This window comes from Furfurilactobacillus sp. W61-4, assembly GCF_057545565.1.
The window spans coordinates 57,672-115,342 of record NZ_BAAJNZ010000002.1; the positions used below are offsets into that span (position 1 = coordinate 57,672).

The 57,671-nt window shown below is 43.7% G+C and carries 58 protein-coding genes and 1 other RNA gene (2 of these 59 cut by a window edge); 17 read left to right on the forward strand and 42 right to left on the reverse strand.

Going from position 1 to position 57,671, the window contains the following annotated elements:
• Window positions 1–1,197: the 3' portion of an RNA polymerase recycling motor HelD gene (gene helD / locus AC27FN_RS03565; protein WP_487166775.1), read on the forward strand. The gene continues 1,125 nt to the left of window position 1, outside the view; 1,197 of the gene's 2,322 nt are visible here — the last part of the coding sequence; its start codon lies off the left edge, out of view; its stop codon occupies window positions 1,195–1,197.
• A 19-nt stretch (window positions 1,198–1,216) separates the two neighbouring features.
• Window positions 1,217–1,690: an RrF2 family transcriptional regulator gene (locus tag AC27FN_RS03570; protein WP_487166639.1), complete on the forward strand. Its 474-nt coding sequence runs from the start codon at window positions 1,217–1,219 to the stop codon at window positions 1,688–1,690.
• A 132-nt stretch (window positions 1,691–1,822) separates the two neighbouring features.
• On the opposite strand, the gene AC27FN_RS03575 is transcribed toward AC27FN_RS03570, so the two are convergent.
• The 6 genes from AC27FN_RS03575 to AC27FN_RS03600 all read right to left on the reverse strand — a co-directional run bounded on the left by AC27FN_RS03575 (window position 1,823) and on the right by AC27FN_RS03600 (window position 9,813).
• The gene (locus AC27FN_RS03575) at window positions 1,823–2,995 is read right to left on the reverse strand and encodes a cation:proton antiporter (RefSeq protein ID WP_487166640.1); all 1,173 of its coding nucleotides are present in this window, start codon (window positions 2,993–2,995) and stop codon (window positions 1,823–1,825) included.
• 487 nt (window positions 2,996–3,482) lie between these two features.
• Window positions 3,483–4,817: a dihydrolipoyl dehydrogenase family protein gene (locus AC27FN_RS03580; protein ID WP_487166641.1), complete on the reverse strand. Its 1,335-nt coding sequence runs from the start codon at window positions 4,815–4,817 to the stop codon at window positions 3,483–3,485.
• Between the two features lie 56 nt (window positions 4,818–4,873).
• Window positions 4,874–5,878 carry an ABC transporter ATP-binding protein gene (locus AC27FN_RS03585; protein WP_487166642.1) on the reverse strand — a complete coding sequence of 335 codons (1,005 nt, stop codon included), beginning with the start codon at window positions 5,876–5,878 and terminating at the stop codon, window positions 4,874–4,876.
• Window positions 5,878–7,410, reverse strand: a complete 1,533-nt coding sequence (locus tag AC27FN_RS03590) for an ABC transporter permease/substrate-binding protein (protein WP_487166643.1) — start codon at window positions 7,408–7,410, stop codon at window positions 5,878–5,880. The genes AC27FN_RS03585 and AC27FN_RS03590 overlap by 1 nt, the downstream gene beginning before the upstream one ends.
• Window positions 7,411–7,626: 216 nt before the next feature.
• On the reverse strand, window positions 7,627–8,877 hold the full coding sequence (tyrS, locus tag AC27FN_RS03595; protein ID WP_487166644.1) for a tyrosine--tRNA ligase: 1,251 nt from the start codon (window positions 8,875–8,877) through the stop codon (window positions 7,627–7,629).
• A gap of 441 nt (window positions 8,878–9,318) precedes the next feature.
• On the reverse strand, window positions 9,319–9,813 hold the full coding sequence (locus AC27FN_RS03600; RefSeq protein ID WP_487166645.1) for a hypothetical protein: 495 nt from the start codon (window positions 9,811–9,813) through the stop codon (window positions 9,319–9,321).
• A 369-nt stretch (window positions 9,814–10,182) separates the two neighbouring features.
• Here AC27FN_RS03600 and AC27FN_RS03605 point away from each other — a divergent pair, with 369 nt between their 5' ends.
• Complete coding sequence (locus AC27FN_RS03605; RefSeq protein WP_487166646.1) at window positions 10,183–10,401, forward strand: hypothetical protein; 219 nt, start codon at window positions 10,183–10,185, stop codon at window positions 10,399–10,401.
• Window positions 10,402–10,455: 54 nt separating this feature from the next.
• Here AC27FN_RS03605 and AC27FN_RS03610 read toward each other — a convergent pair whose 3' ends face one another.
• The 3 genes from AC27FN_RS03610 to AC27FN_RS03620 form a co-directional block, all read right to left on the reverse strand.
• Entirely contained in the window at window positions 10,456–10,677 is a 222-nt protein-coding gene (locus tag AC27FN_RS03610) for a hypothetical protein (RefSeq protein WP_487166647.1), read from the reverse strand.
• A gap of 198 nt (window positions 10,678–10,875) precedes the next feature.
• The gene (locus tag AC27FN_RS03615) at window positions 10,876–12,465 is read right to left on the reverse strand and encodes a BCCT family transporter (protein WP_487166776.1); all 1,590 of its coding nucleotides are present in this window, start codon (window positions 12,463–12,465) and stop codon (window positions 10,876–10,878) included.
• Between the two features lie 141 nt (window positions 12,466–12,606).
• Window positions 12,607–13,185, reverse strand: a complete 579-nt coding sequence (locus tag AC27FN_RS03620) for a sugar O-acetyltransferase (RefSeq protein ID WP_487166777.1) — start codon at window positions 13,183–13,185, stop codon at window positions 12,607–12,609.
• 163 nt (window positions 13,186–13,348) lie between these two features.
• Here AC27FN_RS03620 and AC27FN_RS03625 point away from each other — a divergent pair, with 163 nt between their 5' ends.
• Entirely contained in the window at window positions 13,349–13,900 is a 552-nt protein-coding gene (locus tag AC27FN_RS03625) for a M15 family metallopeptidase (protein ID WP_487166648.1), read from the forward strand.
• A 540-nt stretch (window positions 13,901–14,440) separates the two neighbouring features.
• Here the strand turns inward: AC27FN_RS03625 and AC27FN_RS03630 are convergent.
• Entirely contained in the window at window positions 14,441–15,256 is an 816-nt protein-coding gene (locus AC27FN_RS03630) for an SPFH domain-containing protein (protein ID WP_487166649.1), read from the reverse strand.
• A gap of 21 nt (window positions 15,257–15,277) precedes the next feature.
• A complete protein-coding gene (locus tag AC27FN_RS03635; RefSeq protein WP_487166650.1) occupies window positions 15,278–15,598 on the reverse strand; it encodes a type II toxin-antitoxin system antitoxin in 321 nt (106 codons plus the stop codon).
• 159 nt (window positions 15,599–15,757) lie between these two features.
• Here AC27FN_RS03635 and AC27FN_RS03640 point away from each other — a divergent pair, with 159 nt between their 5' ends.
• The gene (locus AC27FN_RS03640; protein ID WP_487166651.1) at window positions 15,758–17,539 is read left to right on the forward strand and encodes an ABC transporter ATP-binding protein; all 1,782 of its coding nucleotides are present in this window, start codon (window positions 15,758–15,760) and stop codon (window positions 17,537–17,539) included.
• A 107-nt stretch (window positions 17,540–17,646) separates the two neighbouring features.
• Window positions 17,647–19,074: an MFS transporter gene (locus tag AC27FN_RS03645; RefSeq protein WP_487166652.1), complete on the forward strand. Its 1,428-nt coding sequence runs from the start codon at window positions 17,647–17,649 to the stop codon at window positions 19,072–19,074.
• Between the two features lie 141 nt (window positions 19,075–19,215).
• On the opposite strand, the gene AC27FN_RS03650 is transcribed toward AC27FN_RS03645, so the two are convergent.
• The 7 genes from AC27FN_RS03650 to AC27FN_RS03680 form a co-directional block, all read right to left on the reverse strand.
• The gene (locus tag AC27FN_RS03650) at window positions 19,216–19,575 is read right to left on the reverse strand and encodes a hypothetical protein (protein ID WP_487166653.1); all 360 of its coding nucleotides are present in this window, start codon (window positions 19,573–19,575) and stop codon (window positions 19,216–19,218) included.
• A 22-nt stretch (window positions 19,576–19,597) separates the two neighbouring features.
• Window positions 19,598–20,218 carry a hydrolase gene (locus AC27FN_RS03655; RefSeq protein WP_487166654.1) on the reverse strand — a complete coding sequence of 207 codons (621 nt, stop codon included), beginning with the start codon at window positions 20,216–20,218 and terminating at the stop codon, window positions 19,598–19,600.
• Between the two features lie 270 nt (window positions 20,219–20,488).
• Window positions 20,489–21,247 carry a DUF1003 domain-containing protein gene (locus AC27FN_RS03660; protein WP_487166655.1) on the reverse strand — a complete coding sequence of 253 codons (759 nt, stop codon included), beginning with the start codon at window positions 21,245–21,247 and terminating at the stop codon, window positions 20,489–20,491.
• 395 nt (window positions 21,248–21,642) lie between these two features.
• On the reverse strand, window positions 21,643–21,768 hold the full coding sequence (locus AC27FN_RS03665) for a hypothetical protein (RefSeq protein ID WP_487166656.1): 126 nt from the start codon (window positions 21,766–21,768) through the stop codon (window positions 21,643–21,645).
• A 105-nt stretch (window positions 21,769–21,873) separates the two neighbouring features.
• Complete coding sequence (locus AC27FN_RS03670; RefSeq protein WP_487166657.1) at window positions 21,874–22,407, reverse strand: GNAT family N-acetyltransferase; 534 nt, start codon at window positions 22,405–22,407, stop codon at window positions 21,874–21,876.
• Entirely contained in the window at window positions 22,404–22,949 is a 546-nt protein-coding gene (locus tag AC27FN_RS03675) for a GNAT family N-acetyltransferase (protein WP_487166658.1), read from the reverse strand. The genes AC27FN_RS03670 and AC27FN_RS03675 overlap by 4 nt, the downstream gene beginning before the upstream one ends.
• Complete coding sequence (locus AC27FN_RS03680) at window positions 22,939–23,457, reverse strand: ASCH domain-containing protein (protein ID WP_487166659.1); 519 nt, start codon at window positions 23,455–23,457, stop codon at window positions 22,939–22,941. The genes AC27FN_RS03675 and AC27FN_RS03680 overlap by 11 nt, the downstream gene beginning before the upstream one ends.
• A 219-nt stretch (window positions 23,458–23,676) precedes the next feature.
• Here AC27FN_RS03680 and AC27FN_RS03685 point away from each other — a divergent pair, with 219 nt between their 5' ends.
• The gene (locus AC27FN_RS03685) at window positions 23,677–24,855 is read left to right on the forward strand and encodes an AbrB/MazE/SpoVT family DNA-binding domain-containing protein (RefSeq protein ID WP_487166660.1); all 1,179 of its coding nucleotides are present in this window, start codon (window positions 23,677–23,679) and stop codon (window positions 24,853–24,855) included.
• 59 nt (window positions 24,856–24,914) lie between these two features.
• On the opposite strand, the gene AC27FN_RS03690 is transcribed toward AC27FN_RS03685, so the two are convergent.
• The 11 genes from AC27FN_RS03690 to AC27FN_RS03740 form a co-directional block, all read right to left on the reverse strand.
• Window positions 24,915–25,700, reverse strand: coding sequence for a tyrosine-protein phosphatase (locus AC27FN_RS03690; protein WP_487166661.1), 786 nt, complete (start codon window positions 25,698–25,700; stop codon window positions 24,915–24,917).
• A gap of 2 nt (window positions 25,701–25,702) precedes the next feature.
• A complete protein-coding gene (locus AC27FN_RS03695) occupies window positions 25,703–26,473 on the reverse strand; it encodes a CpsD/CapB family tyrosine-protein kinase (protein ID WP_487166662.1) in 771 nt (256 codons plus the stop codon).
• A 27-nt stretch (window positions 26,474–26,500) separates the two neighbouring features.
• Window positions 26,501–27,400 carry a YveK family protein gene (locus AC27FN_RS03700; protein WP_487166663.1) on the reverse strand — a complete coding sequence of 300 codons (900 nt, stop codon included), beginning with the start codon at window positions 27,398–27,400 and terminating at the stop codon, window positions 26,501–26,503.
• Between the two features lie 160 nt (window positions 27,401–27,560).
• A complete protein-coding gene (locus AC27FN_RS03705; RefSeq protein WP_487166664.1) occupies window positions 27,561–27,812 on the reverse strand; it encodes a YaaL family protein in 252 nt (83 codons plus the stop codon).
• Between the two features lie 24 nt (window positions 27,813–27,836).
• On the reverse strand, window positions 27,837–28,436 hold the full coding sequence (gene recR / locus AC27FN_RS03710; protein ID WP_487166665.1) for a recombination mediator RecR: 600 nt from the start codon (window positions 28,434–28,436) through the stop codon (window positions 27,837–27,839).
• A 22-nt stretch (window positions 28,437–28,458) separates the two neighbouring features.
• A complete protein-coding gene (locus AC27FN_RS03715; RefSeq protein WP_407883273.1) occupies window positions 28,459–28,764 on the reverse strand; it encodes a YbaB/EbfC family nucleoid-associated protein in 306 nt (101 codons plus the stop codon).
• A 39-nt stretch (window positions 28,765–28,803) separates the two neighbouring features.
• Window positions 28,804–30,762: a DNA polymerase III subunit gamma/tau gene (dnaX, locus tag AC27FN_RS03720; RefSeq protein WP_487166666.1), complete on the reverse strand. Its 1,959-nt coding sequence runs from the start codon at window positions 30,760–30,762 to the stop codon at window positions 28,804–28,806.
• A 109-nt stretch (window positions 30,763–30,871) separates the two neighbouring features.
• Window positions 30,872–30,958: signal recognition particle sRNA small type (ffs, locus tag AC27FN_RS03725), an RNA gene on the reverse strand.
• 59 nt (window positions 30,959–31,017) lie between these two features.
• Complete coding sequence (locus AC27FN_RS03730) at window positions 31,018–32,124, reverse strand: acyltransferase family protein (protein ID WP_487166667.1); 1,107 nt, start codon at window positions 32,122–32,124, stop codon at window positions 31,018–31,020.
• A gap of 34 nt (window positions 32,125–32,158) precedes the next feature.
• Window positions 32,159–32,671 (reverse strand): nucleoside deaminase, encoded by a 513-nt coding sequence (locus tag AC27FN_RS03735; RefSeq protein WP_487166668.1) that lies wholly within the window; start codon window positions 32,669–32,671, stop codon window positions 32,159–32,161.
• Window positions 32,668–33,282 (reverse strand): class I SAM-dependent methyltransferase, encoded by a 615-nt coding sequence (locus tag AC27FN_RS03740; protein WP_487166669.1) that lies wholly within the window; start codon window positions 33,280–33,282, stop codon window positions 32,668–32,670. The genes AC27FN_RS03735 and AC27FN_RS03740 overlap by 4 nt, the downstream gene beginning before the upstream one ends.
• A gap of 224 nt (window positions 33,283–33,506) precedes the next feature.
• Between AC27FN_RS03740 and nrdH the strand changes: the two genes are divergently transcribed.
• The 10 genes from nrdH (at window position 33,507) to AC27FN_RS03790 (ending at window position 42,162) form a co-directional block, all read left to right on the forward strand.
• Window positions 33,507–33,740 carry a glutaredoxin-like protein NrdH gene (nrdH, locus tag AC27FN_RS03745; protein ID WP_407883264.1) on the forward strand — a complete coding sequence of 78 codons (234 nt, stop codon included), beginning with the start codon at window positions 33,507–33,509 and terminating at the stop codon, window positions 33,738–33,740.
• A gap of 83 nt (window positions 33,741–33,823) precedes the next feature.
• Entirely contained in the window at window positions 33,824–35,989 is a 2,166-nt protein-coding gene (gene nrdE / locus AC27FN_RS03750; protein WP_487166670.1) for a class 1b ribonucleoside-diphosphate reductase subunit alpha, read from the forward strand.
• A gap of 46 nt (window positions 35,990–36,035) precedes the next feature.
• A complete protein-coding gene (gene nrdF / locus AC27FN_RS03755) occupies window positions 36,036–36,995 on the forward strand; it encodes a class 1b ribonucleoside-diphosphate reductase subunit beta (RefSeq protein ID WP_487166671.1) in 960 nt (319 codons plus the stop codon).
• Window positions 36,996–37,186: 191 nt separating this feature from the next.
• Window positions 37,187–37,762, forward strand: a complete 576-nt coding sequence (locus AC27FN_RS03760) for an LOG family protein (protein ID WP_487166672.1) — start codon at window positions 37,187–37,189, stop codon at window positions 37,760–37,762.
• 6 nt (window positions 37,763–37,768) lie between these two features.
• Entirely contained in the window at window positions 37,769–38,344 is a 576-nt protein-coding gene (locus AC27FN_RS03765; protein ID WP_487166673.1) for a VanZ family protein, read from the forward strand.
• The gene (locus tag AC27FN_RS03770; RefSeq protein ID WP_487166674.1) at window positions 38,325–38,735 is read left to right on the forward strand and encodes a peptide deformylase; all 411 of its coding nucleotides are present in this window, start codon (window positions 38,325–38,327) and stop codon (window positions 38,733–38,735) included. Before AC27FN_RS03765 ends, AC27FN_RS03770 begins: the two co-directional genes overlap by 20 nt.
• Before the next feature lie 35 nt (window positions 38,736–38,770).
• Window positions 38,771–39,754 (forward strand): LacI family DNA-binding transcriptional regulator, encoded by a 984-nt coding sequence (locus tag AC27FN_RS03775; protein WP_487166675.1) that lies wholly within the window; start codon window positions 38,771–38,773, stop codon window positions 39,752–39,754.
• A gap of 335 nt (window positions 39,755–40,089) precedes the next feature.
• Window positions 40,090–40,962 (forward strand): fructokinase ScrK, encoded by an 873-nt coding sequence (gene scrK / locus AC27FN_RS03780; RefSeq protein ID WP_487166676.1) that lies wholly within the window; start codon window positions 40,090–40,092, stop codon window positions 40,960–40,962.
• Window positions 40,963–40,985: 23 nt separating this feature from the next.
• The gene (locus tag AC27FN_RS03785; protein WP_487166677.1) at window positions 40,986–41,738 is read left to right on the forward strand and encodes a DUF6198 family protein; all 753 of its coding nucleotides are present in this window, start codon (window positions 40,986–40,988) and stop codon (window positions 41,736–41,738) included.
• Window positions 41,739–41,769: 31 nt separating this feature from the next.
• The gene (locus AC27FN_RS03790; protein ID WP_487166678.1) at window positions 41,770–42,162 is read left to right on the forward strand and encodes a VOC family protein; all 393 of its coding nucleotides are present in this window, start codon (window positions 41,770–41,772) and stop codon (window positions 42,160–42,162) included.
• A gap of 59 nt (window positions 42,163–42,221) precedes the next feature.
• Here AC27FN_RS03790 and rfbD read toward each other — a convergent pair whose 3' ends face one another.
• The 13 genes from rfbD to AC27FN_RS03855 form a co-directional block, all read right to left on the reverse strand.
• On the reverse strand, window positions 42,222–43,058 hold the full coding sequence (rfbD, locus tag AC27FN_RS03795) for a dTDP-4-dehydrorhamnose reductase (protein WP_487166679.1): 837 nt from the start codon (window positions 43,056–43,058) through the stop codon (window positions 42,222–42,224).
• Between the two features lie 17 nt (window positions 43,059–43,075).
• Window positions 43,076–44,104, reverse strand: a complete 1,029-nt coding sequence (gene rfbB, locus AC27FN_RS03800; RefSeq protein ID WP_487166680.1) for a dTDP-glucose 4,6-dehydratase — start codon at window positions 44,102–44,104, stop codon at window positions 43,076–43,078.
• A 511-nt stretch (window positions 44,105–44,615) separates the two neighbouring features.
• Window positions 44,616–46,139 carry a lipopolysaccharide biosynthesis protein gene (locus tag AC27FN_RS03805; protein ID WP_487166681.1) on the reverse strand — a complete coding sequence of 508 codons (1,524 nt, stop codon included), beginning with the start codon at window positions 46,137–46,139 and terminating at the stop codon, window positions 44,616–44,618.
• A gap of 29 nt (window positions 46,140–46,168) precedes the next feature.
• Window positions 46,169–47,398, reverse strand: coding sequence for a hypothetical protein (locus AC27FN_RS03810; RefSeq protein WP_487166682.1), 1,230 nt, complete (start codon window positions 47,396–47,398; stop codon window positions 46,169–46,171).
• A gap of 34 nt (window positions 47,399–47,432) precedes the next feature.
• The gene (locus tag AC27FN_RS03815; RefSeq protein WP_487166683.1) at window positions 47,433–48,413 is read right to left on the reverse strand and encodes a glycosyltransferase family 2 protein; all 981 of its coding nucleotides are present in this window, start codon (window positions 48,411–48,413) and stop codon (window positions 47,433–47,435) included.
• Window positions 48,403–49,380, reverse strand: coding sequence for a hypothetical protein (locus AC27FN_RS03820; protein ID WP_487166684.1), 978 nt, complete (start codon window positions 49,378–49,380; stop codon window positions 48,403–48,405). The genes AC27FN_RS03815 and AC27FN_RS03820 overlap by 11 nt, the downstream gene beginning before the upstream one ends.
• The gene (locus AC27FN_RS03825; protein WP_487166685.1) at window positions 49,373–50,515 is read right to left on the reverse strand and encodes a glycosyltransferase; all 1,143 of its coding nucleotides are present in this window, start codon (window positions 50,513–50,515) and stop codon (window positions 49,373–49,375) included. Before AC27FN_RS03825 ends, AC27FN_RS03820 begins: the two co-directional genes overlap by 8 nt.
• A gap of 69 nt (window positions 50,516–50,584) precedes the next feature.
• Window positions 50,585–51,688: a glycosyltransferase family 1 protein gene (locus AC27FN_RS03830; RefSeq protein ID WP_487166686.1), complete on the reverse strand. Its 1,104-nt coding sequence runs from the start codon at window positions 51,686–51,688 to the stop codon at window positions 50,585–50,587.
• The gene (locus AC27FN_RS03835) at window positions 51,688–52,437 is read right to left on the reverse strand and encodes a glycosyltransferase family 2 protein (RefSeq protein WP_487166687.1); all 750 of its coding nucleotides are present in this window, start codon (window positions 52,435–52,437) and stop codon (window positions 51,688–51,690) included. The genes AC27FN_RS03830 and AC27FN_RS03835 overlap by 1 nt, the downstream gene beginning before the upstream one ends.
• Before the next feature lie 29 nt (window positions 52,438–52,466).
• Window positions 52,467–53,129, reverse strand: a complete 663-nt coding sequence (locus AC27FN_RS03840) for a sugar transferase (protein WP_487166688.1) — start codon at window positions 53,127–53,129, stop codon at window positions 52,467–52,469.
• 15 nt (window positions 53,130–53,144) lie between these two features.
• Window positions 53,145–54,083 (reverse strand): NAD-dependent epimerase/dehydratase family protein, encoded by a 939-nt coding sequence (locus tag AC27FN_RS03845; protein ID WP_487166689.1) that lies wholly within the window; start codon window positions 54,081–54,083, stop codon window positions 53,145–53,147.
• 347 nt (window positions 54,084–54,430) lie between these two features.
• Window positions 54,431–57,004, reverse strand: coding sequence for a bifunctional lysylphosphatidylglycerol flippase/synthetase MprF (gene mprF / locus AC27FN_RS03850; protein ID WP_487166690.1), 2,574 nt, complete (start codon window positions 57,002–57,004; stop codon window positions 54,431–54,433).
• Between the two features lie 170 nt (window positions 57,005–57,174).
• Window positions 57,175–57,671 carry the 3' portion of a beta-galactosidase small subunit gene (locus AC27FN_RS03855; RefSeq protein WP_487166691.1) on the reverse strand. It continues 460 nt past the right edge of the window, so only the last 497 of its 957 coding nucleotides appear in the window; the start codon falls outside the window, past its right edge; it ends in the stop codon at window positions 57,175–57,177.

A 57,671-nucleotide genomic window follows, 5' to 3' on the forward strand; every position in this document is an offset into this window, starting at 1 on the left:
ATTTACGCTAGTCAGCCGGACACCATGCGGACACCCGCTAAATTTTTGGCTACAAAGAATGCACTGATCAAACAATTAAAAGCTCGTATTCGTCATGAGGCCAAGGCCGATTGGGTTAACGAAGCATTAGATGATTTGGACACCGAACACTATCACAATCTACTTGGCAACCGGCTAGGCACCTTTAAAAATGTCGATGCAGAATTAAAGTATGCGGCTCGCCTGATTGTTCGACGTCGATTTGAACCGATCTATGATGCGTTATTTAACAACTACTTCTTAGATATCTATCGTCAATATGATCACTTCCTTCAACAAATTCATCCCCAAGCTGTCAATGCCGAACATTGGGCAATGCATGAACAGGATTTTGACACCGGCATTGAATATCACCGGCTCGGATTAGTAGATGCTGTCCCATTACTATTCATCCGGGATCTCATTACCGGCGGCGGCCAAAATCGTAGCATTGCCTATCTATTCATTGACGAAATGCAAGATTATTCATTGGCACAAATGTGTTATTTCAAGCATGCCTTTCCGAAAGCAAAATTCACCTTGCTTGGTGACAGCGAGCAAGCCTTGTTTAATCGCCTACAAACACCAACCGACTTGTTGAATCACCTTGCCAGTGCTTTTTCGGCTAAACACCCTAACTTAATCACGCTGAATCGCAGTTATCGCTCGACTAAGCCAATCACGGAATTTGCCAAGGGCTTATTACCAAATGGTGATCAAATTCAAGCCTTTAACCGACCAGGTGACCTCCCACGCATTTTTATGCGGTATAATGAAACGGATACCTTGGCAGTAACTCGGCAGCTTGCGCAGCGTGAGACGGCTCAATCTGGTACCGTCGCTGTCTTAACGAAGGATCTTGCCGCCGCCCGGACCGTCTATCGCGAACTGCATGGTCATGTCAATGTCACCTTACTCAATGACACCGATCGCACCTTGCCCAGCGGCGTGGTCGTCCTACCGGTTTACTTAGCTAAGGGCTTGGAATTCGATAGTGTCATTGCCTATGATGTTTCCCAGCAAAATTATCCAGATGACTCAGCCATCGGGGCACTTTACACAATCGCGTCGCGCGCGATGCATCATTTAGTGCTCATCTCAAATGGGCCTGTGAGTCCAGTCATTAACGCGATTCAATCGCAGTTGATGATGATTGAACATGTGATCAAAGAATCATGATTTTTAGAAAGAGGCGCTTATGAAACTCGATTTTTCTGTGGCCGTCCACAGCTTGCTATACCTTGATGAGAATAGTCCACGGAAAATCACGAGCGCCGAACTGGCTAAATCGTTGCAGCTTAATCCGGTCATGATTCGCAATATTTTATCTGTGCTGCACAAGCAAGGATATATTGAGGGTTCAGTTGGCAAGAATGGTGGTTATTTACTTCAGCGTCCATTGGCTGAAATGAATGTTGGTGAATTATACGATCTGACGATTCCGCCAACAATCAGCTATGCACGTTTTATCACCGGTGACTCAAAAGGGTTAGTTGCCAACGACACGGATGACAGTGATATTTCTGCTAATATCAACGAAACGCTTACAGATTTATTCACATTGGCCGATACGGACTATCGGCGGTTTTACCACCGTTTCTCCATGACCGATCTAAAAACCGATCTGCATCAGCACGGTCATTTCATCAACCTCGTTAACCAATTAAGCTAAGCAAATCGTGCAGGAGAAAATCAGAGCGAAGCCAGCTGGGTACAGGTAACAGGCTGGCATAGCTCGACAATAAAAAAAGTTGTCTCCCATTTGGGATGACAACTTTTTTTTCATAATCCACTTTCAGTGATATCACGCTGACTTTGCCGTCGCTGCGCGTTGTTTACTTAATGACCAGCGTAATAGTAACGGAGCAACTAAGGTAGCCAATACGATCACAAAAATCATGTCAACGTACATTGGTTTCGCCAGCAAATGGGCATTGAAGCCAATCTGGGCGGTAATCAACGCCATCTCACCACGGGCCACCATGCCCGTGCCGACAACGCGCCCACTATCACGATTAAAGCCGGTGACTTGAGCACCAAACTGACCACCAACCCACTTGGTCAATACGGCTAACACTGTCATCAATAGAATAAATGGTAAGGATGCAATGAAGTTGGTAAAGTCAACGCTCAATCCGATACTAACAAAAAATACTGGAACAAAAAAGGCGTTACTGATCGGTTCTACATGTTCATCAATGACTTTTTTAACGGAGGTCTGGGCAACCGCAATGCCCGCAAAAAAGGCACCAATGGCACCAGACAGACCAACTAATTCTGCTAGGTATGCCATCGCTAAACAAATCACAATAGCCGTCACTGTCCGCGCTGTTGGGATTAACAGGCGTTCACTAATCCGGGTTAAGAGTGGCGCAACCCAGCGCACCAGTAAGTACACGGCAACGAAGAAGGCTGCTTGAAAGACCAGTTGTAGCCCCAAGTTAGTGGAGGGCCCATGACTAGTGGCCCCCCCTAACACTGCTACCATCAAGCTCAACAACAGCACACCAATAATGTCATCAGCGACTGCCGCCCCTAAAATTGTCGCGCCTTCCTGCGTATCCAATGCATTAAATTCCCGCAACACAACCACCGAAATACTAACCGACGTTGCCGAGAAGACAACGCCGATGAACAATGCTTCGCTCCAACCGTAGCCAAACAACAAACTGGTGGCCCCCATTAATAACACTGGCAAGAGGACGCCACACATCGCTACGGCTAATGCTGGCCGCAAATAACGGCGTAACTGCCCGATGTCACTTTCCAGACCAGCCATAAACATCAATAAGATCACGCCCAGTTCAGCAAATTGTGTCAAGGTCGTCGATGACTGAACCCAATTTAGCACTCCTGGGCCAATTATGATCCCAACTAACAGTTCGCCAATAACCGCCGGAACCCCGAGGCGAGCCGAAAAATGCCCCGCAATGGTCGTTGCCGTCAATATTAAAATCAAGGTTCCAATAAAGTTCATTCAGCCATCCCTTCGTTAAATCCGTTCCTCATACCCGATCGTGGGGCAAAATACGCTCTAAATAAACTCTATTCTAGCGTATTTTTTCGCTTGCGCCTATCAAAACCAATTGATCCACGGCTCACCTCTATTCGCCGGTTACACTTGTACCAGTTGATAAAACTTTACATGGCTGCTCCTGTCGACCGAGCTACACTTCCCGGCGATTCGGTCGGGATGCAATGTGCCGACTAAGCTCATGAGTCCACCGCAACAAAATGGGACATAAGTCAGTGAGTGACGCACACTAAGAACAAACTTCGAATAATGATCGTTTGTTCATCATCCGACAGTTTACTTTAAGGTAACGTCACTTGACTTATGTCCCATTATTTTGGTGATTTAGATTGGCAATAAAATTTAGTTTTTACCCTTGGCCCAGAACCTAAGCGCCTCAATTCGTGGCGCTCAAATTAGCTACCATCCTAAATGGCGGTCATCAGGCGGCCTAAAACAGGTAACTTAAATCAGATGCTGGCGTTGGATAAGCCATAATTTGGTTGTTCACATCGGCTACTGTAGCCCCTTGATTAATCAGCGTGGTAAGATAATTGATCAACTCATCTGCAATCGTACTCAAGGCACTAGCACCAACTAAGCGGCCTTGGCGATCCAAAACAACCTTAACCTTGGCCAAAGGATCATGGATTCGTTGATACGTGTACCAATGTGTCATATCGAGTGTCTTAACGCGTCGGTCAGTGGTTGTGGTGGTCTCTGCCGGACTAACGCCAACTTGTGCTAAACGCGGCATACCAAATACCACCGTTGGGATAGCAGGGTATTGGATGGCCTCAACAGACGCGCCGGTTAAAAGTTCGGTTAAGTAGCGTGCCTCAAAGCCAGCCACTGGCGTTAACTTGGGGATTGCTTTTTTTGCCACAACGTCACCTAAGGCATAAATGTGCTCATTAGTCGTCTGCAAATGATCGTTCACAACAACTCCGTGCTTATCTGCGGCGACACCGACCGCCGCTAGATTCAAGCTGTCCACATTAGCAATTCGACCAGTTGCGGCGACCGCAGCGGCCACGGTTAAGTCAAACTGTTGATCACCAATTAATTCAACACCTGCGCCGGTTTGTGCCACTTTAGTTAAGGCGACGTTTTCGTGAAAATGAACACCGGCCTGCTCCAATTGATCACGCAAATCGTTCACTAATTCAGCGTCAAAAGCACGCAAAGCACGATCGTGTCGTAAAATCACATGCACATCTGCCCCTGCGGCATTGGCGATATCTGCCAGTTCAAAAGCAATGTAGCCGCCACCAACAAATGCCACCTGCTTTGGCAATTGGCGCCAATTCAGAAAGTCCGTGCTAGTTTGAAGCAACTCCGCCCCGTCAATGGTTGGTCGTGCCGGTCGCTGGCCGGTCGCTAAAATGAATTGTGTCGCCGTCAGTGTCTCTTCGCCAACGGCTAGTTGACCAGCGGATGTAAAGGTTGCGTGACCATAAAATGTTGTAATTCCACTATGCTGCAATCCTTGTAGCGTACCATCAGGAATGGCATCCGTGTAAGCAAACTTGTGACGCATTAAATCAGACCAATTGATCGCCGTCGTTCCGTCTAACCCAGCATTGGCCAACTGTTCAGCATGCCGTTTAGCCTCGACTGCTGCAACGAGGATTTTTTTCGGATCACAACCACGGTTGGGGCAAGTTCCCCCCCACAAGTTTTCTTCAACAATCGCTACATTTTTCCCAGCGGCTTTCAATCCGTAAGCTAACGCTAAGCCCCCCGGACCACCACCAATCACAATTTGATCAAAAGCTTGCATCATCCACCTCCGTTTTCTCCAGTGTAACGACTTCACCATAGTAACGAAAATAAATTGCTCTAAGGTTCTTGGCGCTGACCCAAATACCGCACGATATCAGCAGCCGTGACAAAGCCTAACTGTCGTTTGCCGTCTACCACTCGCAAGGCGGTCGCCTCATCTAGTTGATGATAGACTTCCCCCAAAGTTGCCCCCGCCGTCACCGTCACCGTAGTCGCCTGAGGATCAGCCAGCTGTTGTTGTGCAAACCCCATCATCACGAGTTTACTAATGTATACGTCGCGATCTTGCTTGGCAACACTTTGCGCAAAGAATTGTTGCACAAAGTCATTGGCCGGATGCTGGGCGATTTCCGTCGGTGTCGCAACTTGTAAAATCTTCCCTTCACGCATGACGGCAATGTGGTCACCCATCTTAAGGGCTTCGTCCATATCGTGGGTCACAAAAATAATTGTATCGTGACGAGCTTCGTGTAAGTCAAGAACCAAGTCTTGTAATTGCGTTCGCGAAATCGGGTCCAAGGCTGAAAATGCCTCGTCCATCAAAACTAATGGTGGATCAGACGCGATTGCTCGGCAAATCCCAATCCGCTGCTGTTCACCACCTGACAATTCTTGCGGCATCCGCGTCCGATATGTCGCTGGATCTAATCCCACCGACGTTAGCAATCGATCAATTAGCGCGTCAATCTCTGATCGCGCGACACCTTTCATTTCTGGAATCACGGCAATGTTTTCAGCGACCGTCATCGTCGGAAATAAGGCAATTTGTTGCAAAACATACCCGATGTTCCAGCGCAGTTGTTGCAAGCCGATTGTTGCTATATTTTGACCTTGAATCGTAATTTGTCCGCTCGCCTGTGGTTGCAGTTGGTTAATCATCTTTAGGGTCGTGGTCTTGCCACTACCCGAAGTTCCGACTAACACAAAAATTTCACCTTGAGGAATGGTTAAATTGAGATCATTAATAACGGTTTGACCATCAAAAACTTGGCTAACGTGACTAAACGCCACCATTGGCGGATTCTCATCAACTGCGGATTTAGATTTAGCTGCTTGCTGCATCAACGATCACCAGCTTTCAATAAGTGATGAGCTACCAGATAACGCTTCGCCACTGAGGCGGATGATTGGTGTTTCACATTCACTTCATAATTCATTTCTTGCATCTGTTGTTCCGTAATCTGCCCCGCCAGTTTGTTGAGGCTTTTGACGACACCAGGATATTGCTTAGCCAAACTGGCTTTCATTAACGGAGCCCCCTGATAAGCGGGAAAGAAGTGCCGATTATCCTTAAGTACCGTTAAATGATACTGACGCAATTGACTATCAGTCGAATACGCATCCACCAGATTGATTTTACCGGTATGAATCGCATCATACCGCAAAGTTGGTTCCATCGATTGGGCCGTTAAATGCAACCCATAACGCTTGTTGATTCCAGGCAACCCATCCGGTCGATCAATAAATTCCAACGTCATGCCTGGCTTCAATTGATTTTCCACCTGCTTTAATTCACTGATGTCATGCACATCCCATTGCTTAGCATCTTGACGACGAATCGCTAACGCAAACGTGTTGTTATAGGCCATCGGTTTCAAATAAGTCAGATCATCCTGTTGTTTCAACGCGGTCGCGGCCTTTTGATAAGTCTGTTGCGCGGTTAATCCTTTATCGCTAACAGGTTTTTGTAACAAGCTCTCTAAGACAGTTCCTGAAAATTCTGGATAAATGTCCACTTGATCATGTCTGAGCGCATTAAATAAGAAACTCGTTTTACCGAAATTGGGCTTTAACGTCACTTTCACGCGTGGATTATCCTGCTCAATTAAATCTTGATACATATGAATAAGAATATCCGGTTCTGAACCAAGCTTTCCGGCGATGACCAATTGCTTTTGTGGTTGTCGCACCAAATTCACCACCCCGGCCGTGCCGAAGCCTAATAAGATCACTAAGCCACCGATGACTAATCGTTTTAATGAAACTTTTTGTAATCGCAGGATGAGCCAACTCAAAACAATCGCTAGTAAGGCCGATCCCAGTGCGCCAATCACGGTCAACGTGGTATCGTTGCGATCAATTCCTAATAAAATAAAAGTACCTAAGCCACCTGCGCCGATCAAGGCCGCTAACGTTGCGGTACCAATGATCATCACCATTGCCTGGCGAATGCCTGAAATGATCACCGGCGCGGCAATTGGCAATTCAACCCGCACCAGTTTGCGTGTCCGGCTCATACCGAAGGCAGTCGCTGCCTCTTCGATTGACGGATCAATTTCATCAATCCCGATATAAGTACTTTGAAAAATCGGCAACAACGCATAGACCACTAAGGCAATCACAGCTGGCACCGTACCGATTCCCACAATTGGAATTAATAGGCCAAGCAACGCTAACGATGGAATCGTCTGTAACACACCGGCAACTTGGAGCAGAACCGTCGCCACGTGTTGGTGTCTCGTGGCCCAAATGGCTAACGGAATGGCAATTGCCATTGCAATTAGCAAAGAGATTAATGATATTTCAATATGTTGCCACAAAGCCGTTACTAACGCCACGCGTCGATCAATTAGCGTTTGAATAAATTGATTCATGACTCTATGTATCCTCGTTTTCTGACAATTTAATAAAAAGCGTTCGTACTAGTCACAAAAATCACCACGCGACAGGGACAACTGTACATTTACCGGAAACTATTTGTCAATTTGTTCGCACTAGCTCGCCAAAATCAATGCAAAACAAAAACGTCAATTAACCTCCCACCCTAAAGAAGGATTAATTGACGTTTTTAACGCATCACCAGTTGAAACCTAGGCTGTTCGGGCCAAGAAGTAACGTTTCTTTCCACGCCGGACAATCACAAACTTACCATCAAACATCTGACTAGGATCAATAATCGCCTCAAGATCTGTTTGTTTATCCCCGTTGATCGTAATCGCGCCGTTTGTCACATCTTCACGCGCTTGTCGGCGCGATGCTTCAATACCACTGTCCACTAAGAAATCAACGATATTCTGTGGTGCGGACATTGTTGTCACACTGGGAAAGGCTTTGAAACCTTGTTCAATTTCATCAGCCGTCAGCGCTTTGACATCGCCAGAAAATAACGCAGCTGTAATCTTTTGTGTTTGTGCCAAAGCCGCCTCGCCATGGACAAAACGCGTAACTTCTTCAGCTAACCGGCGTTGTGCGACGCGTTTCCACGGTTGACTTTTGACTTGTTCAGCCAAGTCGTTAATTTCTGACTCATCTAAAAAGGTGAAGTATTTCAAAAACTTCACGACATCCGTATCCTCTTGATTAAGCCAAAATTGGTAGAATTCGTAAGGAGTCGTCTTTTCAGGATCCAGCCAGACGTTGCCACCTTCTGATTTACCAAACTTGGTGCCATCAGCCTTCAATAGCAACGGAATCGTCAGCGCAAAGACCTGTGTCTGTGCCCCTTCAACTCGACGAATCAGATCAAGTCCAGCGGTAATGTTACCCCATTGGTCACCGCCACCGATTTGTAATTGGACGTCTTGTTCGCGGTACAACGTCAGAAAATCAATGGACTGTAAGATTTGGTAAGTGAACTCGGTAAATGAAATGCCCACTTCCAAACGCGAGGCCACGATCTCCTTATTAAGCATCGTCTTCACATTGAACAGCTTGCCGTAATCACGTAAGAAATCAAGTAAGGTTAATTTTGATAGCCAGTCATAGTTATTGACCAATCTAAATTGATCTTCACCGAACAATTTGACTAATTGATGTTTTAACGCCGCCTGATTATGCCGAACTTGGTCCATTGATTGCAGGACACGTTCTGCCTTTTTGCCAGATGGATCACCGATCGACCCGGTCGCCCCACCAATCACAATCACAGGTTTATGACCAGCTAATTGGAATCGTTTTAAGATCATAAACGGAATTAAATGCCCAATATGCATTGAATCCCCAGTTGGATCAATTCCACAGTACAATCCAATTGATTTTTCGGCAGTTAATTTTCGCAAACCGTCCTCATCACTCGTTTGATTGATCGCCCCACGCCAACTCAACTCATCAATAATATTCATCTTGCCAACTCCTCATCTATTTTAATCCCAACTTCAACCCGATACAGGTGCATTAAAAAAGTCCCCTGCAAGTTACGCAAGGGACGAAATTTTCCGCGGTACCACCCAAGTTATTACATTTTTGTAATCACTCTCATCGATACCGGAGATGCGCCGTCACAGTTAAATCCCGCGCTGTACTTCATGAAGCCAACTTGATCGGTTCTCACCACCACCGACTCGCTAAACAGAGGTCACTTCACTACTAGATTCGATTGAATCACACGCTAACTGTTAATCTGGTGTTATTGTACTGATCTGTTTAGCGGCTGTCAATGCAGAGCGTGAGCCAGGCCGGATGAGACCGAGCAACAACAGACAATCGTAATTGGGCGATCTTGGCCCGGTTACGGTTGTTGGTTGTGCACAGGACGCTTTGAAACTGACCAACCGTAATTATTCTCATTTAACGTAGAAAATATAATCCAGCGTCGTCGGATTTTCTTCCGGTTGAAACCGTTGCGGGTCGTAGCGTTCGTAAGCATAAGGCAACTGTTCCCAGTCGGATTCCGTCATCATATGACGCAGAATCAGTTCCTGCTTAGCAGCATTCATCGCCCGATCGCCGAACAAATCACCAGTATCTGGATTGCCATTAACCCAAGCAACCGCGGCAGAACTAGCTGGCACAGTAATCGCCTTAAAACCATCTGGAACCTGTTGATTCTTACGGAACCACTTGCCAATCCAGTAAGTCGGGGTTGCGCCATCAAAGACGAATAACCCAATTTTGGCAGGATCTAATGACTTGTTGACAGTCTCCAGCCGTTTAAATTTATCAGATGTTTCCCAGTCCAACCAAGCGTAGTTATAAGACCCTTGTTCTTGATGATCATAGGGTAAACCAAATAGTTGACGTTCTGGTTCGGACACAAGTTCGCGATGCGTTACTTTCATATTCAATTGATCTCCTTTAACTGAGAAGTCTCTCCTGACTTTAGCTAATCCACGTCCAGAATACAAGAACGAGCGCTGAGCTTAATAAATTTAAAACAGACCTGATTTAATATACAAAATAGCTATTTAAAATATATTCTGTCTTGATTACCGTGACAATTGGCTGCTCATCATCGTTTGACGTCAACTGTAGCTCAACCGGACACATTATTTGAATCAGGTTTAAAACCGATGCTAGACTGAAGTTAAACCAAAACAGTTTCGTTTATCTTCTCACCTCACTTTCGCATCCGGTTAGTTACTAGAAACAAGTTATTAATAGTGTCACGGCTCGTACATTTAGTCACCATGAGATTGGAGGTGGTGGTGATGCTAGTAGTTCTCGTCAATCGCCAAACACAAAAACGACAGGTAATTCATGATCTAGAATCAATTGCCTTAGTTGATCATGATCATGAAGTTCACCGACCACAATATTACATTCCCAATGCCAGACAACAACTGACCGCCATCGCGTTTATTTTAACTAGAACCCACGATGATGCGATTCAATATGCAACTCAGGATTGGGAGTTACGTCACGATTAACTGGATCCCCTTAATTCTGGCACACAAAAAGCCTTGCTGTCGCAAGGCTTTTTATTAATGCTTATATAAATAGGTATACGTTCCGTCCTCATTTTTACGGAAAGTAAACTCGTGGTCTTGTGTATCTCTGGTTCGCCAACGAGTCACCCCGTAATGGATCGAGTCAGATTCTTGTAAACGCGTTAGCACTCCGCCAACCAATTCACGATCATCATTAAATGATCCGCGTAACACACCCTTTAGCGCAGGTAAAAATTCATCCAAGTTGGTAATCATCCGGCTCACTCCCTTAGCTCATTCTCTCTTAAACCACCTTTATTTTACCAAAAAATCCGGTTTATGTGAACACTATCACAAAAGGTCGTTACGTCAAAATAAGCTAAGTGTGATCAAAAACCAAAGTCATCAGCATGGCAATGGTGCTACCACTTTTTAATCAAACATCAGAGTTTTAAACTATCAATTGCCAGCTACTTAGACAGTCCCATCTTCAGAAATTCTCGCTCGCATCCGTTCACGTCGCTCGTTAGCCGGTGCAACTATTGCGGCCTTCTTCATCGCCGGATCAGTTGTCACGGCTTGATAGATCGTCACCAACAACACCATTGCGACAAAAATCAAGGGAAAACCGGCAATGGTACAGATTGCCTGCACCGTAGTGAAACCACCAACTAAAACAATTCCTAACGAAAAGACCAAGAAAATGACGACCCACGCCATCCGATTCCACCGCGTTGGCTGTTGCCGTCCGGTCAATGTCAAACTAGTGAAAGAAGCGACAATAAATGCTGATGAAGAAATGGTCGTGGCCAAAAAGACAAAGCAAGAAAGACAAAAGAGTAATAACATCACGATTTTAAACGGTAAGGTCTGAATCATGGCTGCCAACACCGCAGCTTGTCCTTGCGTATTCAAAATATGCACTAAATCAAGGGTGCCTGATTGCTGTAACCAGAGCGTGTAGCCACCGAGTACCGCATAGAAGCTCAGACAACCACCGACCCCATAGGTCAACATGCCGACGATAACTTGGCGAATGGTCTTCCCTCGTGAAATTCGCGCAATAAACAACCCCATCACAGGCATGTACGCTAACCACCAGCCCCAATAAAACATCGTTTGACGTTGCGCGAATCCGTTAACGCCAGGGTTCGCCTTATTGGCCGATAATGCAGCAAAATGTTGAATTAATAGACTTAAGGTTTGTCCTTCGCCATTAAGTAGACGCCACGTTGGTCCCACTAATAACACGATGATCAAAAACCCAATCGCTAAATAAATGTGCCAAGCAGACAACCGTTTGATGCCTTTATTCAAACCAGCATAAACGGTGAGGGCAAAGAGAATAAAGAGAACACCAAACAACGTTAGTTTTAGCCAAATCGTATCCGTAATGCCGGTTAACGCACTGAGCACCTTGGCAATCACTGGAATCTCCATCCCAATAGATGAGCCAATGCCACCCATAATGCCAAAAACAACTAAGAAGTCAATTATTTGGCGGACTAAATGACGGCTGCGACCCGGGCCGGCCAGCATCGGCATAGCGGCACTCAATCGCTGAATCGGTTGACCTTTGACATGCATCGCATAGGCGATGGCAATCGTCGCGGTCGCAAACATCATCCAGGCCATTGGTCCCCAGTTGAACTGCCCGCAGACATTTGCATAAACGTACGCCGCTGTGGAGAATGGTTTGGCACCAAAAGCCGGATGTTGCAAGTAGGCCAACGGGTCCGTCGCACTTAACATCAAAATACTGGCATCAATTCCTGTCGCAAAGACCATGCTCCCCCACTGAAAGCCACTATAGTCAGCCTTAGTACCTGCCTTACCTAACTTGATGTGACCGTACTTAGAGAATGCTAAGGCCATAAAGAAACAAAAATTAACAATGTAAACCAATAGATATAACCACTCGGTGTGGCTTGTTAATAAGGTCAAAATCACGCTCATAGATTGCTGAACGGCTGAGCCGCCAATGATTAATACCAATGAAACTAACCCAAAGAGAATCATGGTTGGAACAAAGACAGCTCGATCGACATTTTGACGCTTTAAAATTTTAAGTCGCTTCTTTCTTTTTTAAAAAACAGTTAGTCAACAAACGGGCACATAAAAACGCCATGCATGTCTGATTTTCATCACCTGCACAGCGTTTGATCGCTCGATACAAATGCGATTAATCCATCATCAGGATTAATCCTAACTAACATTGTTGCCTGGTGACCCACTCGGAACTTGCTTAATCACTCGGGCAGGGTTTCCTGCAATGACAACATTGTCGCCAAAACTTTTCGTGACGACTGAGCCGGCGCCGACGACCACGTTATCACCTAAGGTCACGCCAGGTAAAATCGTCACATGGCCGCCTAACCAGGCACTATTACCAATCGTTATCGGCGCACCAAATTCCACATCAGCATCTCGAGCCACCGGATCCAGTGGATGAATGGGTGTATACAGTCCCACATCAGGGCCAAAATAACAGTGATGCCCGATCGTAATCGGACACGTATCCAAAAACGTATTGTCGTAGTTTGCATAAAAATGGTCGCCAATGTGAATGTTCCAGCCGTAGTCACACTTAAAATCGCTCTCGACAAAAAAATCGGGACCCGTGTCAGCTAATAACGTCTGCAGACGATGGTTACGCTTTTCATTGTCCGGTTGCGCGTTAATTTGTTGCAATTGGTCGCGCATAAATTTGCGTCGTTCAGTTAGTTCTTGATCAAACTGCTCGTATGGCTCACCAGCAGTCATCCGCTCTCGACTTGTTTTCATAACTTTCATGTTATTAACGCTAGCACTCTTTCATTTTTCATGCAAAGTTCATTTGTGGAACAATGCCCGTTTAACGGCATTGTCATGGGCATAGCGCCCTTTACTAGCTTTTTTATCCGCAACCGTGTCATAATTAATGAAAACGTATTCACGGAGGTTAACCATGAGCCAAGAACCTGAATTCATGAATATCCAAGCCGTCAATCCTCATATTATTGTCGATTTAAAATACGCCACGACTGACAACTTCACCCATCAAAAAATTTATGACTTTACCACTGCGATTGCTCGAACGCCCACGGCAAAAAAACTTGGCACAGCTGCTAATCAACTCTACCAACAAGGCTACCGAATAAAAGTCTGGGATGCCTACCGTCCAGTCAGTGCCCAAGCGAAACTCTTCGAAGTTTATCCTGATCCGCAATGGGTCTTACCGCCCGATCCCAATAAAAGTCATCAAAAAGGAGTGACCTTCGATTTAACGTTGACTGATCTGGATGGCAATGAGCTGCCAATGCAGAGTGCCTTTGATGCATTTGGCGAGACGGCTCGCCGTGCTTATCACCGCAGTCCCGAGATTGAAGCCAATTACCAGATCCTCAATCGCGCCATGATTGGCGCAGGTTTTCTGGGATATAGTGAAGAATGGTGGGACTATCGCGACAGCAATATGGATGTGATGGGTCCAGCGTCCGCGGATCCGAATGACTTTTAACAGAGTGTGAGCCAGTCCGGGGGAGACCGAGCAACAACTGGAAATCACGGACGGGCGGGTTCACCCGGTAGTGATTGCTGGTTGTGCACAGGGCTCAGGTCTGGCGAGCACGTTTACATCAGAGTGTGAGCCATCACGGGTGAAGGTGAGCACCAACGGACAAGCGTAATTGGGCGGTCTTGGCCCGGTTATGCTTGTCCGTTGGGCACAAACCTTCAGTGATGGCGAGCACGTTTACATCACAGTGTGAGCCAGTCCTGGGGAGACCGAGCAACAACTGGAAATCACGGACGGGCGGGTTCACCCGGTAGTGATTGCTGGTTGGGCACAGGACTCAGGTCTGGCGAGCGCGTTTACATCAGAGTGTGAGCCAGACCGGGTTGAGGCCGAGCACCAGCGGACAAGCGCGATTGGGCGCTTTTGGCCCGGTGGCGATTGTTGGTTGGGCACAGGACTCAGGTCTGGCGAGCACGTTTACATGCAAAGAAACAACCGGCCCGCTTCAATGCGACCCGGTTGTTTTATTGTGTCAACTAACGCCTATTTCGTTTCTTTCAGTAGTTTGCCAATGACTGGGACCTGACCAAAATCAGTGGCACTATCCGTCGGCATTACGACTAGATTGGCGCTTGAATTTGCCAGTTGCGCATACGCATTAATTGACTGGTTGGCAAAATACTTATCCGTCGCGTTGCTAAGCCCGGCCTGAACTGTGTCGATTCGATAGCGTTCTGCGTCTGCTCGCGTTCTAGTGGCTGTCGCTTCCGCAGTTGCGGTGGCCATCAAAGCATCATTCTTGGCTTTGTTGGTCAGTTGGATTGAACGTGCTTCCCCTTCCGCTTGTGCGATCACTGCTACTCGCTCCCGATCAGCGGTTAATTGTTTGTCCATCGCCGCTTGAATCGCTTTAGAAGGGGTCAATTCATCAATATTAATCCGATCCACGTTGATGCCATACGTATTCGTAAGATCCCCGATGGCCAGTGCCAGCTCCTGATTAATTTTGGCCGTTGAACCCAGCGCTTCATTTAAGTCCATTCGTCCGATAATATCGCGTAGATGTCCCCGGACAAGTTGGGCCATTGATTCAACTGAATCGGTATTGTCATATTGATACTTCATGGCATTGGTGACGTGAAAATTCAGCGTCAGACTCGCTGAGACATCCGCGTTATCTTTGGTGATGATCGAATAATTAGGTAATGCCAACGGTTCCATCGCCAAACTGACATTCCGAATTTTTTGAATCATCGGCACATAAAAGTGCAGCCCCGATTCCACACTATGCCCATAACGGCCTAATGTTTCCACTAATCCTTGATTATTTTGTGGCACGATCTTAATTCCAAACGGCATAATTCTTCCCCCTCGTATATGTTAAACACGTTTCAACGTTAAGATGTTACCGTTACTTTCAATCACCGTGTACACCGCATTTCGATCCACTGACTCGTTAGCATCAATTAAATAACGATAAAAAATCCCGGCAATTGAAACTAACCCGGTATCCACCATGAGTGTCTTTCCTGACACAGTTCGTCCAATGATTTGTCGTTGTTCAAAGGTTGCTTGACCAACACTACTGCCCAGAACCTGAACGATATGTGCATTTACACTACGCTCTTCTCGTCGTGCCGCACTTGCCAACTGATCATAGAGCGCCTGATCCAACCGCAACAAGAAGCGCTTTTCGGCCATTTCGATCACCTCTTTATATCACAATGATATCATAATGATATCAACAAGTAAAATTTTTCTTATTTGTTAATCGCCAAAAGCTAATGACTCGCGAAGTACAAATGTTTGGCTCAAACCAATGAATAGCTTACCGTTAAAGCAAAAAAAGGCAGGCCGCTCATGAAGAATCAAACTGCAACGACCACGTCAGTCACAACTGGCCAGATGTTTCGTTTTGTCTTCGGTCAAGTTCTCAATCGGCGTTGGTTATTAGGACTCAATATTCTCGCATTAACCATCATTTCATTATTAGAATTCGTGATTCCACAATATGAACAGTACATCATTGACCATGTCATTCCGCGTCGGGATCTCGGTCTGTTAACAGAAGTGGTCTTAGGTCTTTTAGGGACCGCCATTGCCTTGGGTATTTTAAATTATCTATCCACCTACTACATGGGTGTCATGAGTCAAGGGGCCATCACGAATCTACGAACCGAGTTGTACCAGTATATCCTGCGTTTGGACACGCACTTTTTTGAATCCAGTAAAACCGGGGATTTAATGGTTCGCTTAACCAGTGACATTAGCAATTTGCAGAGTCTTATTTCCGCGAATATGTTGTCGATGATTGGTAGCATCGTCACTTTCATCTTTGTTTGGATCTACATTTTTATCATTAACTGGCAAATGGCGGTCGCGGTCACATTGACTTTCCCATTGATGTTTCTCATCTACCGTGTTTTTCGTGCCCGAATTCATAACGCTTTTCGCGCCGCCCGGGCGTCACAAGCGCAGATGTCGAACCAAATGCAAAACACTTTAACCCAAATCGATTTGATTAAGAGCTATACCAATGAAGATCTAGAGGAAAATCGTTTTGGTGCATATGCTCAAACGAACAAGCAGGACATGATCAATGCGACCCAAAACCAAGCAATTTTCTCCCCCTTGATTGATTTTGTGAATTACCTTGGGGTCGCCATCATCTTGGCGCTGGGAGCTTACTTTGTGATTCGTCGACAACTAACAGTTGGACAACTGGTTGCTTATCTGAGTTATGTCGCCATGTTACAAGGCCCCATTCGCGCCTTTACGCAAATCCTTAATCAACTTCAGCAATCCTTAGTTTCCTATGGCCGCGTCATGGATATTTTGGCTCTCAAACCCGCTATTACCAATGTCGCTAGCCCAGTGAACTTTCCGGTAATCAAACAAGGTGTCACGCTAAATCACGTATCGTTTACCTATCCAGACAGCGACGTTCCTGAAAACGGTCCGATCTTACCAGCAGTGACTGACATCACCTTCACGATTCCGTTTGGTAAAACAACCGCTTTAGTCGGCCACTCAGGCTCTGGAAAAACGACCTTAACCCGCTTGATTGATCGCTTATATGATATAGATAGCGGCACAATTGCCTTTGACAGTACCCCAATTAAAGAGATTCGCCTCAGCGCACTCCGTAAAAATATTGCGATTGTCTCTCAAGATGTCTACATCATTGACGGTTCCATTCGCGACAACATTCTGTATGGCCGCGAAAACGCCACTGATGACGAGGTATGGCAGGTGGCACAAATGGCTGACATTGCTGACTTTATTCATAGCCTGCCAGACGGATTAGCGACCCAGGTCGGCGAACGTGGCGTCAAATTATCCGGTGGACAAAAGCAACGATTGTCCATCGCCAGAGCATTGCTTAAAAATGCTCAAATTGTCATCTTAGACGAGGCCACCGCGAGTTTAGACAATGAGTCAGAAAAGGCAATTCAACATGCCTTAGAAAATCTCATGAAAGCGCGGACTTCGCTTGTCATTGCGCACCGCTTATCCACCATCCACAATGCTGATCAAATCATCGTGATGGATGACGGCCATTTAGTTGAACAAGGCACGCATGAGTCATTATTAAAAGCCAATGGTGCTTACGCGAAACTCTACAACGCCCAATTCAGTTAGTCACGATTATCCTTAACCTAATTATCCAAGGAAACTTCTTCGCCAAAATGACCAGCAGCGCTTATAGTTATGTTAGTTAAGCGTTTAGCAAAGGGCGGCGATCTTCAATGAAAAAGCAAAGCACACTTCAAATCACACTAATCCTTGGCCTGTTCTCACTGATGAGTAGTATTTCTGGTTCTAGTGTCAACCTTGCGTTACCCAAAATCAGTACCGCATTGGGCGTTTCAAATTCCGCTTCAGTCTGGGTTTTGCAAACTGGCCTAATTACGACCGCTATTTTGCTCGTCTTATTCGGCCATTTAGGCGATTTAATTTCGAAGAATTTTATCTTCCTATATGGCGGTCTAATCTTTATTATCGGATCTACACTGTCCGGATTAGCGCCGGCTTTTTGGCTACTGCTGGTCGGACGGGTTGTTCAAGCGGTCGGGTCAGCAATGATCATGGCTAATTCCATGGGGATTGTCACCGACGCCACCAACAACCAGCAACGCGCCGAAGCACTAGCCACCATTTCAATGTTCACTTCAGTGGGTTCTATTTCTGGACCAGCATTAGGTGGCTTTTTGATGGCCGTCTTTTCCTGGCGGGGAATCTTTTTGTTTAATGTTCCATTCGGATTAATTGTTTTATTCATCGGTTTTCGTGATTTACCGACGCCACACGAAACGCTACGGGCCATTCGTCAGTCTGCTCATGGATCAAATTGGACTGGTCAAAATTTATTCACGATCGGAATGATTATTTTCTTCCTAAGCAGTCAGTTCTTCCAAGGGACCTCGAGCAACATTTTACTTGGTGTGCTCTTATTGGTTGTTGGGGGCGGAATTACCATCGCCGCTTTCATTCAAGATGACCGTGCCAAGCAGCCTTGGATTTCACCACAGGTGATGCACAATCCAACCTATATGGTTTCAATTGCCACCTTGTTCTTAACGATGATGGTTAATGTTTTCTCCAATGTTTTACTAACGTTTTATCTGCAAAATTACTCTGGCTTATCACCGCTCATCAGTGGATTAATCATGGGACTTCAATCGGTCATCATGTTATGTGTGTCCCCGCTAGCCGGCTTTCTTGCTGGACGAATTGATCGCAATTTGTTGGCGCTAACTGGTTTAATCTTTTTAACGATCTCGCAAGTTGGTTATGTCGTGTATCCTGCTAACTTGGACTGGGGACGTATCATTGTCCCAATTTTAATCAATGGTTTTGGCATGGGCTTCTTCCTATCGCCTAACAACGCCCTCACGATGAGCGTCGTGAGTCATGAACTCTCCGGCGTGGCCGGTTCATTTAGCTCATTAGCTCGGACGCTAGGGATGACAACCGGAATTAGCCTGGCTTCTTCGGTCTTATTCATTCAACTGCCTGGCGTTCACCAGATCACTCGCGCGGTCGGTCCTGCTTTTCTGCGGGCCTTTAGTAATGTATTCTGGTTAGCGACTGGACTATCGGCGTTAGCCGCAATTCTCGTCATTTATCGAATGATTAAGGCTCGGCAACAAGGGCGCGTGACAACTGCTAAATGATGCTTTGCCGCAAATTAATTCAAACTTGACTAACACGGATCAACATCCTGGTTCGTCATTTAGACAAACGAAAAATCCTTAGCTCATTTTGAGAGTTAAGGATTTTTCGTTATTAACAATTAACGATTTTTATGTTTTAACTTAATAATCAACCTTCACCGCTTTAATCTGCTCAATCAGACCATCCATTGTTTTCACGGCCGCTTGGTACTTATCCAGATCATCCGCACCAAACTTGGCGTTAAAGCCCTCCAAGCCACCTGCCGCAAATTCATACTCATATTGATAAATATCTTCATAAGCCGCGGCAAATTCTTTTAAGAGTGGATGGTTTTCTTCGCCACCTAGTTGTAAGGCAATTTGAATCATCCGAAAATCAGTATAGGCCATCTCAAACTGAACAGCCCAGGCCCGCATAAATTCATGTTGGGCTTGAATATGCAGAAAATGATGATCGACCGTCCATTGTAATCGATTGATGGAATTTTTAACATCTAACATCGTTTTGCCTCCCCAATCATTATTAGCTCAACTTCAAGAACACACCGGCTTCGATCAGCAGATTAGTAAAGTCGGGCACGGTTTCCGTTCGATTCCAGTCACGTTGCAATTCACAAGCTAATTGCGCAATGGTTGTTGGTTGTGCACCAGCAGCCGTGACGCGCTGAATCGCGGTTTCATGTGCCGTAACTGAAGTTCCCCCCACAGCGTCCACAACTGGGAAGACCTCATAGCCTTCCTTCATTGCATCAAGCGTCGGGAAAGTCAGACAGGCTTCTGTCCATAAAGCAGCAATAATAATCTTGTGTTTACCGGTCGCTTTAACGGCGTTATAGAAGTCTTCATCTTCCCAAGCATTAATGGAAGTTCGATCATATGACTTGGCATCTGGCAAAACAGCTTTTAGTTGTGGAATCGTGTCTTGGTTACGCCCAGTGGCCACGTTCACAGTTGAAAGAATCGTCGGAATATGAAAGGCGTTAATGATTTTTTGAGTAACCACGATGTTTCTAATTAATTGAGCACGATCCATCGAATTAATGGAATTAATTTGAGTCGGTTGGTAGTCGATAACGGTAAAAACAGTGTCATCCGGGTTCATCAATTCATCTACATGAAAATCACGTTTTGGTTTACTTGTCATAAGTGTTCGTTCCTTTCCATATCAAGTTACTTGAGCCGAGAGTCATTACAACGACAACCCTACTGTTCTAATAACAAAATAAGCGTCATCCAAATGAATCGCAATTTTTCGTACTTATTAAACCGTTTAAGTTAACCTGCTTAAGCAGCAAAAAAAGTGTGCTCCTCAGCCTCACTGCCAGTTCATAAAACTAATTAGTCAAGTGAAACAATGACATCAGAATCTCGCCAAAACAAAAAAACGACCACCAATGGCAGTCGTCGCCAACCTCTATTTTGAAGGAGGAAACTGCTGGTCAAAATACGTTTGCAAACGACGTAATTCATTGACCTGCGATTCGATGGAACCTAACATTTCTGTTTGAATTTTTTGAATCGCTAATAAATTGGGCTGATCTTGTTGAATGAGATGATCAACCTTCGAGTGGAGCACGCGAATTTCTTCCTCGGACTTCAAATTCACGTGATAGTCGTTAATCGACTGTAGCCGATCATATTCGGCAGCTCGATTTTGGCTCATCATAATGAGTGGTGCCTGAATCGCTGCTACCATACTCAAGAACAAATTCAATAAAATAAACGGATATGGATCAAAATGAACCCCGAATAGGTGCAATGAATTGATCACAATCCAGCCAATCATGACCGTGATAAACGAAATAATAAAGGGCCAGCTTCCACCGAAGTGCGCAACAGCATCCGCAACCCGTTGACCAACTGTTAGTGAATGTTCCAATTGCTCCCGAACATCGATCGGTTGATAGGTGTCTTTTGCCAAAACACGCGTCAACTTTTGATTAAGTTTATGATTTTTTCGATAATCTTTGGCAATCATTTGATCCATTTTCAATAAGCGATAATGAACCAAATGTTCACTACAGATAAAATCTTGGTTTGTTGCCTTGGGAAAGTCCCGACGAATCAACGCCTTCAAGGAGCCATCCAAGTCTTCTAGGAAAACACCATCCACTAGATCAAATGACTTCTGATCAACCAGACAGTGAACTGAACCACCGTTAAATTCTTGCATGAGAGCATCCTCTCGATTAGTTGCTAGATTTGACGTGTTCACAGTTAGCTAGGCGGGATCTATGCCCGTCTTCTGACTGCAAACACGCGGGACCATCGTCGCTGGTTGAACCAAGCTGATAATCTGTTGTAAACATATTTCCCACCTGCCTTTCCTAATTGCCAAGTTACTTACAAACTCATTATATCGGCCAAATGTCTCACTTTTCAAGTCTTTTGCTGTGAAAGAACTCAGAGTGAAACCAGCTGGGTGTTACCGAGCACTAGCTAACTGTCAATTCACGGCAGTACACCAGGCGTAACGATCAGGCTGACAGAACTGGCTAGTGAAATCTGGGCAAAACAAAAAATCACCACCTAATCGTGATGATTTTTCGTCTAAGACCTTTGCATTAGCTATTCAGTCAAATCTTCCTGAACCGTTTTGGATCGTGGCGGGCGGCGAATTGCAACCTTAAAGTCGCTCCAAACAAGCACCATCGCCGTTAAGATCATTAATAAAATTGCTAATAGGGTTTCCATATAGCAAGCCCCCTGTTCCTAATAATTTACGTGATTGTACCACGGTTTGCTCATCAAGGGAATTCTTTTGTTTCAAATAAGCTTTAACTAATCAAGGCGACACGTTTACTGACGCCAATCCGAACGCAATAATCCGTATTCGTAACGATCTAGCCATTGTCCGTCAGCCAATAGTGCCTCATGATCCGTTGCTTCTCGTTTAAAGCCGACTCGCTCATAAACATGGATCGCGCTGGGATTATTTCCGTTTACTGACAACTGAATTTTAAATAACCCTAGCTCACCAAATCCCCACGCCAACAAACCTTCGATTGCTTCGCACCCATAACCGTGGTTGCGCTGATCCCCCGCAAAAATACCAATGCCCAATTCTGCGGTTTGGTCCGCGACGCTCACGTTAGTCAATTCAATCCAGCCGATTGGTTGATCTGTCGATCGCAGCCGGATCACAAAGATAAAATTCGTCGGACTCGTCGCATTTAACATATTAATAAATCGCTGTGGTGAGCGCGGCGTTTCAACATCCCAGGCGCTGAGCTGAGCAAAATTATCATCCAATTGGTGGCGGGCAAAATAGGTTGCATCACCCGGATAGGCCTCAGTCAACAATAAACGTGCCGTTTGAAATAAAGATTTCATTGGTTAACCCCACTTTGCCAATCAGACTTCAATAACCCATACAACTTCTGATCCACTCGTTGACCCGCCACAAAGCGTTGCTGTCGCAAGGTACCCTCCTGGCTAAAACCGACGTGCTCAAACAAATGTTGGGCCGGCAAATTATCAGCATTAATCCATCCCCGTACTTTATGCAAGTTGAGTTGATTAAAGGCGATTTGTAAGGCCCGATTGATCGCTTCTCGACCGTAACCGAGATGTCGATTCTGATCATCTAAAATGGCAATTGTGAGCGTGGCACCGCGATTTTTAAGCTGAATATCCGACAATCTTAACCAGCCGAGTAAACCCTGCGTTTCACCATGGCAAATCATCAACGTCATCTCAAATGACCGGGCAGAAAATTCACGCACGAAACCTGCGACGTCGCGAGGCCACAAATTATCTGTCGCCATGGCAACCAAAGCCGGATCGAATTGAGTTTGCGCTAATATATCAGCATCCGCGGATTTGAAGACAGCTAGCTTAATTTGTGGACCGATGAAATCATTTTCAACCGTCATTTTCGATCATCCCCAAACCCTTTGGCGTCGTCACTAGTTCAAACACTTCACAAGAGACCAGTAGTTGATCATTAAATTGAATGTTCTCCTGTGCTAATTTTTGCCGCCAAAACGCTTCATGTGCTCGCCGCCAGTCAGCTAATGTTCGACTTCCTTCTCCCTCGTGATAAGCATGTTCAGCGGTCACTCGGTTAAAGGGCATTGTTTCTTGCACAACCGTCTTGATAATCGCCATCGGTTGTTGTTGCCCATTCAAAACAATATCGTAATCCCCAATTTGTGTCGGTGAATCAGTAATTGGATCGATAACGGCAGATGAAGTCGCCGTCTTAATGCCCTGAACTACCAGTTGAGCTAAACTGTCGGCCATTTGGGGATTGTTGCCGAACCCCCACGGTTCCGGTTGCGATAAATCGGACAAGCCGCGACTAGCCAAAAAATACCGCCAAAAACTGGCGATCGTCGCCAATTTTACCGGATCGTGGACTTGATCAAATGCTTCAGTCATCCTCGTTACACCTCACTCAACAGTCACTAATTTAATAAAGTTATTTTAAAATTATAATTATATTAGCACACTCATTCAAACGTAATCAAATGTCTTTAAAACGAACCACTGCGTTCACGCCAGTGTCTTTCCGTGGTTGTTTTCCTGCGCAATCGTCTTAAAACCTGTAAAATGAAATACAGCACTTATCGTCAACTATTCGTAAAAAAGGAAATCATTATGTCCTCAGACACTCATAAAATTTCACTGCCGGCCGCTGTCCTTGAACAGCTTCATCTGCACACCGGCGACCAATTACAAATCACCGTTCCAGCTGATGACAGCCAACAGGTGACGTTAACCGCGCAACATAGCGAGCGCGAGCAACAGACTTTGCCCACCCGTTGGTTCCTAATTCCATCCCTTTTAGCCAGCCTGGCCTTTTTTAGCTACTTTGCCAGTCGCCATCAAACGCAAATTGCGTTGACTGGCAATCATTCAATTGCCAGTGCCGTCATTTCGCTGGGGTTACTCACCGGGTCGCTATCATTTATCTTCTTTTACTTCATTCAAAAACGTGACATTCAGCGGTGGCTAACTGGTTCGCTATACTGGCGCAGCTTTCCGACGATCCTGTTGTCTTTTATTGTCATCTTAACCGTGGCCGTGTTGGGATTTTTCTGGTTTATGGGGATTTTATTTAAAAGCGTTACGTTTGATCAATTTACATCTACCTTTCTCTTCTTTTTATTCATCAGTTTGATTAATTATTTGATGATCCTCTCGGTAACGGCGCTGTCAGCCAACATGATTTTTCTATTGCTAATTTCGGTCATTGTCGGTGGCGCCTTATCCGCAATGATTACCAACAGTAATAAACGTTGGTGGGAGCATAACATCAGCTTCTTAGGGACTCAAAAAGCCAGCTATAGTTGGCAATTTAATTTGACATTGATTGTGTCGGCGTTGTTAACTTTGGCATTAGTCGACTTTATTTTCGTCAATTTGCAGAAACGTTTTGGCGCAACTCGTCGACTCATCACATTACGAATCTTGTTAACGTTAACCGCACTTTCCTTAGCGGGGGTAGGGGTGTTCGCCAATAACGGTCGCGGATGGCTGCATCTGATCCACGATCAGATGGCTTCGTTGATGGTGTACTGTATCATTGCCATTATTATTGGAATTCGCTACTTTCTACCCCGCTTAACACCTGAATTCATTACGTTATCCTACGTTATTGGCGGTTTACTTGTTGCCGCTTCGCTACTATTCCAACCGATCGGTTACTTATCGCTGACCGCCTATGAATTAATCGGCTTCACGATGGCATTTGCCTGGTTACTGCTGTTATTGCAGCGTCTGCAACGCCTCGTCGTCGGTGAGCAAGCCACCTATACCGTGACCGTTGAATCATAGGCAACCATCAAAAAAAGCCACACCTTTGTCATCAAAGACGCTGGTGTGGCTTTTTCGAATTATCGTCTAAATCCAAATAGACCATGTCGTTTTGGTTTGATTTCTGAAACGATGGGACGCTCCACAGGATTACCATTTAATATATTTTCAGCACTACGCTCAAAAAGTTCTGCTCGATCAGCGCCAAAATCTTTGGTCAACTTTTCAAATGCTTGCCGCATTTCATACTTACGACCGGGTAAATGATGGGCATCCGACGCTAATACGTTGACTTGCCCAGCTTCAATGAGTTGATAACTAAAGTCAGCCACTTTTTTACCAAATGTCCCAACATAACTGCTGGCCGTCAATTGCGCCAAGCAATCGTGTTGCCCGATTAGTTCAAGTAGTAATTCTGGCTTAGCTAAGATAGCTGTATTACGCTCCGGGTGAACGATGACGGGAATCACGCCACGTTGCTCAATTTCGGCAATCATCGCCTTGGTGTAAGCCGGCACTTCATTGTCTGGAAACTCCAGCATCATGTACTTACCTGACTCATCTGCATACAAGATATCATCTTGATCCATAGCAGTCAGTAAATCGCCGTTAATCCGCACTTCTTGACCAGGGAACACTTTTAAATCAATGCCATTGAGGTGTAGTTGCTCAGCAAATTCAGCGGTCGCGGCTAACACATCCGCCTTATGGTTGACGTACACGCCATTGAGGTGATGTGGCGTTAATAACGCATGGGTCACACCATTATCAACAGCGTCAGCCGCCAGTGCTAATGATATTTCCATGCTCTTAGACCCATCATCCACACCGGGCAATAGGTGACAATGCAAATCAACAACTGCCATGATTATTTGTCCTTCTTTGTCTCCGTACTTCCGTAACCATATCCATAGCCGTAACCATAACCGTAGCCATAACCGCTACGTTCCGATTCGCCGGTGCTATCGTTCATAACATAGCCTAACACGTTCGCATGGGCCAAATCCAATAGTTCTTTGGTCCGTGATAAAGCAGCCTTGTTGGTGACCCCGAAACGAACCACCAACACCACACCGTCAACTTTAGCAGTCAATAGTTGGGCATCAGTCACGGTTAACATAGGGGGCACATCGAAGACGACCATATCAAAGTCATCATGCATTCGCTGGATCAACGTGTCCATCCGCTGAGAGTTCAATAATTCTGATGGATTAGGTGGTACCGGACCACTAGTTACCACATATAAATTTTCAACGGGAGTCGCCTGAACAAGGTCACGGTAATTATCGACCTTGTTCTGTGCCAGAATACTCGTTAGTCCGTTCACATTTTCAACACTAAATGTCTTGTGAACCGTTGGCCGTCGTAAATCGGCATCCACGAACAACACCCGTTTACCCTGCTGAGCCCACGTAATGGCCAGGTTAGCCGAGACGGTTGACTTACCTTCACTGGCATCAGCCGACGTAAACATGATCGTTTTTACGGGATGTGCCACTGATGCAAATTCAATATTGGTACGAATCATACGGAATTGCTCTGAGACAATCGCTTTTGGGTGCACAGCGGTGATGACTTTCGCCCCATTTAGCATCGTGTCTTCAGAAAGCTTTTTTGTCTTACGATGAAATAATGCCATTTTTCTCTCCTTCAAACAATAACGGTGCTAAACCCGACTTGATAAATGCTTTGGCTCTCCACTACGACCACTATTGCTTTCAGCCCGCGGCTGTAGGACATCAGCGATCACTTTGGTAATCTTCTGTTGCCCAGAGATTCGGGTCACATGGCCTAAGTTGGTCAAGCCAAGCATTTCATTTAAGGCGGCTTCGTCCTTAACTGTCCGATCAGTCAATTCACGAACAAAGGCGATAACCAACCCAAGCATCAAGCCAAGGATGAGACCTGCCGCCGTTAGTAAGGTGGTCCGTGGCGAGATCTTCGTTGAATTTGCGACGGCTTTGGAAACAATCGTCACGTTATTTACAGATAAAATTGATTTAATTTGTCGTTTGAAGACCTGAGCTGTCACATTAGCGATCCGAGCTGCTTCGTCCGGATCAGTGGCCTTTACCGTCACCGCAAAGACCTGTGAGTTCTGCTGATTACTGATACTAATTGCTTTTTTCAGTTGCGTTGGTGAAATGTTGTACGTTTGCGCGCTACTTGAGCGGGTCACCGCTGGCTTAGCTGCTCGCACCAAAACTCGGGTGCCATCCGCATTCGTTCGATACTTAGCCTTCACAGCTGGCTGTTCCACAATTTTAGCAGGATGTGCCAATTCACGACTCACACCGTTTAAAATCACCGGGTTCGTGATGATATCCTTGTAGGTTGTGATCATTTGAATATCGGCTTGCTGATCTGAATATTGGGCACCATTGTTGGCACTATTGTCGCTCTTTCGACTAACCAGAATTTGTGTGTTGGCACTATATTTAGGCGTCATCACAAACGTCGCGGTAGCCCACACGGCCGCCCCAGCAATAATTCCTAGTAAAACAATCCCCAAAAAGTGTTTCTGAATTACACGCCAAGCCTGCATTAGGCTCATGTTTTGTTCCATAACCAAACTCCTTAATTCCTCAGATGCTTATGTAGTTTACCGCAACCGTGTTCTTAAAATAAGAATACAGCAATACTATCATACAAAAAAAAACTGTGAATTACTTTAAAATTCACAGTCGTTACAAAGAAGTAATATAAAAGTTATCTAAATAGATACTTTATTCATCAAATACAGAAGCTTGCAACCGACCACGGACCTGACGAATCCGGGCCTCACGAAACAATAAGAGATATTTTTGTCGTGCTAAGGCCGTCTGCGCAATTAATTCACGTCCGTTGTCATCTTCAACGACCGCATTTTGAGTCTCTGTCGCTCGATCCCAGACACGTTTGGCATGATCGATATCATCCAATAGGACTTCATTATATTGTGCGCGCATTCGCGAACGTCGGTGACTAAACCACATCATTACGCCTCCATAGACTAGAAAACTTTACATTTCTGTACGCCCTTCAACAGCCTTCAATAAGGTTACTTCATCTGCATAATCAATGTCGGAACCAACAGATAATCCATGAGCTAGTCGCGTCACCTTTATGCCAGCTGGCTTAATCAACCGTGATAGATACATTGCGGTCGCTTCTCCTTCTGGCGTGGCGTTAGTAGCGACAATCACTTCTTGAACTTCACTATGTTCCTGCAAGCGTTTAACGAGGCTAGTGATGTTAATGTCCTCAGGTCCCTTGCCCTCAATTGGTGAAAGCACCCCGTGTAACACATGATACAACCCATGGTACTCACGCATCGCTTCCATTGACATGATGTCCTTAGGTTCTTCAACGACTAAAATAGTGGTCTGATCACGCGTCTTATCCGAACAAATGACACATGGATCCGCTTCGGTAATATTGCCACAAATTGAGCAAAAGTGCAGATCGCGCTTCGCCGAGATCAAGGATTTTGCAAAACCGGTCACATCATCACCATCCATATCGATCGTATAAAAAGCCAGTCGGGTGGCTGTTTTGGCTCCAATTCCCGGCAACTTCATATAGCTTTCAATCAGTTGCGCAATTGGCTCTGGGTAATCCATGCTCTACCTCACTTACACCTAACTATAGGCCCATGCCACGAGAATATTTCCCCATGGTGGCTTGGGTCGCTTCATCAATTTGGCTCATGGCATCATTAACCGCTGCCAGTACCATGTCAGCCAACATATCTGGATCATCTGGATCGATTGCAGCTGGGTTGACGACTAGATCAGTCATCTTGTGTTCCCCAGTAAACGTTGCCGTTACCAAGTCATCAGGTGCTTTGCCGGTAAACGTCTGCGCGTTTAATTTTTCCTGATCGACCTTCATTTGCTTTTGCATCTTTTGCGCTTGACGCATCAAGCTTTGCATATTGCCACCCATCATAAGTTGTTACCTCCATAAAGTGTTATTAACGATACTACCTTAATCATCTTTAACGGTCACGTTGTCGGCGCCAAAAATTGCTTGGGCTTTGGCAACAATATCATTCACTGGCTCACTAATACCATCATTGGCTGCATCAGTTAGCTGACCATGCTCAGAACTAGCAACATTTGGTGCAGTTTCCACCGAATCATCTGCTGAACTGATCGCTTGCGCCGTTGTAACAGCAGCCGACGCACTCACTGGATGGCTCACGTCGCTACCAGTTAATTCATCTTTGTGATCGGTTAAAAAATCCTTGCGAATCTGGGGCCACTGATCCTCTGGCACGAATAAAACTGCCGTCACTTCACCAGTCAACCGGTTAAGATCATCCTGCAAGGTTTGTCGAAGTTCATCATCATTGGCTGCTTTATCAAAGAAAAACGCATAGCTGAAGGAGACGATGACCCCTTCACCACTGGCGGCTACCGGCTTGGAGACATTCATCATCGCGCGCTGTGTGATTGGTAACATCCCCAACAGCTGATCCCAAACCTCCCGCATCGCATCTAGATCGCGCTTAGTCGCTGAGCGTAGTACTGGATAAATTTTAGCTAAGTTGACACCGCTGCCTTGATGGCTTGCTGTGGACGCTGGTTTAGTCTTAACCTGTCCAGCCGACTTAGCAGACCGTACTGGTGTCGAACTAGCCGTGCTTGGTTGTGTGCCATGAGTTGGCGCCGGTGTCGCTGTGGCCGTGCTGTTATCAGGAGTGACTTGACCAACTGTTGCCTTGACAGTTGGTTCACTTGTCAAATGTGCTAATTGCTGCTTAAGCACGGCGACCTGTTGTTGTAGGGCCACGACCGCCGCTGAATCAGTCGTCGATGCTACTGATGTCGCACTATCTGTAGCAGGGGCTGACTGAGTAACATGCGCGGTAATCTGTGCTAATTTTACCGTTAAAACTTCCAGATAGACATCCGGATGCGTGGTGAACCGTAATTGCGTCGAAACTTCATTTAACGCGTTGATCATTTGATAGAACACATCAGGGGCGGTTGACTGGCTCAATTGCTGAAAGGCTTCATTATTTCGATCACTGCCAGTCACCATCGCGGGCGCTTCTTGGTACAACAACAAATCGCGTACGTAACTAATTAAATCTTCAACAAAGCGCCCGGCGTCTTTCCCATCATCGAGAACTTTCTGCAATGCAGCTAACCCGGCGGTCGGATCGTGATCGACGACTTTGGTGACATAATCAGTCAACAGCGACTCAGTCACGCTGCCGGTCACTAACAAGGCGTTGGCGAGGGTAACGGTATTGTCACCAAAAGACAGTGCCTGATCCAAGATGCTCAAAGCGTCACGCATGCCACCCTCAGCGGCATTAGCGATCACCCGTAAGGCATCGGCTTCGTAACTCACTTGCTTCTGATCCAAAATAAACGTCATGCGGTCAATCGCTTCTTGAGCCGTGATCCGTTTAAAATCAAAGCGTTGCGTTCGCGAGATAATCGTTGCCGGAATTTTTTGCGGCTCGGTGGTGGCTAAGATAAAGATCACGTTAGCCGGCGGTTCCTCGAGTGTTTTCAATAAGGCATTGAAGGCACCGGTAGATAACATATGAACTTCATCAATAATGTAGATTTTATAGGTTGCTTGGGTTGGTGCATATTTTGCCTTATCCCGAATATCGCGAATTTCTTCGACACCATTATTAGAAGCTGCGTCAATTTCGATGACATCGTTTAAGGTGCCATCCGTAATTGCCTGACAAATCTCACAATGGTTGCACGGTTCCCCATCTTGCTGGTTGGGACAATTAATCGCCTTGGCAAAAATCTTCGCCGCTGACGTCTTCCCGGTTCCCCGCGGACCACAAAAAAGATAGGCGTGACTAGTCTGATTCGTCATAATGGCATTTTTTAAAGTTTGCGTAATGACTTGTTGACCAACAATTTCGTCAAATCGTTGCGGTCGCCACACGCGATAAAGTGCCTGATAGCTCATGCGATCCGTCTCCATTCTCCGATTAACCCAACAAAATTCTCTTAACAGTATACTGGTTTTTGACGCAAATAAAAAGCGTCCAGCCCGTGGCCAAACGCGTTAATGTCTTATAAACATGAAGCACAAACCGCCGCAGACTTAGTGCTGCTACCTTCCGGTCCTGACACAATTCGTGAGGGCGACCTTGCCTCATGGCCTTTCGGCAAAAACCATTGTATCATGTCTGAAAAAAAAAACAACTTTTCTAATAGACGTTCATTTCATAAATGCTTTCAAGAACAATCGTTGCCCAAAAACTGTCAATTTTTGAAGAATACTTAGTGTGGAAACTGTCAAAGCTGCCAACAATCGATTTATATTTAATGATTTAAAAATAGCTTGACGTAGAAAATCGATTAGCATTCCGATAGTAAAAATAACTAGAACGCATAATAAGCCATAAATCAAAATCAAAGGAGAATCTTGAAATCTTCGCATATTTACAATTTGGTGCCATAACGTATAACGAAATACTGGTGCCTCAGTAATTAGATACACTGCTAAAACACTAGAAGCTATTTTGTTAATACTTCGAGAATTCCTTTGAGGAAATTGCAAAACAAGTAAAAACAAGTTGGAAGCCAAAAGTGTTGCCAAAATGTCTGTTGTAAAGTGAGCTGCATGCCCGAAAGGAAAATGAACCATTAGCATCATCAAGACCGATAAAATATCTATCACATAGATCACGAAGATTGATAAAACTAATGCCTTTGTTTTTAGCTCACCTATGTGTTCTCTTTCAAAGCTAAAAAGTGCGCCGATCGAATAATTCCCTATTGCCAAAAATACGTTATTAATCAAACCGTTACCCATTAAGTCGAACACAAGCATGAAAATAACAACCAAGACGAAAAGATAGACATCACGCCTATTTAAAGAACGAAGTAAAAAATTTAGGAAAGGAGTTAAAAACATTAGAAAAATATATGCACTAATAAACCAGTAGGCATTCGTTGAAATTGGAAGTAGCGACTTAACAAGCTGAATAAAAGAGGCTCGACCCAAGCACCATAAAATTAATGTCACAGTAAATAAATAAAATACTGTTTCAAACCAAATACTCACAGCTTTCTGAGTGGATTTTCTTAACTGGTCAAGTATAGTCTCAAAACGCCTTATCATAAAATAACCAGTGATGATAAAAAAAGCCGCCGCCCCGGCTGGCCCCAAAGGATCAAAGGACAGAAATATAATTTTTTTAAAAATTCCGGTCCCCTCTAAATTCCAATTTCCAAATAGAGAAAAGTGAGATAGAACGATCATCACTATCGAAATAATTCGTAGTATCTCAATATTAGAATTTCTTGTCGCTTTAGTAGTCATATTTATTTCCTCCATAAATTAAAACATTCAACGTTTAATGTGATCGCGGCTTAGGCTGACCATGTCCCGCCCGAATTGCTCTAAAAAACGCTTGCATCAAACCACTAGCAGCTTCAGCCATGACGCCTTCATGGACCTCAACTTGATGGTTGAACCGCCCATCCTCCAGCAATTGGTAAAGCGAACGCACCGTTCCGGCTTTAGGGTCACGGGCGCCAAAATAGACCGCACCAACCCGCGCATTAATGATTGCGCCACTACACATCGGACATGGCTCAATGGTGACAAATAACTGACAGTCCGACAAACGCCACGTTTTTAACGTGTGATTGGCTTCACTGATGGCCATTATCTCAGCATGCAAAGTGGCATCTTGGGCATGCTCCCGCAAATTATACCCGCGACCAACGATTTGACCGTCGTGCATCACGACCGCGCCAATAGGAACTTCGCCCACACTACCGGCAATTCGTGCCTGTGTTAAAGCTTCCTGCATGCCAAAATCAATCTGGGCGTCTGTTAATTCAACATTTTCAGGATGACTCATCTTGCCGACTCCGTCAAAACTGACCGCAAGATATAGTAGCCTTTATCTTTTTTGACCACTTCACAATTACCAAACGTCCCAGCCATTAGTTTCTTTGCCGATGGCGCACCTTGCTTTTTTTGTAGGACCACCGTTAAAGCACCACCAACAATTAAATGATCCTGGGCACCCGTGATCATATCATCGACAATTTGCTTGCCGGCCCGCACTGGTGGATTCGTTAAAATCGCTGCGTACCGTTCGGTGACGGCTTCATACCGATCTGACGTAAAAATATGGGTATTGGTTAATTGATTCTGGACCGCATTTCGCTTGGCTAATGCTAGCGCACGCTCGTTAACATCAACTAAATCAAGTTGTCGCTCGGGGTAGGCCGCCGCCACCGCTAGCCCAATTGGGCCGTAACCACAGCCAAGATCTAAAACCTTACCTGACGGAACGTGGTCTAGATCAACGGTACTTAATAAAACGCGTGAACCATAGTCAACCGTGCGCTTTGAGAAAACCCCGTTGTCCGTAGTAAAGCGTAATTCGTGACCTAATAATTGAAAATTCCACGTCGCTTCGTGGTGGACTGTCTCCGGATTTGGCGTATAATAATGATTATTCATTGCTTGTCATTGACCTCATTTCTGATTTTATTTTACGGGATTGACGTTCACTTGCAACGCGAAAAAAAATTAAAATCAACCAGCCTTACTCGCACACCATATCTTGTGGTCATCTTCAAAAAGACGACACAAAATGTGGTGTTTTTAGTTGCATTTACGGTGGCAGACTTTATACTAATAGTCATCAAGAAGTAATTTACACCTGCAGAGAGGAAGTGGCCATTATGGCTAAAGTAACGGTTTTTACGAAGGATAATTGCATTCAATGTAAGATGACAAAGCGTTTCTTGACCGAACACAACGTGGAGTTTGAAGAACGTAATATTAATCAACACCCTGAATTAATCGACTACTTAAAGGGTCGCGGTTTCCAAGCAATGCCGGTGGTTGATGCGAATGGTTTAGATGCTGTCTCTGGTTTCCGACCAGACGTACTAGCTCGCCTCGCGACTGCCTAATCAAGACACAAGTCGTAATTTCTGGCGCACGTGATCGTTGCGTGCGTCTTTTCTTTTAACAAAAATCTGGAGGCGTGGCTGGCATGGCTTTAAAAGACTTAACTGATGTGACTTATTACGACCTAAATAATGAGATTAATATTCCGGTGAACGGGCAAATTCAGCTCGACAAGGACCAACAAGCCCTCGATGCATTCATCAATGAAAACGTCAAACCAAATACAATGACGTTCGGTTCGTTGCGAGAACGTTTCGACTATCTACTGGATCATGAATACATCGAACGAGACTTCTTCGAAAAATACGACTTTACCTTTATCGAAAAGTTATATGACTACTTACGCGCACAAAATTTCCACTTCAAGACTTTTATGGCCGCTTATAAATATTATGCGCAATACACGTTACGGACCAATGATAACCAGATCTATTTAGAAAATTTCATTGATCGAGTTGCGATGAATGCCCTTTTCTTTGCAGACGGCGATGAGCAACTAGCCATGGATTTGGCCGACGAAATCATTCATCAACGTTACCAACCGGCCACCCCTAGTTTCCTAAACGCCGGTCGGGCCCGACGCGGTGAGTTGGTCTCGTGTTTTGTCCTATCTCTAACCGATGACATGAACTCAATCGGCCGGGGCATCAACTCTGCGCTTCAGTTGTCTCGGATTGGTGGCGGGGTTGGCATCAACTTGTCAAACTTACGAGAAGCTGGCGCCTCCATCAAAGGCATCGCTAATGCTGCTTCAGGCGTCGTCCCAGTCATGAAGTTGCTGGAGGATTCATTTTCCTATTCGAATCAATTAGGGCAACGCCAAGGTGCCGGGGTCGCTTATTTGTCCGTCTTCCATCCTGACATCATCGGCTTTTTAGGAACGAAGAAAGAAAATGCTGACGAAAAAGTGCGGGTCAAGACACTCTCGCTAGGGGTTACGATTCCGGATAAGTTCTATCAGTTAGTCGCTGACGATGCCGACATGTACCTCTTTTCACCGCAAAGTGTCGAAAAAGAGTATGGCACACCATTCTCTTATGTCGATATCACCAAAGAATACGACAACCTGGTGGCCAACCCAAACATTAACAAAAAGAAAATTCGCGCTCGAACTTTGGAAACAGAAATCAGTAAGTTACAACAAGAATCTGGCTATCCATACGTGGTTAACATTGACACGGCTAACATGCACAACCCGATTGATGGCAAAATCATCATGAGTAACTTGTGTTCTGAAATTCTCCAAGTAATGACGCCTTCAACCCTAAATAACAAGCAAGAATATGAAGTTTTGGGTAAAGATGTTAGTTGTAATCTTGGTTCTACTAACATCGTTAATTTGATGGCTTCACCTGACTTCGGTCACTCCGTTGAAGCGATGGTTCGCGCCCTCACCTACGTCACTGATCATAGTGATATTGATGTGGTGCCTAGTGTACAATATGGCAACGAGCAGAGTCATGCGATTGGTTTGGGCGCTATGGGATTACACGCTTACTTTGCCAAAAATCATATGCAATATGGGGATGAAGATGCCTTGGATTTCACCAAAGTTTACTTCATGCTGCTTAACTATTGGTCACTAAAAGCCTCCAACAAAATTGCTGCTCAACGTCATCAGACCTTTGGTGGTTTTGAAAAATCCGATTACGCAAATGGCAGTTACTTTGACAAGTACGTCAGTGAGGATTGGGGCCCTAGCCGCCAAAAAGTTGCCAAGCTATTTGACGGGATCTTCATTCCCACTAAGGCCGATTGGGCTGCGCTAAAAGAAGCGGTTATGACGGACGGTTTGTATCACCAAAACCGCATGGCAATCGCACCAAATGGTTCCATTTCTTACATTAATGACACGACAGCCAGTCTAAATCCGATCGTAAACCGCATCGAAGAACGACAAGAAAAGAAGATCGGTAAGATTTATTACCCAGCTCCATATCTTTCTAATGACACGATGCCATATTACAAATCTGCTTATGACATTGATATGCGAAAAGTCATTGATGTGTACGCCACCGCACAAGAACACATCGATCAAGGCATGGCCTTAACCTTGTTTATGCGATCAACCATTCCAGCCGGCCTATACGATTGGAAAGCTGGTCGCACCGATAAAATGACCACGCGGGATCTTAACATTCTTCGTTACTACGCTTGGAAAAAAGGTTGTAAGTCGGTTTACTATGTCCGGACATTCACGGATAATGATGGTGAAGTCGGCGCTAACGAATGCGAAAGTTGCAGTATCTAAAAGTTAATCCAACTTAAACAACTGCCAGCGAGTAAGGAGAGTTTTTATGGAAAACGGTTATTACAAGGCCATTAACTGGAATCAAGTCTCAGATGAAATTGACAAAGCAACCTGGGAGAAGTTAACTGAACAATTTTGGTTAGACACACGGATCCCTGTTTCTAATGATATGGACGACTGGCGCACCTTAGATGACGATCATAAATGGGTCGTCGGGCACGTCTTTGGTGGCTTAACCTTGTTAGATACCTTGCAGTCTCAAGATGGGATGGCTGCCTTGCGTCGTGACGTGCGAACGCCTCACGAAACGGCGGTCTTAAACAACATTCAATTCATGGAATCCGTCCATGCTAAGAGTTATTCCACGATCTTCGAAACACTGAACACGCCTGATGAAATTGATGAGATTTTCGATTGGAGTGATTCGGAAGACCTGTTGCAAAACAAGGCCAAACGGATCTACACGTTGTATCACGATGACGAAAATCCGCTGAAGAAAAAGATTTCCAGTGTCTTCTTGGAAACATTCTTATTCTATTCCGGCTTTTACACACCGTTGTACTACCTCGGCCACAACAAGCTAAACAATGTGGCGGAAATCATTAAATTGATTTTGCGGGATGAATCCGTGCATGGTACTTACATCGGCTATAAATTCCAGTTAGCCATGAAAGACCTAACTGACAACCAACAGCAAGAACTCAAGGATTGGATGTACGACTTTTTGTACTATCTTTATGACAACGAAGAAAAGTACACCCACCTAGTTTACGATCGAGTTGGCTGGGCCGATGACGTCTTAAAGTTCATCCGTTACAACGCCAATAAAGCGTTGATGAATTTAGGCCAGGAGCCACTCTTCCCTGAAGGCGCCGAGGATGTCAATCCCGTCGTCATGAATGGGATCTCCACTTCCACCTCCAACCATGACTTCTTCAGTCAAGTCGGTAACGGTTACCGACTCGGAAACGTTGAAGCGATGGACGATAACGACTACAAAATCTAAGAACGGTATCAAATAGGCGCCCAGGCTTGCTCCTATAGTGAGCAGTCTGGGCGCCTATTTATAATGAAAAAATTGGTCTCATACCACATGTGTTTCGTTAAAATTCATTATCCTGTTTACTTTGTTATCTCATCTGTACAAATCACCATGGTATACTAATCCACAGAAGTTTTTAACGGAGGTGTCGACCCATGACAAAAATCAATTCACTCTGCGTCTTCTGTGGTTCACTACCTGGCAACCACCCAGAATACGCCGTGCAAGCAGCGTTGCTGGGTGGTTATTTAGCGGACCATCATATTCGCCTAGTCTATGGCGGATCATCTGATGGGTTAATGGGCACGGTTGCCAACGCAACCATCGATGCCGGCGGGCGGGTAACTGGGATCATGCCACGTTTTCTTAAAAAAATCAGCACCGAAAGTAATAACCTCACCGACTTGGTCGAAGTGGGCACCATGGATGAGCGCAAAGAAAAAATGCTAGAACTCTCTGACGCGTTTATCGTCTTACCAGGTGGCTTTGGCACCTTTGAAGAGCTAGGCACCATGTTGTCGTGGAGTAAAATTGATATTCATACCAAGCCCATTGCGCTGTTTAACATCGATCACTTCTATGATTCACTATGGCAATGGTTTGTCGATGCGGCCGAAGCGCAGTTCTTACCCGTTAGCGATTTAAAACTGATGGTCAACGCCGGCTCCATCGACCAGATTTTCGAGTACTTTGCCACGTTTAAACACGTGACGATGATGTCCCACGCGTGATTGCCCATGTCACTAATAATTAAATTTATCCCGCTAATCTTAATCCTCACCAGCTTTCAAATTTGGTTCATGCCATACTTACAAAAACTATCAAAAGCAAACGGCTGGCAAAAAATCACCCTCATCTCAGCTAATATCTATGCTTGGTGTGGATTAACCTTAGTCTTTATGCCAGCGCTATTTCCGTTATCCTTTAGCCACTTTCATTATGCCTACCACATGATTGGTCAGGCAATTGTAATCACTCGGCCCTATCAAACGATTGACAGTCAACAAATCTTTAATGTCCTGATGACGTTTCCTGCCGGTGTGTATCTGCAGCTCTTTGGCGCTCGGCGTCTTCGCTTGCAGCAGGTTCTTGCCATTGGGTTAGCTCTAGGGCTAACTAATGAGGCTGGTCAATTTATCCTCGATCAGCTGGTCAATCTTGGTCGCTCCGTGGCGCTTGATGACCTGCTAAACAATACCCTAGGCGTGGTGCTTGGTTGCTACTCACTAACATTACTGCCGACTGTGCGCCACATTTTTCAATTACCACATTCCCTTATTCAACGAGGACACCATGATTCAACCAATCAATAAAAATCCATTAACCTTATCTCAAACTGCAGCAGTAGCCACGCTTGCTGACCACCAAGCCGTCACCGATCTAGTCGACACTCTGCGCGCTCACCAAAATGAAGCAGTCGGTATGGCGGCCAATATGATTGGCGTCAATCGACGGATCATCGCCATCTACCTAGGACCATTAGTACTGCCACTGATTAATCCAGTCATCACCGCCCAGGCAGGTGCTTACACCACGACCGAGGGCTGTTTGTCTTGGCCGGGCCAGCGGCAAACCAACCGCTATCAAACGATTACAGTTGACTACTTAGACACTCACTTTACAGCGCACACCCAGACGTTCACTGACTTAGCCGCTCAAATTATTCAACACGAAGTGGATCATTGCGCTGGCATCGCGATTTAAGCCGGTTTATCGTTCATCCAAAAGGAGTTCCTGTTATGACGCAACGAGTCACCATCGCTGATCTTGCGAAACGAACTGGCCTGGCATCATCGACTATTTCACGCGCACTGCGCGATAGTCCACGCGTCAAGTTAGCGACTCGTCGGCGCGTGCAGCAGCTCGCCAGCGAACTAAATTTCCACCCCAATACGCTGGCCCAAAGTATGCGTAATCAGCGCACAGCCGCAATCGGCGTGGTCGTCAGCAACATCTTGAATCCGTATTTCACCGAGTTGTTGCGAGGCATTAGTGATGAATTGGGCCAAGTTGGTGATCATTTAATCCTATTTAATACGGATGAACAAGCCAGCAAGGAAACTAACGTGCTAAAGGCGTTAACCGGACAAATGGTTGACGGGTTAATCGTCGCTAGCACTGGCGGCATTGACAATTACGAGGTCCTCACGGAAACAACGCCAACAGTTTTTGTTGATCGCATCCCCAACGCTGCCAGCATCAATCACTATGATGCGATTTTAACGGATAATCCAACCGCGACGGCCGGGTTGACACAACGTTTGCTGGACAGCGGTGCTCACAAGATTGGTTTCCTTGGTGGCCACGTGACGTTTTCCGCTAACGAACGTTTAACCGGTTACCAACAAGCATTATTGGCTAACCAGTTGCCAGCAACGCGTAACTTAGTTCGGTATACGGACTATACCCCAGCTAGCACTGCCCACGCGGTCCATGAATTGCAGCAACAAGCGCGTATCGATAGCCTACTGGTGACGGACACCGTTATTTTGGCGCAAGTCTTAACGACCTTGCGCGCTACAACTGAGCCAATTGCTTTAAAATTAGCGACTTTTGATTACTTGCCATGGTTTGATTTTTTACAAGTTCCCTTAGTGGCGGCCCAACAAGCCACTTATCAGATGGGACACGCGGCAGTCACCACACTGATGCAGCGCATCGCGCACCCTGACGCGCCAATCACGCTGACACGCTTTCCGGTAACTTATCATCAAAATTTCTAATGTAATGGCCAAATAGGGCTCAAGAAAGCGGTTTTGATCACCGCTTTCTAGAGCCTTTTTTCGGTCGTCATGAAACTAAGACCTGGTTTTCACAAATATCGGCTGTTTTCAAAGACAATCGATTGTCCTCTGGATTTTGTGCGGATGGCTATTTTCAAGAAAAAGTTTAAGCTGCCATTCAAGCCGATGAGACTGGGATTTAAGTCCCTTTTCCACTAAACAGGAAAAACTGACTTTTACGCAAAATTGGATTGTTGCAAGCCATCCTGCCAGTTAAGATGAACTCATGTAAGCGTTTACTCAACGTTAATTTCAGATCATGAAAGGAACACATTATGTTATTAGGCAGTATTGAGGCCGGCGGTACGAAATTTGTTTGTGCAATCGGTGATGAAAATTATCGGACACAAGATCAAGTTAGTTTCCCCACCACTACTCCAACAGAAACCTTGCAACACTGCATCGACTACTTTAAATCATTCGACATTCAGGCGCTGACGATTGCCTCGTTTGGTCCAATTGAATTACGACGACACGATCCAAAATTTGGCTATATCACCAATACGCCCAAACCCGGCTGGGCAGATACTGACTTTGTTGGCGCCTTGAAACAAGCTTTCGATCTCCCCATTTATTGGACAACCGATGTAAATGGTTCCGCTTATGGCGAATATGTGATGACCACCCTCACTAATGAACGTATTAACTCGCTGGTCTATTACACCATTGGTACAGGTGTTGGCGCTGGTGCCATCATTAATGGCGACTTTGTTGGCGAACTCGGGCACCCTGAAATGGGCCACGTCTTGCTTAAACGACATCCGGATGATCTGGATTTTGCCGGCATCTGTCCATTTCACGGCGACTGTCTGGAAGGCCTCGTCGCTGGGCCAACGTTTGAAGCACGCACCGGTCGCAAAGGTCAAGATGTGCCCTTGACCGATCCAGTGTGGGACATCATGGCTTACTATGTCGCCCAAGCGGCCATTCAAACGACATTGACGCTGCGTCCCGGTAAGATCGTCTTCGGTGGTGGCGTCGTCAGTGAACCCTTCCTCGACAAAGTCCGTACGCAATTCACTGACCTATTAAATGATTACGTTGCCGTTGGCGACCTCCATGATTATCTGACCATGCCTGCCATCAAACACAACGGGTCAGCCACGTTGGGCAACTTTGCCTTAGCGCTGCGTGAATACCAAGCCTAACGATGATGAAGGAGGAAATGCTCATGTCATCAAGCTCACCCCGGACGATTTCAATGCCCAAAGCGATTGGCTTCTTTATCCTATCACTAGTGATTAATTCAGCCGGAAATGTGCTCACTTTGGTCACAACCGCTAAAATTCACCCCTCCTTTTTAGGTTCTGCTTACTGGACCGCCGCCGAAGCTAACTTAGGCCACGCGATTCACTGGAATCTGTTCTGGGCCTTTCTCATCTTCGGCATGCTCATTACCGTGCTCAATGCCATTTTAGTTGGTCACTGGGAATGGCGCCGGGCAGTGGGTAATTTGATCTTTATGGTGCCGTTCTCGGCACTGATTCAAGTCTTTGCCGATTTCTTCAGTGGCAATGACCCACAATTATTTGCGGGCCTGCCGATGGCTCATGGTTCACTAATGGTCGGTTTATACATCATCCTAAACTTCCTTGGTGTGGTACTCATTGCCATGGCGATTTCGATTTATCAACGCGTTAATCTAGTCCTCCATCCAGCCGATGACTTGATGCAGATTTTACGGTTTAAGTACTGCCACGGTAATGCCACTGTCGCTATGTGGATGTCTTACATTCCTCCGACCTTGATGGCGATGCTCGCCTTTGCGATCACCCGTCAATTTACCAATTTTGGCATCGGCACCTTATTTGCCTTCTTATTTCAAGGCGGTTTGACTGGCATCGCTGACCGCCTAATCTTTCCTCGTTTGACGCACCAAGCCGTTGACATTGGTGTTTCAGACCCCAGTCACGCCACAATTTAATTCATTTTAACGCTGAAAGGAAGTCACATTTATGAGTCTCACAGCTTATGTTGACGATGTTCAACACATCGGTATCCCCACCACAGATTTAGCTCAATCAATCGCCTTTTGGAACAGCTTAGGTTTCACCAAAGTCGGCCAATTCAAAAATGGTGAGGGCCAAGTCGCTTTCATGCGGCTCAATCACCTCACCATCGAAACTTGGACGCTGGCTGAAACCCCGATGCGGCCTGGCGCCATCAACCACATCTCATTAAACACCACTGATGCGGATAAGACATTCACCGAGGTCAAAGCTGCCGGATTCAAGTTGATTGATCAACACGTCCAAAGTTTGCCCTTTTGGGAGCATGGGATTAAATACTTCAATATCGAAGGGCCTAATGGAGAGATCGTTGAGTTTTGTGAAATTGTAAAGGGATAAAAAATCAGAAAATGGCGTCAATCCACACATCTCGTGGTGATTGACGCCATTTTAGATTGTTAATCGCGATTCAAAAACTGCTGTAAAGCTTCCTGCCAACTAATAATCTTAAATCCGGTTGCTTCACTCTTCTGCAAGCTCATCACCGAATGTCGCGGCCGATAAGCTTTTTGCGGGAATTCATCGGAAGTGACTGGTTGGACGTCCACGTCAGTATCTTGCAGAATTTCTTTTGCAAAGTCATACCACGTTGCAGTCCCCTCATTGCTCAGTTGGTATAAACCTAAGTTAACCTGTTGATCAACTAAGTAAGTCATGAACTCGGCCAACGTCCGCGTCCAGGTTGGTCGACCGATCTGATCATTAACGACCGTTAGCTTGGGATGCGTTTGTGCAAGTCGCTGCATCGTATAGACAAAGTTGTTACCAAACTCGCCAAAGACCCAACTGGTGCGGATGATATAGGCATCAACGCCACTCTTTTGAACCGCCCATTCACCAGCTAATTTAGCGCGACCATACGCATTGCGCGGGTTTACCGCCGACGTCTCTAAATACTCAGCCTCACTGGTTCCGTCAAATACGTAATCCGTCGAAATGTAAACTAACTTAGCTTGTACACTAGCTGCTGCATCAGCCAAGTTAGCGGTTCCCATGGCATTGACATCCCAGTTCACAGCTTGACCTTCATCCTCAGCCAAATCCACTTTGGTATAAGCAGCCGCGTCGTAGATCACATCCGGCTGTAGCTTAGTCACTGTGGCAAAAACTTGCTGTCGGTCAGTGATATCTAAAGCCTTGGAATCTAACGCTGTAAACGTTTGACCACGCTGTTTTAACAGCTGTTGTAATTCTTGGCCAAGTTGCCCATTGGCGCCAACAATTAAAACTTTCATCTTAAAGTTTCTCCTCGTTACTGACCATTTTCCGCGTACTTCGCTTCAACAGCGACTTTATCCTTTTGCCACCAATCTTGATGGTCAGAATACCAATCGATGGTATTCTTCAAACCAGCACGAAAATCGGTGAACTGCGGTTGCCAACCAAGTTCTTCTCGTAACTTAGTTGAATCAATGGCGTAACGTAAATCATGTCCAGGACGATCTTTGACCTGGTCATAAGCGTCACTTGGCTGTCCCATCAATTCGAGGATCATCTCAAGGACCGTCTTATTGTCTTGTTCACCATCTGCACCAATCAGATAAGTTCCACCAATTTTACCCTTGGTCAAAATCAACCACACTGCAGCAGAATGGTCATTTGTATGAATCCAATCACGGCCGTTCTTACCACTTCCGTATAGCTTCGGCCGTTCGCCACTGAGAATATTAGTGATTTGGCGAGGAATGAATTTTTCAATAAATTGATAAGGGCCGTAGTTATTGGAACAGTTCGAAATTGTTGCTTGTAATCCAAATGAACGCACCCATGCTCGAACTAGCAGATCACTGCTAGCTTTTGAGGAAGAATATGGACTTGAGGGTTTGTAGCGAGACGTGGGTGTAAATTTCTCACCGACTCCTTCGCCATGGCCCGGCAAATCTTCACGAAGCGGCAAATCACCGTACACTTCATCCGTTGAGATATGGTGGAAACGTTTATTATATCTCCGCGCCGCCTCAATCAATGTGTAGGTTCCAATAATATTGGTTTGAATAAACGGTGATGGATCTTTAAGCGAATTATCATTGTGACTCTCCGCCGCATAATGCACGACAGCGTCTGCCTCTTTAACTAACTTATCCACGATAATTGGATCACAAATATCGCCAACCACCAGTTCAACACGATCACCTAGTAAATCAGCAATATTCTCCTTATTGCCAGCATAGGTTAACTTGTCCAGAACCGTAATCTCTGCTTCTGGATGATGATCATGAACATACCGCACAAAGTTTGAGCCGATGAACCCGGCGCCACCAGTAACTAAAATTTTCACCATAACTCCTTTAAATATAGTACTCTATCTTCACTATTCTAAACATTCGTCAAATACTCATTAAATCTAATAATGCCGATTAACTAAAAAGAAATAAAACACTATTTCGGTGTTTTATAAAAACACAACACCTTTTAAATCAATCGGGCCAACCATGGAAAAAGATAAAGGCCGCCTAAAGGAAAACAAGATTAAAAACATCTTTCACTACAGTAGTTAAATTCAGTAATGCCTGTACGCAAATCAATCCACCATCATCGCGTGGATCTCCTTCTAGTAGGCTTCCAAAAGTCAATTAGTCATTCAAAAACTTCTATTAAGAATAAGGACATTGATCACCACCAATTTATGATGATTTAAGCATAATAGCTAAGAAAACATAACCATAGACGATCATTTATATGCTGTTAACGTTCAAACGACCGCATTCTTCACACTCTACCAATGTGCTTTCAAAATTACAAAGAAGCACGTTTCAGTTTCACTCTCAACTTTGTTCATGATGAACTGGAAATTAATTTCTGTGAACCAACTGACATATTCTCTTATACAGCTGTAAAAATAACGGATTCTTAAAAAAGAATAAGCAGTAAGTCAAAGTAGCAACGAAAATACTAATTAAAAACAACATTATTTGTCCAAATAATGTTGTTTTAAATATAATTGTCTCAAACCAGTAAACCAAGCTAAACTCAATCACAAGAATCAAGAAAGGAATGCCAAATTTGCCATACGTTGACAGACTTAAACTTGGTATAATATGACGAAATACGGACAACGGTTCGTACCAAATAACAACGACAATAGTCGACAAAATAGTCCCTAGAATTATTCCTTCTATTCCAAGATGGAATAATTTTAAAAAACATAATGATAAAAACAAGTTTATAATTGCTTCAAATGGAGCTTTCCATTTTTGCGCCCATTGTAAACCAAACGAATCGGCAAACATCCAAGAGGGCGTTCTTATGAGCGTCAGCCAAAGATTAAATGATATTAGCCACGTTAGAAAAAGTGGAAAAACATTCTTTTCTCCTAACCAAATTCTAACAAAAGGAGTCACCAGGCCAAAAAAGAAAAAGAAAATAAAAGTTGATAAACTATATACGCTGAAGCTAATTTCCATAAATATTCTTCTGTTTTCAACTTCTGTACTTTCAACCCCCATCTGACCGATACTCGGAGTAATGGCTTTAGAAATTGTTTGCATAATTTGACTGATAGCCGCCGTTAGGACAGTATAGTTTGAATACATTCCAACAACGACTAGGTTAGTAAACATTGACAAAAGTATGTTGTCAGAACTAATCACGACCACGCTGCCAACTTTGTTTGAAACTCCACCAACCCCATTTCGCCAAAGAGTGCTCATTTGGTTAGTCGTCACGCTCGCTTCAACGCTGTTCAAAACCTCAGCATAATGTCGTTTAACAAATTCTGTGATAACAACATTGGTCATCACTGTCCCTAAAACCTGAATAATCATATAAACAACAGGATTAGGAAATACTAGTAGTTGAATAACTTGAATTAGATCAACCACGATTATAAAAGCGGAGGTAACACCACTGACCACATAACTCTGCTGATCAGCTATTAATAAGGATCTATTATATGTATTTAAATAACCAACGACAGCATTTAATACATAGAGAAAGTAAATTGTATAAACACCAGAAAGGTTAACCCTCGTTCCGATGATGTTTGGAATGAATGGAACGACTACAACTCCAATTAAACACACCAAAAATGCAATAAGCCTGTATACCTTTTTATAGAGTTTCAGTATTCCCTTAACAACAGGAAAGTTCTTTTCATGGAAAGGCTGATAAAACAGAAACACGAAAACTGTGTCTAAGCCTAAATCCGCTATTGAAATGACAGAAAGTAAGCTGGCATATACACTATTTAATCCTAAATATTCTCTACCGAGAAATCTAACAAAAAAAATTCTAACAACTAAAGATAAGATCAGTTGAATTGCATATCCGCCTGTAGAATATAAGACATTTCTAAAAGCTCTTTTGGTGTTTGACATTATTCAACCTCGATATCTACTTCCACAATTTACAGCCAAAACCATGTTATTCCATAAAAATTAGCATGAAGTGCGCTAATGTTGTAAAACAAATTCAAAATTAATACAAATGTCAATATTAATAGCGGAGCATGTGAAAATGGATCACTAGTAAATTTAGAAGTCGTGACGGCAATCAACAAAATGAACAATATTGGAACTAAAACAGCTAACCTCATGCCAAATGAAATAGAAATCAATGAGATAAGAAAGTAAATCTCAAAAATAGTAGAGAGCCTTTTTAAAGACTCTACTTTTTTTCTAAACAGTGGATTCATTTTCTGCTGTTTTAACAGCATCGAATTCATTGCAATTGCAACCAACCCAAGTGTGATCGCTAAAAAAAAGTGAACAAGTCGTTGGGGAGACAAGTAGTAGTCAAAAGTCGTTGATTGATATCCGTTAAGTCGATTAGAAATCATTCTGAGATAGCTATTATTACTTTGAAAGACATTCAAAAAAATCAATACCAAACCGGATGCAGAGGTTCCAATCAGTAAAACCCATTTGCTGAAAAAATTTTCCTGATTTAGGATGATATAGACTATGACAGGAATTACGAGAATCATCACACCTGGATGAATTAAAATTGGAATTATCAACCAAAATAAATGTGAATATCTCGTTGAAGCTGTCTTAATATCTGAAAAACAAGCATCAACAATGCAAAAGAGAGCTAAAGCACAGGCAAGTGAAAATCGCATACCACTGATTAATTCTAAATAACTCAGCCAAGTTACACTAGCTAAAAGAACAAGAATTTTTGCCAATCTTGTAACTTCAAATATCCTAGAAAATTTCCAAACAGTATAAAAAACTGCAGTAAATGTCACACCGGCAACTATAAAGGGGAGCGCTTCAACTTGTAACCAACGAGCAACAACGTACATTAGGCCAGTAAACAAGGGATAGTTCAAATAATCTGGAGCCCACATTCTCAACCAATATGTCAGACCACTTAGTGGAACATTTTGCATACCCTTCACAACAAAAAAGATTCGAGTAGCATCATCAGTAATTAAAGGTTGGAAAAAAAGTGCAGGGTACGCTAATGAAAAGCCTCCAATAAATGAGACCAGGATGGATTCCTTATTGAAGGCCAAAACTAAGACACTGCCTAAAAAAGAAATTATTGGTGAAACATAAAAGCTGAAAGAAAGCAACAAAAGTACCGTAAACTTCAAAAGAAACCTAGGGACAGTATTCTGCGCCTGAACCATTAAAAACCTCCTCGTGTTACCTGTAATGATCTATTTACCGAAAATACAGAAATCTCAGTAAGGTATTAAAAATAAGGTAGTAAAATGTTTTTAATCTCAAATATAAACCAATGCGTCTAGTTGAACCAAAGAATGAAAAAAGCATTCGGAGCAATTGATTAGCATTATTTGCAACTAGCCTTGAGCGAACAAATTTGATATTTAACGAAGAAACCCATAATGCCTGGATAAGCATTCGTTCATTATTAAGACAAACTATCTCTCTAGAAGCACCTATTTTATTTAATGAATTATCGACTAGCCGCAGTGATAGTAATTTATCACTAAGGTTAGTATACGTGATCGAATGTGTGATGCTGTCCTCACGCTGCACATAGTTATAGACAACTCGATTTAAATACAGAATACTGTGGATATTCTCATTTTCCAATAATTCAAAAACGAATGGCATATCTTCATAGTTCATTTGCCTAAATCGAAGTGTTCGTATCAATGACGTCCTAATAATTTTTGTCGGCAAATAACCTGCAACCGGATCCGTGCCTCCTCCGATTATTGCATGTATATAATCCGTTTTACTCAAAGAAATATAAAAGCTATCGTCCTTAAACAGATGTCTATTAAGCTCAGTTCCATCGTCATCAACCTGAGCATAACCAAAAGACAAAATATCCACGGATGTTTGCTCTAAAATCAAAAAGATATCTTTTAAATACACGCTGTTTATAAAATCATCACCATCATAAAAATAAGTATAAGTTCCGTTGACCTGACTTAAACCAATGTTTCTAGCTGCTGACAATCCCATATTTTCTTGCGTTATCAGCGTAATATTGGAAAACTGATTAGATAGTTTCTGACCGATCAACTCAGTATTATCTGTCGAGCCATCGTTGATTATGAAAATTTCAACTTTTTCATTATTCAAAAAAAGTGACAGACTTGCAACAGCCTTGTTTAAAAAAAGTTCAACATTATAAGCGGGTATAATGATCGATAATAATTTACTTTTCATATTTTGATTTTTTTGGAAAGTTCGTCTCGAGAAAATAGTTCACCTTGTTAAACGCCTCTTCATCGGCGCATCCATCATCGTTAATAACGACAACCTTTGACTTTTTTTTGATTTTTGGCATTTGATTTTGAAAATCACTAAGGGTAAAAAACTGTCCTTTTAAAAAGCCAGGAACAAAATTGCCATTCATATTTCTCAAATATCTTATTGCCCATTCGTTAATATCAGTAGGTTCGCGAAAGCGATGGTTCCAAGTGCTTGCAAAATTCTCAAAAAAAGTATTATAAGCCTGTTCAAAATCCATTTTTCTAAACGGCATTATCAAATGTTGATTGTAAAATCCCAAAAAACCTCCATAAGGCAAGGACAAAAATGTTCGCATATTTTGAATACCGTAATGATAGTTAAAAAATAATCCCAAGTGCTTCTTCATCACATTTCTCTTAGAGAAAAGCTGATTAATCAATGCCACTCCATTAGAAGAAATATGGAAAAAGCCATCGGACATCGGTACCGTTCCTGTCTCAATTAATGAATCAACAGGTAATCCATTCCTAAAGAAGTCCGTTCTTTTTGTGCGATTCATAACTAACGTCTCGTCATTAAAAACGATGAAGAAATCGCTCAACTCCTTTATATTACCAATACTCGTTAAAATAACGTTGGAATTAAAGGTGGGCAATGCTCCGACGATAAAATCAGAGTGGTCAACGATGATGACTTTTTCCTTATTAAGCCATGTTGGGACTTGGTGATCAGTAAGAAGAAAAATGCGACCTACCCAACTCATATTTTTATCAATAGATCTCAATACATATTTCAACGTTCCATAATCACGATATCGGTTACTTGTATTGTTTTCATCTTTTAAGATTTTTTTTGATTCGTTAAAATGTTGTCTTTTCCTCTTCCAATCTGAATCCTCCCCGTCTACCCAGGGAATTACGACGTCAATTTGCTTATCCATCTTTAATTGCCTCGTCAAACACTTCATAATATTTGTGTAAAACTTGTTCTAACTCAAATCTTTTAGATAGCGGCTCAATTTCTTGCCGCCGTTGGTTCAAGCTCTTAATACTTTCAGTGATTTTCATGGCCAGATCGGACTCTGTAACTTCAGTTGGAATCATCACTTCGGACAAGCTGTCTAGGATCTCTTTGCTTCCAACGTTTTCAGTTGCAATAACCGGAGTTCCTAGGATAAGGCTTTCAATTATTGAAGTTGGATAACTCTCCACCAATGAAGTAGAAATGAACATCTGACTATTTTTTACGTATGGCGTCGGATTTTTTTTAAATCCAAGAAAGTATAGTCCTTCATTTTGACCAAATTGTGATTTCAGATTGTTCAATTCTCTTCCATCACCAATAATCGTCAACGACAGAAGGCGATTATTTTTTCGAGCTTGTAAAAAGCCCTTAATTAATAAATCAACTCTCTTTATTGGGTCCATCCTTCCTACCGTTATTAATCGAATCGTTCCCGCTGTTTTTGATTTCCATTCGATAAATTCAGTATTTAGTATATTAGCTTGCTCTCGAATGCGTTCCGTATCAACTGGGTTTGGAAGAATTGCTGTAGGCCATAAAAAATCAGAACCAAATCTCCTTTTAAAGGATGCTTCTCCTCCACGAGATACAAAAATTATTTTTTGAAATTGCTCGTATGCCTTCTTTTGGGCATCCATATTCCTAAAAAAAATATCGGTCCAAGGATTAGAACTGAGATCCGTATGTACCCAAGCAATTTTGGGCCCATCTAATACGGACGAAATTTCTGTAGCAATTCCCTCCAAATATGCAACGGTCAAGTCTGCTGTACCTAACCGTCTTTGAATTATCTGTCTTGCAAGCAAAGGGCAATATTTCAAAGCCTTAAAAAAAGAAGATCGTACAACCTTGGAAAAAAAGCCCTTCTCCAAAGGGACTATGTTCTTAATTGATACATCTTCAGGAACCTCATCTAAAAGTTGTCCTTCCTCAGTATGTAAAACTAAATCAACAGAATAGCTATTTCGATCATAGTTTTTCAAAAAATCAATAAGTGTTTTTTCTGCTCCACCGAATTTTAAATTTTGTATAACAATTCTAATTTTTTTCACTCTGCTTATCCTCGAAAAATAAAAGCGCAGCACGTCCATTCGTTTTCCAAATATTAATTACTCTATTGCTCATTTCTTACGACTACTTTTTTTGTAAAGAGTCATTAATTTTTTTGCGGCCACTTTATTATCGTAAAAAGACAATCTCGAAGTAGTTTTTACTATTTGTTTGCTTTTGAAAATTTCTGCTATCCAAAAGCGAAATGAATCTGATGATATAGGCAAAAAAAGACACTCATTTGTTAATTTAATTTCAGAAGAAATGTTTTGAGAGAAAATAGATTTCAATCCTGAAGCCTGTGCTTCAATACCTACAGTTGGTAAACCTTCATACAATGACGGTAACAAAAATACATCGCTCACGCTTAACAATTGATCAATATCGGTTCTTTCACCTAAAAAGACAATAGTATCCTCTAACCCTTTAGCCCTTGAAAGGCTTTCCAATTCGTCCAACAAGCTACCTGTTCCGACAATAAATAATTTAAAGCCGCTTTTTTGTCGCTGACTCATTGAATCTACAAGATCAATTAAAAAAGTCTGGTTTTTCTGTTTTTCCAGCCTTCCGATGTTAATCCCAACAACAGTGCTTTCCTCAATGCCCATCTTTTCTCTGTTGCCTTTGCGATACCGTTTAGCATCTACGAATTTAGCCAAATCAATACCATTAGGGACAATTAAAAATTGCTTGCCTAGGAACAAGCTATTTCCTGCGTCTTCACTTACAGCGACTAGATCCGTTGCAGTGATAATAAGTAATCTCTTTAGAAAAAAAGCTAATAATAAATGTGTCCGTGTGAAGCCCTTTCCATCTGACGTTGCATGACTCACTGCAACTCGCGTTCTGACACCACAAATAAGGGCTAGAAGTAAATTAATACCACCGCCAAAATAAATCTCATTTTCTACTGCAAAAAAGTTTTTAGTCCGAAGCAATCTAAAAAGTTCGCGAATGTATTTGAAAAAATGTCGATTGGGGTCCGGTAAAACAAAAATTTTGCCACCCATTTTCTTAATTTCATCATTATACGGAGTGACGTCCCTGTACGTATCATATATGACGAAATCAAACACAAATTCGGACAAATCAACGGTTCTAAAAATATTCATCATAAAAGATTCGGCCCCACCTAAACCCATCCTTCCTTGAAAATGAAGAATTCTTTTAACCATCAGATTTTCCTTTCGATTTGAGAAATCAAATACTTTGTAAAGTAATAACTTGCCTTCAAACAGCCAAATCCTAAAAAATTATAAAAAATCTGGAAAGTCCATTTTGCGGCCTTTATTTTATTTGAAGTTTTTGACTGATGCAACAAGTAATCAGCAAGCGGTTCGGTAGAAAAACGAAAAAAAGTCACATTATGGTCTCGTGCTAAACTAAGCCACAGCGCGTAATCTTCGTGATCAATTTTCGGAAAATTTATCCATTTTTTTAGAACAACTTTTGTATCTAAAATGACCGTGAGCATTCCAATAGGATTTCCACTCAACAAATCATTGAATTTATACTTCGAATATTTTGAAGTAACGATTGCGATTGAACGGCCATTACGTATCTTACGATAAGTGCCGAAGGAAGCCGAAACTGCATTCTTTTTCATGAAACGAAGTTGTTTTTCTAATTTTTTTTTATCCCAGCGATCATCACTATCTAAAAAAGCGATGTAACGTCCTGAACTATTTTTGATGCCAATATTTCTAGAATCAGAAATCCCTAAATTGCGTTGTAAATTAACTATCTTCACACGCTCATTGGCTACATATTTACTCAATAGCATTGCCGTATCATCAGTTGACCCATCGTTTACAACAATCAATTCAAGATTAGAATAACTTTGCCGTAGAACAGAATCAATAGACTGATTGACTGTATCAACAGCATTGTACACCGGCATAACAACAGAAACCAAATCTATCATTATTTAGTCACACCAAGCCCTTCGAAAATTCATCTAGCACCATCTCCAGTTAATATGACTCTTAAAGTTCCGAACATAATGCGAAAATCCATTTGATAACTCACATGCTCAATATAGTAATTATCAAGTTCAGCCTTTTTTTCAGGACTTAGTTCGTATCCTCCGTGAATTTGCGCATAACCGCTTAGTCCAGGCAGAACTCGAAGTCGTTGTTCGAACCTAGGACACTCCTCACTAAAAGTTTGAGTCATTAAAGGTCGTTCAGGTCTCGGCCCAATGAAACTCATTTCACCCTTAAGTACATTCCAAATTTGTGGTAATTCATCAATTCGCGTCTTTCGAATGAACTTTCCTACAGTAGTGACACGCGGATCATTTTTCTGGGCCCACATAGCACCAGATTTCAATTCGGCATCATTACTCATTGACCTAAGCTTAGTGATTTTAATAACCTTTCCCATGTATCCGACCCTTTTTTGGGAGTAAAATACGCCCCCCTTTGATGTAAGCCCAACTAATAAACCAAAGAGAAGTACAATGGGCAGCGCAAACAAACCAAGAATAAGTGCAAAAACAAAATCAAATAGTCGCTTTACATGAATGTATTCACCACTAACGGGTGAACCAATTTTTTCAACAAAAGGCAAATCATAAGTACCATCATCTCTTTCGACAACATGTGTTACTTCCATAGTCTCTCCTCCATATCAATTGAGATTAATATATTGCCAATACCTCGTTAATCCTTCTGAAACAGAAATTTTGGGCATGTATCCTAATTCTTTCAGCTTATCAACACTAGCCACTGATATTTTTATATCACCTGTCCTAGCATCCTGTATTGAGACATTAATATCTGTCTGCGCAATCTTCTGGTATGTTCTCACTATTTGATTTAATGAAGTTTCATGGCCGGTTGCAATATTGAAGACATCACCGACAACAGTACTTCCAAAAGTTAGTAATTCAAGCGCATCTAAAACATCACTTATATATACAAAGTCACGAGATTGCTCACCATCACCAAAAATCTTGAATTCGGTCCCTTTTTGTAGTGCCTCAGTTAGGATCGAAATTACGCCTGAATATGGCGACTTAGGATTTTGCCGTGGACCGTAAACGTTAAAGAAGCGAACTGTGACAAAGTTCAACTTGTATAAATTCGCATAGGTAACCAAATAGCGCTCAGTAGCAAATTTATCGATCGCGTAGGGCGTAATTGGAGAAACTTTAGATAACTCACGTTTTGGTAATTCCGGATCATTGCCATAGACAGCCGCTGACGAGGAAAAAAGAACCTTTTTAGGTTTCAAACCATTAGTTCGTATCGCTTCTAATATGTATATGTTAGCCTCTTGATTAACTTCATGTGTATAAAGTGGGCGTTCAATCGAATCAGCAACGCTGGCCACAGCCGCCAACAAGAAAATATACTCAAACTCATTGTCGATAAGTAGTTTTTCCATAAAGTCATGATCAGTAATTGAATGTTCGTGAAAAGTAACTTGTTTAGAGACTGGAATATTTTCTTTAAGACCCATTGAAAGATCATCGACAATGGTAATTTGATGACCTTCACCAACTAATCGTTCAGCTAAGTTAGAACCAATAAAACCGGCTCCTCCTGTAATTAAAACTTTGCTCATTTTTATGCGTTCTCCTTCAGCACTATAACTATCAAAAGTTAACTAGATTTAAGTATAAGCCAGAAGTCCTTAATTATGGGCATTGTTACAATATTGAAATGAATTCATCATCAACCTACTCTATTTGCCGAATCAAATATTCTTTAGCTTAAATAATGTGAATAAGTTTTGCCTTAAGGCAGTGAAAAGCTAACCAGTCTTGTATTACTATCTCACTGCGCTTTGAAATCGTATACATTTGCCACCAGCAATTTATATCCCAATATAAAAAAGCTTACTAACAGTTTCTTAATAAAAAGAAATCGATAGTAAGTTTTACAAAAACATTTCATTTGAGTATAACCATTTTATTTCCGCCTAAAGATCAGCACCCGCTTCTCCCCATTATTCCGCTTCGCGTTTACCACGGCCGTGATCTGCATCATGGTAAAGACCAGTGAGCTGCGCCGGCGATAAGCGATGTACTTTCCATGCCAGGAGGTGACGTATTTTTCTTTGTAGTTACGCAACCCTTGGAATCCGTAGAACCGGTAGCCGTATTCATAGATCAGGTGGGCGATGCGTTCTTCAATAAAGCTAAAGCGTGACACGCCGACGTTAGCTAATGGAGTCATCCCCATATTGAAGTCCTTAAAACCTTGGGCGGCATTTAACTGTAAAAGGTGAATGAACATGACATCCATGGTGCCAGACGGCGCGTCTTTGCCATAGCGCATCAAATCGATCGAGGCGACATCGGTATGAGTGGGCATGTTGGTTGTAAAGGCGATGATGTGCCCATCCTGATTACGCATGACGTAGATTGACGCTTGGTTGAGATAGTAGTCATCAAAGAAGCCCAGTGAAAAGCCGCTTTCATTTTGACCATCAAGCCACGCATCAGAAATTTGCCGTAATTCTGCCAAAGTAGCCTCACTAAATGGTGGCTGTAGCTCCTCAAAGGTAATCCCGTCGCGATCGAATTTACTCATCAGGTTGCGATCAGTTTTGCGTTTCTTACCATCCATACTAAATGATGGCAAATCGACGAAGCCTTCTTCACCAAATTTGAAGAAGTCGTACCCTTTTTCATGGAGGCTCATCGTCATGTCTTCATCGATCTCATAAAAGACAATCGAATACCCCTCCTTATCAGCGACATCCAAAAAATCATCAATCGCCGCATCGCGGTAAGCTGGATCCCCGACCGGCTCGCCCATCACAATTAAGCGATCGGCCTTTTTTTGATACATAAAGAACACTTTGTCTTCGCCGTCCACTTGATAGAAGTACAGTAGTTTATCCTTAAGATAGGCCAGATGGCTAACTTCATTCCCACCGTATGTTTGAATGACATGATCAACGCGCGTCGCGTCAAAGGGGGTTGTGAAGATCGACGACTTGCCATTGTGGAGATACCAGTACACAATCACCAGAATCACCATCGCGATAGCGATCGCCGTTAAACCACTAAACCAAACCCGTTCGGTCGGAAATAGCGCCGCACGCGGGACATGATGGAGCCGTTGATAGTTCGGCGTGTTGTACACCCCAACAACAATGTATGTGATAAAGATCCCGACAAAGCTGAGTCCATCGACCAAGATGGCGCCCCAGGAATATTCGAAATGTTCCCGATAAAATTCCTTATGCGACAGCCACAAAGCAAACAGTACGGCCACTAAAAAGACCGAAATTTTAATGGACGGATCTTTCCATAAGGTATTGAGGGTCGCCATGATCAACACAATCGTGGTCGGCCAGAACGCCCGTTTAACCCGGGAACTGACTCCTCGTGCTAAGCCAATCAGGAGAAAACCCATGATGATGTTCGTCGCTTGATTAGCAAAGTAGACGACGTAGCCGTAAAAGGCCCCATAAATCTTGTTATATTCCTGCAGATGGGGAAAGGTCGAAACCAAGATAATCATCACGCCTGAGAACCATAAAAATAGGGTTAAGAAAACATGGGCTACTCGACGGAAAAGCTGCAGTGGTAGACCCTCAAACGCCTTATTAAAGCGGCTACCAGCATCGTTAACAAAGAATACTACCCCGACCAAAAATGGCAGGATGTAGTAAAAAATCCGGTATAACAGCAACCACACAAGCGCATCAGCTTTACCGACCCCAATAAAGCCCAGACCGGTAATCATGAAGGTATCAAAAGAACCGATTCCACCAGGTATCATCGACACAACCCCGGCCACCGAAGCGACCGCAAACATCGGCACCACAGCCGCAAAATCGACCTTAATCCCCATCAAATAGCCAATAAAGACAAAGAACAATGTACAACTCAGCCATTCAAAACTCGATCCAGTCATTAGTGAAAGTTGGCGGCGCCAGGTTAGATCATTGAAGAATTCAGAGTCGGTAAACCGGGTGGTCAATAAGACGACGGGAAAGTACAGTGCTCCACCGACGAGCCAAATCCAATAACGAGCAAAGATGGTCCCAACGCCCAAGAAAAACACTTGAAAAAGCGCCAGCCAACAGACTAGTGACAGACCAGTCAATAAAAAGAGCGCAATCTTGGAAATTGCAAAGAGAATTTCTTTGCGTGTGGCCCCTTTACTATAGAAGTTGGCTCGCAGACTGGCCCCTAGCAGTCCGCCGAAGCCAGCGATGTTCGTGAAAGTGTTAACGGTCCAGCCAGAGCGAATCACATAGCCCCGCTTAAACGTCCCGGGGAGAAATTTCACAATATTAAAATCGTAATTTAACATTGGCGTGACTGCAATAAAGCCGACCACCAGCATCGCAAATAAGCTGGTCATCGATTGATTAGCAAAGATCGCGGCCACTTGTGCACCGCTAATCTGTTGCAGATCCCGACCGACCTCATGGACGACGTACAGTAACACCGAAAAAACAAAAAGTAATCGTAAAAGCAGCATGTGGCGATTAATGGCCGCCCACGCGTTGCGCAAAATTTGCATCTGGTTTCTCTCTCCCTAACGCTGGACACTTGATCCCGCTGAAATGTTGCTTTTAGTGTACCATGTTCGACGCTAACGGTTGGGATCTGGCCTCCCTGATTTTAGATAAACATCATAAGTTGGCCAGCTTCGCATAAAAAAGCAGCTGACACTTGCAGCTGCTTTTTAGACTATTCAGGTCCCATCACAAAGTCACATTCATGATCCATCGTCGCATCGATATGATACGGCGCGGCGACATCTGCGCCCCAACTGTCGATGCCACCCACGCCGCGAACAGCACCGAATAGACTCAGCACGGTGCGCCGTGGGGTTGGTAATTCTTCAATGTGCGTCGCGTTTTCTAACTCGAACGGGGTGTATGGTAAGCAACTAAAGGCGAAGGTTGGTGTCCCGACCACGCTGAGTGAAAACGACGCGGTGTCAGGATCCGCGTTATTTAACGTTTGTTGGCGAGTGACGGTCAGTTGTTTGGTGTCCATGTGCATCCCCATCTCTTGTGGAACCAGATAAGGTGTTATTGGTAAACCATCCACATGGTAGGTGCCATTTTCACCACCAGCCATGCGGTCCGGATAAGTTTCTCCAGATAGCCCGGTGTAATCGAAACTGCTGGCAACGGTGGGCATTGTTAGCCGTAAGCCAAACGCGGGTAATTCCGGCAAAT

Excerpts from the sequence above, each read along its gene's own strand:
- AC27FN_RS03570 (WP_487166639.1), top strand. The coding sequence starts at position 1,217 with ATGAAACTCGATTTTTCTGTGGCCGTCCACAGCTTGCTATACCTTGAT.
- AC27FN_RS03575 (WP_487166640.1), bottom strand. The coding sequence starts at position 2,995 with ATGAACTTTATTGGAACCTTGATTTTAATATTGACGGCAACGACCATT.
- AC27FN_RS03580 (WP_487166641.1), bottom strand. The coding sequence starts at position 4,817 with ATGATGCAAGCTTTTGATCAAATTGTGATTGGTGGTGGTCCGGGGGGC.
- AC27FN_RS03585 (WP_487166642.1), bottom strand. The coding sequence starts at position 5,878 with ATGCAGCAAGCAGCTAAATCTAAATCCGCAGTTGATGAGAATCCGCCA.
- AC27FN_RS03590 (WP_487166643.1), bottom strand. The coding sequence starts at position 7,410 with ATGAATCAATTTATTCAAACGCTAATTGATCGACGCGTGGCGTTAGTA.
- tyrS (WP_487166644.1), bottom strand. The coding sequence starts at position 8,877 with ATGAATATTATTGATGAGTTGAGTTGGCGTGGGGCGATCAATCAAACG.
- AC27FN_RS03600 (WP_487166645.1), bottom strand. The coding sequence starts at position 9,813 with ATGAAAGTAACGCATCGCGAACTTGTGTCCGAACCAGAACGTCAACTA.
- AC27FN_RS03605 (WP_487166646.1), top strand. The coding sequence starts at position 10,183 with ATGCTAGTAGTTCTCGTCAATCGCCAAACACAAAAACGACAGGTAATT.
- AC27FN_RS03610 (WP_487166647.1), bottom strand. The coding sequence starts at position 10,677 with ATGATTACCAACTTGGATGAATTTTTACCTGCGCTAAAGGGTGTGTTA.
- AC27FN_RS03620 (WP_487166777.1), bottom strand. The coding sequence starts at position 13,185 with ATGAAAACAAGTCGAGAGCGGATGACTGCTGGTGAGCCATACGAGCAG.
- AC27FN_RS03625 (WP_487166648.1), top strand. The coding sequence starts at position 13,349 with ATGAGCCAAGAACCTGAATTCATGAATATCCAAGCCGTCAATCCTCAT.
- AC27FN_RS03630 (WP_487166649.1), bottom strand. The coding sequence starts at position 15,256 with ATGCCGTTTGGAATTAAGATCGTGCCACAAAATAATCAAGGATTAGTG.
- AC27FN_RS03635 (WP_487166650.1), bottom strand. The coding sequence starts at position 15,598 with ATGGCCGAAAAGCGCTTCTTGTTGCGGTTGGATCAGGCGCTCTATGAT.
- AC27FN_RS03640 (WP_487166651.1), top strand. The coding sequence starts at position 15,758 with ATGAAGAATCAAACTGCAACGACCACGTCAGTCACAACTGGCCAGATG.
- AC27FN_RS03645 (WP_487166652.1), top strand. The coding sequence starts at position 17,647 with ATGAAAAAGCAAAGCACACTTCAAATCACACTAATCCTTGGCCTGTTC.
- AC27FN_RS03650 (WP_487166653.1), bottom strand. The coding sequence starts at position 19,575 with ATGTTAGATGTTAAAAATTCCATCAATCGATTACAATGGACGGTCGAT.
- AC27FN_RS03655 (WP_487166654.1), bottom strand. The coding sequence starts at position 20,218 with ATGACAAGTAAACCAAAACGTGATTTTCATGTAGATGAATTGATGAAC.
- AC27FN_RS03660 (WP_487166655.1), bottom strand. The coding sequence starts at position 21,247 with ATGCAAGAATTTAACGGTGGTTCAGTTCACTGTCTGGTTGATCAGAAG.
- AC27FN_RS03665 (WP_487166656.1), bottom strand. The coding sequence starts at position 21,768 with ATGGAAACCCTATTAGCAATTTTATTAATGATCTTAACGGCGATGGTG.
- AC27FN_RS03670 (WP_487166657.1), bottom strand. The coding sequence starts at position 22,407 with ATGAAATCTTTATTTCAAACGGCACGTTTATTGTTGACTGAGGCCTAT.
- AC27FN_RS03675 (WP_487166658.1), bottom strand. The coding sequence starts at position 22,949 with ATGACGGTTGAAAATGATTTCATCGGTCCACAAATTAAGCTAGCTGTC.
- AC27FN_RS03680 (WP_487166659.1), bottom strand. The coding sequence starts at position 23,457 with ATGACTGAAGCATTTGATCAAGTCCACGATCCGGTAAAATTGGCGACG.
- AC27FN_RS03685 (WP_487166660.1), top strand. The coding sequence starts at position 23,677 with ATGTCCTCAGACACTCATAAAATTTCACTGCCGGCCGCTGTCCTTGAA.
- AC27FN_RS03690 (WP_487166661.1), bottom strand. The coding sequence starts at position 25,700 with ATGGCAGTTGTTGATTTGCATTGTCACCTATTGCCCGGTGTGGATGAT.
- AC27FN_RS03695 (WP_487166662.1), bottom strand. The coding sequence starts at position 26,473 with ATGGCATTATTTCATCGTAAGACAAAAAAGCTTTCTGAAGACACGATG.
- AC27FN_RS03700 (WP_487166663.1), bottom strand. The coding sequence starts at position 27,400 with ATGGAACAAAACATGAGCCTAATGCAGGCTTGGCGTGTAATTCAGAAA.
- AC27FN_RS03705 (WP_487166664.1), bottom strand. The coding sequence starts at position 27,812 with ATGATGTGGTTTAGTCACCGACGTTCGCGAATGCGCGCACAATATAAT.
- recR (WP_487166665.1), bottom strand. The coding sequence starts at position 28,436 with ATGGATTACCCAGAGCCAATTGCGCAACTGATTGAAAGCTATATGAAG.
- AC27FN_RS03715 (WP_407883273.1), bottom strand. The coding sequence starts at position 28,764 with ATGATGGGTGGCAATATGCAAAGCTTGATGCGTCAAGCGCAAAAGATG.
- dnaX (WP_487166666.1), bottom strand. The coding sequence starts at position 30,762 with ATGAGCTATCAGGCACTTTATCGCGTGTGGCGACCGCAACGATTTGAC.
- AC27FN_RS03730 (WP_487166667.1), bottom strand. The coding sequence starts at position 32,124 with ATGACTACTAAAGCGACAAGAAATTCTAATATTGAGATACTACGAATT.
- AC27FN_RS03735 (WP_487166668.1), bottom strand. The coding sequence starts at position 32,671 with ATGAGTCATCCTGAAAATGTTGAATTAACAGACGCCCAGATTGATTTT.
- AC27FN_RS03740 (WP_487166669.1), bottom strand. The coding sequence starts at position 33,282 with ATGAATAATCATTATTATACGCCAAATCCGGAGACAGTCCACCACGAA.
- nrdH (WP_407883264.1), top strand. The coding sequence starts at position 33,507 with ATGGCTAAAGTAACGGTTTTTACGAAGGATAATTGCATTCAATGTAAG.
- nrdE (WP_487166670.1), top strand. The coding sequence starts at position 33,824 with ATGGCTTTAAAAGACTTAACTGATGTGACTTATTACGACCTAAATAAT.
- nrdF (WP_487166671.1), top strand. The coding sequence starts at position 36,036 with ATGGAAAACGGTTATTACAAGGCCATTAACTGGAATCAAGTCTCAGAT.
- AC27FN_RS03760 (WP_487166672.1), top strand. The coding sequence starts at position 37,187 with ATGACAAAAATCAATTCACTCTGCGTCTTCTGTGGTTCACTACCTGGC.
- AC27FN_RS03765 (WP_487166673.1), top strand. The coding sequence starts at position 37,769 with ATGTCACTAATAATTAAATTTATCCCGCTAATCTTAATCCTCACCAGC.
- AC27FN_RS03770 (WP_487166674.1), top strand. The coding sequence starts at position 38,325 with ATGATTCAACCAATCAATAAAAATCCATTAACCTTATCTCAAACTGCA.
- AC27FN_RS03775 (WP_487166675.1), top strand. The coding sequence starts at position 38,771 with ATGACGCAACGAGTCACCATCGCTGATCTTGCGAAACGAACTGGCCTG.
- scrK (WP_487166676.1), top strand. The coding sequence starts at position 40,090 with ATGTTATTAGGCAGTATTGAGGCCGGCGGTACGAAATTTGTTTGTGCA.
- AC27FN_RS03785 (WP_487166677.1), top strand. The coding sequence starts at position 40,986 with ATGTCATCAAGCTCACCCCGGACGATTTCAATGCCCAAAGCGATTGGC.
- AC27FN_RS03790 (WP_487166678.1), top strand. The coding sequence starts at position 41,770 with ATGAGTCTCACAGCTTATGTTGACGATGTTCAACACATCGGTATCCCC.
- rfbD (WP_487166679.1), bottom strand. The coding sequence starts at position 43,058 with ATGAAAGTTTTAATTGTTGGCGCCAATGGGCAACTTGGCCAAGAATTA.
- rfbB (WP_487166680.1), bottom strand. The coding sequence starts at position 44,104 with ATGGTGAAAATTTTAGTTACTGGTGGCGCCGGGTTCATCGGCTCAAAC.
- AC27FN_RS03805 (WP_487166681.1), bottom strand. The coding sequence starts at position 46,139 with ATGTCAAACACCAAAAGAGCTTTTAGAAATGTCTTATATTCTACAGGC.
- AC27FN_RS03810 (WP_487166682.1), bottom strand. The coding sequence starts at position 47,398 with ATGGTTCAGGCGCAGAATACTGTCCCTAGGTTTCTTTTGAAGTTTACG.
- AC27FN_RS03815 (WP_487166683.1), bottom strand. The coding sequence starts at position 48,413 with ATGAAAAGTAAATTATTATCGATCATTATACCCGCTTATAATGTTGAA.
- AC27FN_RS03820 (WP_487166684.1), bottom strand. The coding sequence starts at position 49,380 with ATGGATAAGCAAATTGACGTCGTAATTCCCTGGGTAGACGGGGAGGAT.
- AC27FN_RS03830 (WP_487166686.1), bottom strand. The coding sequence starts at position 51,688 with ATGGTTAAAAGAATTCTTCATTTTCAAGGAAGGATGGGTTTAGGTGGG.
- AC27FN_RS03835 (WP_487166687.1), bottom strand. The coding sequence starts at position 52,437 with ATGATAGATTTGGTTTCTGTTGTTATGCCGGTGTACAATGCTGTTGAT.
- AC27FN_RS03840 (WP_487166688.1), bottom strand. The coding sequence starts at position 53,129 with ATGGAAGTAACACATGTTGTCGAAAGAGATGATGGTACTTATGATTTG.
- AC27FN_RS03845 (WP_487166689.1), bottom strand. The coding sequence starts at position 54,083 with ATGAGCAAAGTTTTAATTACAGGAGGAGCCGGTTTTATTGGTTCTAAC.
- mprF (WP_487166690.1), bottom strand. The coding sequence starts at position 57,004 with ATGCAAATTTTGCGCAACGCGTGGGCGGCCATTAATCGCCACATGCTG.